Genomic DNA, 57,671 nt, shown 5'->3' with positions numbered 1-57,671 from the left:
GGATAAGAACAAAAAACTCATCCGTTTTTATTTATGAAACCCAGGTGGACCCCAGCGGCACGCTGTCTCAAAATAAACGCGCTGGAACGAGTGTGGCAATGAATACAAAGGGTTGGCCAGTAGGTTCAGCGAAAGGCAGCAGTAACCCTTGTGATTATTTACTTTCGCTAGCCGGGGATGAAGTTGGCAGTAAGATGCACAGTAAAACGCGTAAGCAAAATAGCTTCTTACTGTGTGAGTATTTTATCGATGAGCAACCGTGGTTTACCTATAGCGCTGAGAATGGCGCAATGAGAAATCACTATTCATATTAACGTTGGCGGGTTACCGCAAAAAAAAGAGGGCGAGGCAGTGAAACAACAAGGTTTTACACTTATTGAGTTGATCATTGTGGTCATTATTTTAGGGCTACTGGCGGCGACGGCATTACCTCGATTTATTGATGTCACCGATGAAGCGCGGGAAGCCAGTGTTGAAGGCGTTGCTGGCGGTTTTGCTGCGGCAGTGGGCTTGGTGCGCGCACAGTGGGAAGTTGAAGGCAGGCCAAATGGGAATAACGGCAGTGCAAACGGTACGGCAATTACTTACGACCAAACCCCAGTAGGCGTGGATGGCACTGTGGGTTACCCAACGGGCAGTGCCGCGGGCAATACGCTGATAACGTCGGTAGACGTTAACCAGTGTAAAAATGTGTTCGACTTAATCCTACAGTCTGCACCTACCAATACCACATCATCCAATGACGCTGTTATTGCAGATTTTAGGTATGCAGTGCGTATTAATGGCTCAGGTGCAAATACGATATGTAATTATTATTTGGTGCAGTCTATGGGATTACCCAATAACGCTGCGCCTGCTGACGGTGTGCCAGATGGTACAACTAACGATGGATTTACTTATAACCCGGCCACAGGTCAGGTCACTGTTTTTTAAATAACGCATAGGACGTTAAATTATGCAAAAAGTATCAAAGCAACAGGGTTTTACCTTAATCGAACTCATTATAGTCATTGTACTACTTGGTATTCTTGCGGTTACCGCGGCGCCAAAGTTTTTAAACCTACAAGATGATGCCAGAGATGCAACCTTAGAGGGCATAAGAGGTTCTCTTGAAACTGCTGCCTCAGTCGTTAATGGCAAAGCATTAATACAAAATGTATCAGGCACAGCAACTACCCCAGCTACTGTAAATGTGGGTAACAGTGTGAACGTTACTGCTGTAAATGGTTATCCACAAGCGATAGCAGCGAATGTAAATGCGCTTATAGATTTTGATGCAGCTGAATTCGGTGTTGTTGCGTTAGCTTCTGGCACTGACGTGTTGGTTTATTCAACGGGCTTCGGGGATTACAGTACTACGGCTCCCGATGCTACAACATCAGCATGTTCGGTTGTATATTCAGATTCCACTGGCACGGGCGTACGCCCAGTGATCACCGTTAACACGTGCGTTCAGTAATGTGAAAAAGCTAGGTTTTACACTTGTAGAACTTATCATAACCATAGTGGTTATTGGGGTGCTGGCAGTGACTGCCGCGCCCCGTTTTTTAAGCAGTGACAGCGAAGAGGCTACCGCCCTTCGGGATAGAGCTCTGCAAGTAGTGCGCAACATTCAGCTGCGAGCCATGCAAAATGTTAACGACACTAGCTGTGTTAAAATTACCGCATCTGCTATAGCGCCGCCCGCAGGACATGACTGTGTCAATGCTATTTCTACGGCATTTGATAGCGATCAAGTTGTTAGTGCGCCTTCAGGTTTTTCATTTCAAACTGCTGATGAAAATAACGCGGCTTTTACGCAAATTCAATTCGACAGTATGGGAAAGCCTCGCAACATTGCGTGTAATAGCGCGTGCAAAATCCAAGTCAATAATGTGGCGATATGCCTGCAGCAAGAGGGCGCAATATATGCGTGTTAACGCTCTTGAGGCACGTCGCGGATTTACCCTTCTTGAACTTATCATCGGTATTGTTGTTTTTTCAATTAGTCTTACCGTTGTCCTTTCACTCATTGCCCCGCAGGCAGCACAAACTGCTGAGCCGTTGCGGCAGGTAAAAGCAGCAAAGCTAGGTCAATCTCTGTTAAATGATATTTTAAGTCGTTCATTTGACGAAAACAGTGACCGAAGTCCGCCATTTGAAACCTGTAACCAAAAGGGAAACTGTTCTACTACTCTAGGCCCTGAAGAAGCCAATGAGAGCGACTATGACGATGTAGATGATTACAACGGGTTTGCACTTGCTGATGTTGGGAGCATTTATGCGGGTTACAGTGTGAATGTATTGGTTGAATATGACAGCGATTTGAGCGACAGCACGACCAATGACGGTGATACGTTTAAGCGCGTGGATGTTGCGGTAACCGCGCCCGATGGTCAAACCTATGGCTTTAGTGCATATAGGGGCAGCTATTAATGAGCGGGCCTTCTTCTCAAAAAGGTTTCACCCTTATAGAGCTAATCCTAGTGATAACTATTTTAGGCGTGATCAGCGTATCTATCGCTCAGGTTATTTCACTAAGTGCGCAAATATATGTTACCGGTGCCGAGCGCACAAGATTAGTATCTGAGGCTAGGTTTATCATTCTTCGCCTCGAAAAGGAGCTGCGAAATATAGTGCCTAACTCGGTTTCCTACGACCCAACTCTTGGCTGCTTAACCTATTTCCCAATAAAGCAAAGTGGCACTTACGTGGATGATGCGTTCGACAACCCCATGCACGTGGTGGTGTTTAACAGCGCTCTTGCTGTAAACGATACGCTGGTGGTATATCCAACTAACCCACAAAGTGTTAGCGATAATGGCCGTACGATAGATGCTATCAACAGTGCCGCCGATGCCCCTACAAGTTTAAACCAATACGATCTAACCCTGAACACACCAGTAAATCAAACGTCACCGGGTAAGCGCTTTTTTGTACCTGAAGCTCAAGTTTCTGTGTGCAAAGCGACCACCACTGTCGGAGAAGCGTTAGTAAGAACGCAAAACGGGATAAGCGGCCTTATTGCCACCAATGTGTCTCAATGGAGCGCGAATATCAGTGCGGCAGGACTACAGCAAAATGGCTTAATAGAGTTACAGTTAACCCTTCAGGCACGCGGCGACGAGCCCCTTTCAATATTGCACGAGATTCACTTTCCCAATGTTCCCTAGCCGAAGCGTATTGGCGCAGCGTCAAACATTACCCAAAAAGCAGCGTGGCTCTACGATTGTAGTGGCGCTAGTCATAAGCATTGTGCTCTTAGGATTGGGTATTGCCCTTTCAAATCAGATCTCGTCAACCGTTCGTCAGCAGTCTATCGAATACTATGGTGCAAGGGCTTATCTGACGGCGCAAAGTGCGTTAGAGGTGGCTATATTCCGAGTTGTCAGCGGCGGCAATCCACAGTGCAGTGTTGTCACTACACCAGTGATATTTAGTAACACGAATATGCAAAACTGTTCGGTCAGCCTTTCCTGTGATATTGAGATTAATGTGGATGAGCCTGAGGTAAGTGGTGGTGCAATTAGAGTTTATTCTATTGGCGCCGTCGCTGCTTGCAGTAGTGGTCAACTCAATACGTCCCGTGAGCTGTTAGTAGAAATAAGGCAGGAAGAATGATGTACTCCAAATTTCAATTGGCTTTGCGCTTCATTGCCGCGCTTACGGTCTTCTTTTGCTGTAACGTCCTTTCCGTGCCTCAAATTGAAGGGCGCTTTATTGAATTACAAAATACCTACAACAAAGCAGAATGGACAACGATCAGTTTTTCGCAAGTTTACGACGAGCCGCCCGCAGTATTCATGCTCTCTACAAGCCAAGGGAGTAATCCTGCTATCGTTAAAATCCGTAACGTCACTAGAACTGGGTTTGAGGCTTTGCCACTTGAACCATCTGGAGAAGACGGGCCGCATGTCACAATGGGGGCGCATTACCTTGCGATTGCCTATGGCGTTCACGAATTTCCAGACGGCGATGTTGTGGAAGTTGGTAAAATGCAGCTTGGAGCCAACACCATTCAGGCGGCGCCAAACTCTCCCTGGTATGGTGTGGGAGGACTCACAGGCTCAGATGAGTCACGTTACGCTCAGGTGCCGTTAGATACTGATTTTGGCGAGCAGCCAGTGTTTTTTCACTCTATTCAAACAGTAAATAACCAAATTGATGTTAATGGAAAGAAACCACCCAATGAATATTTACTGCCCTATTTAACCATTGCCGCCAAATATGATGCAGTTGGGAGTAATTTAACACCCGCTGTACCGCTGCTCGATATGGCTTACTTTATCGCGCTGGAGGCGTCTGAAACTGAATTCGGGCCTGTATCTAGGGATGAAACCGTTGCCTATCTGGCAACGACAGAAGGTTTTGGACGCAGCTTTTTTGATGATAGTGGCAAAGAAGTGGAGTGGGAAGCTGACTTTGCTGAAACGCTTATTTCTGGTTGGAGTGATGGCTGCTTCCAAAATGACTTTAAAAATAACTATTCGCAAACGCCGTTAGTGGCGGCAAGCAAAATAAGTCGAAATGGGGCTGATGGCGGATGGTTGAGAAGTTGCACCGTAAACAAAAATCGTCTGGGTCTCAGGGTTGATGAAGACAGAAGCGAAGATAACGAGCGAAATCATTCCCCTGAAGAGGCCAGTATCCTAGCGATGACCTCAGAATTTGTGTTTAGCGGAAATCTTCCAAGCTGTGATGTTGCATTCCCCGGTGCATTCGCCACCTTTGGCGGCAGTGATATCTTTCTGTCTTCTCGTTCTCGAATTATCGATGAAAACGATGGGGCGCTAACCACATTTGATTTACGAACTGATGCGAGAGGTCAGGGTAATAATTTACCAGATTGCGGAGTCAATGGCCGAAATTGCTTTGCTACTAACACCAACGCGTTAACCGAATCACAGGCCAGAGCTATTCCAACCCTCGATATTCAGGACACTGGGCCTGAGTTAGGCACTACGCTAGCCGGCGATTATTTTTTCAAGCGCCAAGCAGTGGTAATTGGGCCAGGAAATTATAATGTTGTTGCACCGACGAGAATTTATATCGCCGATTCAGGTGGAGTTACCCCTACGCTGCTCACTATCGCCGCTGCTGCAATTAATGTAGAAGATGGTGCGTATTTGGCGATATATGTTGACGGGGATGTCGTCATTGATGGTGCAAACCCCAATGCGCTAATTCTTGCTAAAGGACAAATCAGGTTTACCAATGTGCTAAGCGGTAACCTTGTTGGCCGATTTACCGCAGGTGCAGGAATTACTACTGATGACACGCTGCTGCTCACTGCGAATAATGTTCCTGCGTCTATTCCCGGAATTTGCGGGCGAGAAGTGATAGAGGTGCTCAACCACTACCGTTTTGAAATGGCTGATAACAGGGGAAGCAGTTGCGCAGCCAAAAGTGTTACGCTTAAAGCTTGTGCTGACCTCGACTGCAATCTTCTTTATTCCCAGCCTTCTACAGTAGGCTTGTTGCCAGCGACGGGTAACAACTATACGTGGTCTCCCGCAGATAGCGTTACGTTCACAGGGCAAACTAGTCTTAATATCGAAAGCTTGAAAGGTAACGATCCTGTTTTAGCGACCTCTGGTGAAACGCCGTCTTCACAACTACGCTGTTTTATCGGTGGTCAAGAAGTTGCACTAGGAAGCTGTAAGATAAACTTTGAAGAAGACGGATTGGTCTTTAAAAATATCACAGATGATAACGATATTATCGTCGAGCAAATTTCAGGTAAGCCATCAGATGTTGGGTTTAATAAAAAGACATATGCTGTTGAAGCCTGCGAAGCTAGCGATTTACTGCGAGGTGAAGAAGTTCAAGTAGATATGAACTATAACTGCTCAAGCAGCGGCAATTGTTCAAATCAAATGCGCATTAGTAACAATAACAAAGACTACACACTAGGACTCTCACCAACTGCCGTGCCGCTTTTATTTAATAGCGACTCACAAGCCATTATCACCCTGCAATACCCCGATGCTGGTGAGGTATCCCTGTCAGCAAGTATAACTGGGCGCTCAGGTGTAGCGGGCTCATCAAATTTATTTACAGTACGGCCATTTGGCTTTGCGACTCGTGTTTTAAACAAGGCCGGAACGGGCGTTAATGAAAATGCTTTTGCTTTTACCGCCAACGACTCTTTGATCGCATTAACCGGCGAAGAATTTCTTCTTGAACTTCGGGCCACTCAATGGGTGGAGGGTGAAGATACAAATGAAGATGGCATACCTGACGATTTTAGTGCCCTAGATAACAATATATCGGCTCAGCATTTTTCTGGCACTGTATCCTTAGTACCAACCGCAATTCTGCCCGCAGCTGGCGTTACTGGCAACTTAGCGTTATCAGTATCTAGTACAGGAGGTACTGCTCAAGCAGTATTTAACGATGAGTCTACAGTAGTTGTAGGGCTTAACTATGATGAAGTTGGCACAATTGCGATCAACGCTCGGGCACCTTACCTAACCAATACTCTAGTACAAGGCCAAATAACTAACGTGGGTCGTTTCGCACCGGCAAACTTTGCACTTACTGGAAATGTTGAGGCAGCTTGTGAAGTGGGGCGAGACTTTACGTACTTTGAACAACCCATTTCAAACGTGGCTTACACTCTAACGGCGCTTAACCATAATGGGCAGCGTACTAATAATTACCGTGGGGGCTTTGATAAGCTGTTGGGCTTAGAGATGGTCGTTGAGTCTGAGGGTGTTTTACTTAATCGCTTAGCAAACGTAGACGCAGTAAGTTGGCCTCAATCAGGTACTACTGGAGCACTGAGCTTTACCGACAGTGATATTATTTTTACACGCCTTGGCGGTGCTCAGTTAGACGGGGCTTATACTAATGCTGCACTGGTTTTAAATATTGAGCGTGGGCAATTAGAAAATGCCCTGGTTAACGGCAGTGCATGCTCAGGAGCCTGTTTGGCAACTATTGATGCGGGTCTCGACTTTGCTTATGGAAGAGCCACAATGGTGAATAATTACGGCAGTGCTAACGAACCATTATTACTCCCATTCTCTACTCAATACTTTGATGGCCAAGATTGGCGTGTAAACGCTAATGATAGCTGCACAGTATATGATCATACCGAAGTTAACGACGCGTCAGGCGATTTAGTTACTGAAAATTCGGGTACATTATCACAAGGTGGTTATGTTTCTGGCGAAGGTATTCGACTTACCTCGCCTAATGGCGAAGGCGAGTTCTTTGTTACCTTTGATACACAGCCTTGGCTACTGTGGGATTGGAGTGGCAACGGTGTAGCAAATGAGCCACCATCGGCTACCTTAACTTTTGGTGCGTACCGAGGGAATGATAATATAATTTATAAGCGTGAGAGAATGAGCAATTAAAGCGTGTTTGTCTTTGTTGAACAAATGGGGGTGTAGACTCAAAGCAAGGGGCACTATGTCCAGATGCAGCTAGAGGCAGACATCACCTCTAACAAGGTAATCGGTTGTTAATCATTGTTATGTGGTATTGTCATTACACTGACAATAGTGAGCATATAGATTTTGCGTATTTTTAATTAAAAAATGAAGTTATTTTAACGGTAACCATAGGCATTGCTTGCCCAAAATTGCCCTCATTGTTAAAGTGTGCGAAATTACATTCGACTTCACGTTAAAGCGTCGCCATCTCATCCTTGCAAATACGCGTTAACATAAAAACAGGAATACACTCTTCATGTTTAAAAAGCTTCGAGGCATGTTCTCTAACGATCTGTCCATCGACCTCGGAACAGCTAATACGCTGATTTACGTTAAAGACCAAGGTATTGTTCTCAACGAACCCTCAGTAGTTGCTATTCGACAAGAACGTGCAGCAGGCCCTAAAAGTGTGGCTGCAGTAGGTGCAGAAGCAAAGCGTATGCTAGGTCGTACGCCGGGTAACATCCGTGCAATTCGCCCTATGAAAGACGGTGTTATCGCCGATTTCTACGTGACTGAAAAAATGCTTCAGCATTTCATTAAGCAGGTTCACGACAATAACTTCATGCGTCCAAGCCCGCGAGTTCTCGTTTGTGTACCTTGTGGTTCAACTCAAGTTGAACGTCGCGCAATTAAAGAATCGGCGCTAGGTGCCGGAGCGCGTGAGGTGTATCTCATTGATGAACCGATGGCAGCGGCTATCGGTGCAGGCCTACCAGTGTCAGAAGCCCAAGGCTCAATGGTGGTTGATATCGGTGGTGGTACTACCGAGGTTGCGATTATCTCACTTAATGGCGTGGTGTACTCATCTTCAGTGCGCATTGGCGGTGACAAATTTGATGAAGCAATCATCAACTACGTTCGTCGTAATTTTGGCTCGCTAATCGGTGAGGCAACAGCAGAGCGTATTAAGCACGAAATTGGCGCGGCTTACCCTGGTGAAGAAGTACGTGAAATTGAAGTACGTGGACGCAACTTGGCTGAAGGTGTGCCTCGTGGTTTTACACTTAATTCAAATGAAATATTAGAGGCACTTCAAGAGCCGCTAACGGGTATCGTTTCTGCGGTCATGGTTGCATTAGAGCAATCTCCACCAGAGCTTGCATCAGATATTTCTGAGCGCGGTATGGTGTTAACCGGCGGTGGTGCACTGTTAAAAGATTTAGATCGATTGTTGATGGAAGAAACCGGTATCCCGGTGGTTATTGCTGACGATCCACTTACTTGTGTAGCGCGCGGCGGTGGTAAGGCATTCGATATGATTGACCTCCATGGTGGCGACTTGTTTAGTTACGAGTAAACAGGTAAGGCAACCTTAAGGTTGCCTTCTTTGTATCATGGATACTATATTTACTCGCGGTCCCTCATTAAACAACAGATTGACACTGGCACTAGTACTGTCGGTGTTATTGATATTTGTCGACCATAAATTAGAAGGGTTTAAGTCTACCCGCGTATACTTAAATTCTCTTATGAGTCCCATTCAGTATTTAGCCAATCTTCCCGGTCTTATTTTAAGTGAGAGTGCTCAAAGACTGACGTCAAAAGAGCAGCTTCTTGCAGAAAACCAAACCATGTCTAATCAATTGCTGCTGATGAGCGAGAAGCTTCAGCAGTTCGATGTGGTGGTGAAAGAAAACGAACAGCTTCGAGCTCTGTTACAAGCCCCCATGCGAAAGGGCTCGCGCAAAATGGTGGCGGAGTTAATGGCAGTAGATAAGAACCCCTACAGTCAGCAGGTGGTCATTAACAAAGGCGCCATCGATGGGGTGTATTTATCCCAACCTGTCATAGACGACTCGGGTATTGTGGGGCAAGTTATGGAAGTAGGGTCCATTAATAGCCGGGTTTTACTCGTCGCTGACGTTACCCATGCTATTCCGGTGCGCTCATTGCGCAACGACATTCGCTTTATCGCCACTGGTAGTGGCTCTCTTAATGAGCTTTACGTTGAGCACGTACCCCATAGCGTTGATATTCAAGAAGGCGATCTACTTGTCTCGTCTGGTCTTGGCGGTGTTTTTCCCGAAGGGTATCCAGTTGCCCGAGTGACTCAAGTGGTGAGAGATGAAAGCCGTCCTTTTGCGCGGGTCATTGTGACACCAACTGCAAGTCTCGACCGACTGCGTCATTTGCTGTTGCTTTGGCAAGAAGGCGATGATCGCGGTGAATCAGTTGATGATATTGACAGTGAAAGTGAAATAGAGCCCGAAGACAACGTGGTAGAAGAGTCAGAAGATGCGTAAACGCAACGTTATTATTTGGGGCAGCATAATTATCGCCTTAGTGTTGCAGATTGTACCACTGCCCATCCAAGCCGATGTTTATCGCCCTGACTGGGTGTTAGTTGTACTGGCATATTGGAGTATGGCGTTGCCTAATCGGGTAAATGTGGGGGTTGCGTTTATCACCGGTGTGGCAATGGACATTTTAGTGGGCACGACGTTAGGTATACACAGTCTTGGCCTCAGTGTGTCGATATATATTCTAGCAGCCAACTATCAACGCTTGAGAAACTACTCCGTGTGGCAACAAGCAATTATTATCGGATTGCTGTCTTCGCTTTATCATTTAATGACTTTCTGGGTGCAACACCTTCTTACCGATATCTATTTTCAATTTGATTACTTGTGGCCCGTAGCAGCATCAATGGTGCTTTGGCCCTGGGTGTTTTGGTTACTGCGCAAAACGCGAAGACAATTTTCTATCATGTAGTGATGTCGGTTATCCACGGCAGGCGTATTATTATGCCGTGACGATAAACATTTTAAGGTTCCGCCAATGCATATTCACCTCATACTTGCTTCTGCATCGCCTCGGCGTACTGCATTGTTAAAACAAATGAATGTGGCTCACACCATTTTGCCTGCCGATATCGACGAAACACCCAAGGCGGATGAAAAGCCGGAAGACTTAGTTGCGCGCCTTGCTAGCGAAAAAGCACAAGCCGTGATGAAAAAGCTCGAAAAGCAACAGGCTTTGCAAGACAACACTGTGGTATTAGCCAGCGATACATTGATTGCCTTTAATGGCGAATGCGTGGGCAAGCCCGTTGATAAAGCAGACGCTATTCGCATACTCAGCATGCTGTCGGGACAAACCCACCATGTGCTCACTTCGATAAGTGTTCTGAGCCAAGCGAAACAAGTTACTCAAACCGTGGCAACAGCAGTTACTTTCGCCACGCTTACAACGCAGCAAATCGTCGATTATTGGGAAACCGGCGAGCCCGCTGATAAAGCAGGCAGTTATGCTATACAGGGCGTAGGTGGTGAATTCGTCGTTTCTATTAACGGCAGTTCAAGTTCTGTAGTAGGATTACCCTTGTATGAAACGCGTCAATTGCTCAACGAATTTGGAGTTGTGAAGTGAGTGCTGAGCTATTAATTAACGTTACACCGTCAGAGTCTCGAGTTGCCCTTATTGAAAACGGTATTTTGCAAGAAATACACGTTGAGCGGCACACCAAAAAAGGGCTGGTGGGGAATATCTACCGCGGAAAGGTAAGCCGTGTATTACCGGGTATGCAGGCCGCATTCGTGGATATAGGGTTAGAAAAAGCGGCATTTCTTCATGCTTCCGATATCGTTATTCATAACGAGATTGCCGAGGAAGTATCAGCAAGCCACATTCAAAAACAAGATATTCGAGAGTTGGTACGCGACGGACAAGACATCGTTGTGCAGGTGGTAAAAGACCCTATTGGCACCAAAGGCGCTCGTTTAACCACAGATATCACCATTCCTAGTCGGTACCTTGTATTTATGCCCTCTGTGACTCATGTGGGCGTATCGCAGCGCATTGAGGAAGAAGTAGAGCGAGAACGCTTAAAAACCCTAGTACAAGAATTCTGTGATGAAAACGGCGGTTTCATTCTTCGTACGGCCGCTGAAGGCGTGGGTAAAAGTGAACTGCAGCAAGACGCCGCCTTTTTGCGTCGACTGTGGGATAAAATTCAATCTCGGATGAAAAAACGTAAGTCTAACGTCCTGTATGAAGATTTGCCGCTAGCGCGAAGAGTACTTCGAGACTTTGTCGGCACCGAGCTAGATAGAATTCGTATCGATTCCAAATTGTCGTTTCAAGAGCTGTTTCAGTTTACAAAAGAATACGTGCCTGAAATGAATGGGAAGCTGGAGTATTACACCGGCGATAGACCAATTTTTGATTTATATGATGTTGAAAATGAGGCGCAGCGTGCGCTAGAGCGCCGTGTAGACCTAAAATCCGGTGGCTACTTAATCATTGATCAAACCGAAGCAATGACCACTATCGACATCAATACGGGGGCCTTTGTTGGTCACCGCAATCTAGAAGAAACCATCTTTAACACCAATACTGAAGCTACTCAGGCTATCGCTCGTCAACTGCGTTTACGCAATCTAGGTGGCATGATCCTTATCGACTTCATCGATATGATTGAACCTGATCACAAACGACGGGTCTTACATTCATTAGAGGTAGCGACAAACAAGGATAGAGCCAAAATCAATATTCACGGTTTTACCGCGCTGGGGTTGATAGAAATGACCCGCAAGCGAACCCGTGAAAGTATTGAGCATATTTTGTGTGGTGAGTGCCCAGTGTGTAAAGGGCGCGGCACCGTGAAAACAATTGAGACAATTTGCTTTGAAATTATGCGTGAAATTGTGCGCGTAAACAGAGCCTATGATGCTGACAAATTTGTTGTTTATGCGTCCCCCAAAGTTGCTGAAGCGCTGATGGGAGAAGAGTCCCATATGTTGGCTGAGTTAGAAGTGTTTGTTACGAAACAAATTAAAGTGCAAACCGAAACATTGTACAACCAGGATAAGTACGACGTCGTTATGATGTAACGCTTTAACGTTAAGAAAGGCATAGTGTGACAAAATTTTCGTCGGCAGCTTCGTACTTATTGAAGAAGTTTTGGTTGCTGCTCGCCGTATTACTTGTTCTTTTTGCTCTGGTATTAAGTGCTGCAAGGTATGCCTTGCCTCACATCGAGCACAACAAGCATTTGCTAGAAGATTATATCAACGAGCAGTACGGCGTAAATTTATCTATTGATACGATCCATGCGGTCTGGGAGCGCAGCGGGCCGAGTATTGTGCTTAATTCAGTGTCGTTAGCAAAAGACGATGCATCTCCTGTCGAACTCAATATTCGACAAATTTACGTAGAGCTGGATTTCTGGCAGTCCCTACGTCAACGACTCATCTCTTCCCCTCGGTTTGAATTGCGCGGGTTGCATCTAGATATCGATGCCGACCGCGTTTCAGGCAGTAGCAAAAATAAGTTTCCAGTCATCAATGCGTTAGAGCGTCTCTTTTTAGAGCAACTGCAAAGCTTCTCTTTAGAAGAGGGTAAAATATCACTAACCCGAAATGGCGATACCAATAGCTTTAATATCGACAGCCTGTCTTGGAATAACCGTGAAGAACGTCACCAAGGGTTAGGGCGCATGAAAGTTGACGGGGTATCTGCAAACTCTGCGTCTTTTGTTATTGATATTAATGGCTACAAAGATGAGTTTGATGGCGTGTTTTACGCTAAAGCAGAAGACCTGGATATTTCTCCATGGGTAAGTGATTTAATAAAAACTAAACGTCCTTTGGCGCAAAGCAGAGCGAACTTAGAGGTATGGGCAAACTTTTCTGAAACCGCGATAGGCTCGGTTCAAGCCGAACTGAATAACAGTTTGTTCCAATGGGGAAATGAAAGGGTTAAAACCGTAACAGGTATCACGGGAGGGAGCTTACAAGCGATGCCTTCAAGGGATGGCTGGAATGTTCGCGTGGACCAATTAAAACTTAACTCAAGTAGCGCTACGTTAACAACGGACGTTATTGGCCATGTATCCAATAATGGTAACGCAGTTTTTAACACCATTAAGCCCGTTGAAATAAACCCTTTTTTATTGCTGCTACCGCTGTTTCTTGATGACACCAATGAAGAAGAAATACGGGCACTCGATCCCAAAGGTGAATTAGCCACGCTACAAGTGCAATGGCAAAATGGTGCTCCTGCGTTAGCGGCTAAAGTGTTAGATTTAACATGGACAAAGACAGCCTCTATCCCAGGGCTCTCGTCACTGGATGCTGACTTTTTTTGGTACAAACACAATGGAGCAGTATTTTTAGAATCAAGTGACAGTAAGCTCTCTAGCCAGGGCATTATCAAAAAAGATATAAACGTCAATAAAATCGCCGCAGATATTTACATATATCCCCTTTATGAAGACTCTTCTGACGATGCTGTTATTGAGGGGGCTGATATTGTAGGTGCTGATATTGAAGGTGCCGATATAGAGGGGGCTGATGAACGTGCAACCATTGCCACAGCGAAGAAGCCCGCCGCAACGAAGAAACTCACGGCATCGGCCCGTCAGTGGGTGCTCAAAGGTGAGAATATTATTGTAGATACCGACAGCGTAGCGCTTACGTCGGCATTTAGCCTCAATACATCTACTAGCCACATGTCGTTGTTCGCAGATATCGACCCCCTGTCTTTAGGTACCGTGAGCGAGCTATTCCCATCTCCGGTAATGAGCGATAATTTAGATAACTATTTAACACGAGCGTTTATTGGCAAAGGCAGTATCGATAAAGCGCGCATTTTGTGGTTTGGAAAAACGAAAGATTTTCCTTTCACCGAAGGACAAGGCGTATTCCAAGCTTACGTGGATATTAAAGACAGTGACTTCTTGTTTTCATCGAAATGGCCCGCCTTAAACGAACTCGACCTTTCCCTGCGCTTTGTGAATGACGGTCTCTATATGTCGACCTCTTCTGCCAAGCTTGCCGATGTGCGAATTGGCGATATGACGGCCAGTATTCCAAAGTTCAAACCCGGCTCAATTCTAACAATCGATGCCACGGGCGAGGGCACAGGTGAGGGGCTCACCCAGCTTATGATGGCGTCATCTATTCAAGATTCGTTGGGCAAAGTATTGAACCAAGATGTTCAGGTTTCAGGGCCTCTTTCTGCCGATATTCATTTGCATATTCCGCTTAATGGTGAGCAGGTAAGAGCTACAGGTACCGCGGCTTTAGCTGAGAACACCGTATATATCCCTACAACGAAAATGCGTTTTAAAAAGGCCAGCGGGGATATTGCATTTGATAATGGCAATATTAGCGCGACAGATTTGTCGGCCCAGTTTTTGAATCAAGCAGTGTCCATCGACCTTAGTGGCGTTCAAGAGAAAGACTACTCATTAAATGTTCAATTAGCGGGCCGGTGGCATGTTCACCCTCTTGCCAATTATGTGAACACTGAACTTACTGACTATATTGACGGTGAAACTCAGTGGCAAACATCGGTAGATTTAACCTTGGCAAAAGATAGCTTTTCTTACGCCGCTGAATTAACCGCTGACTTAACCGCGACACAAAGTATATTGCCTGCGCCTTTTGAAACTCCGGCTGGTACAAGTTTGCCTTTGTATATTAAAAGCTCAGGAGATCGCCAAGCTTCAAATGTGGTAGCAACACTCGGTAACGATATTCGATTCACTGGCACATTACCTCATCAAGAAATGCAGTTTTCCCGTGCTCACCTTGCGCTGGGCGAAAGTGATATTGCGAATATAGGGACTGGGTTTAGTATTGCGGCTAACTTGGAAAGTGCTAACGTTGCAGAGTGGTTTACCACGGTTTCTATGCTGACATCAGGGGGACAGAAAAATAGAAATGATGCCACTAATAAACCCACCAATAACAAGCAAGGCGAAAGCGGTACCACGAAAGGCGGTATTTTCGGCACCCCCTCAAGAATATTTGCAAAGACTGCAGAGCTGACCTTCGCCGGTCATTCCATTAAAAATGTGCAGATGAATGCACAAGAACGAAATGAAGATTGGTTGCTCGATATTGGCTCTGCTGCTGCACGAGGCACCGTTCGGGTGAATGGAGATTTAGCGCAGCAAGGTATTGAGATAAACGCTGATTACCTCAATTTACCTAAGCCCGGTGATAGTGTGCAGGAAACAAAGAGCGACCCTTTTGAACTCGATCCACGCTCGCTTCCGCCAATGTACTTCTACTGTGAAAGCTGTGTATTTCACGGTATTGATTTAGGTAAAGTCACGGTTGATATAGCAAAAACGAATAACGGACTGCATGCACGCCAGCTGATGATACGTTCTCCAGAAACTAACGTTACCGCAACGGGGTTTTGGCATTACGTGAACGGTGCTGTTAAGACGAGTATTGAAGGAAGTCTCACATCGCCTGATGTGGGGCAAATGTTGAAAGAATTTGAAATAGAGTCGGGGATAAAAGACTCTGAAGCTGACGTGGCATTCAATTTCAGCTGGCAAAATTCGCCCATGGACTTTCAACTTGGAAAACTGCAGGGCGATGTAGAATGGTCATTATCTGACGGCTATTTAACTGAATTAAGCGACCAAGGCTCCCGTATATTCACGCTCTTTAGTTTAAATTCATTGGTGAGAAAATTGAGTTTAGATTTCAGAGACGTATTTGCGAAAGGCTTCTTTTACGATGATATGGGCGGTACGCTGAACATTGTTGATGGCAGAGCTTATACCGATGACACGTTAATTGACGGCGGTGCAGGGGAAATTGAAATTACCGGCCTAACTGACCTTGGTACCGGCGGGCTCAACTACAATGTGTCATTTGCGCCAAACGTCACCGGAAACCTGCCGTTCCTGGTCTATTTCTTGGCAACGCCGCCTACCGCATTGGCTGCGATTGCTATCGACCAAGTGCTTACGTCAGCAAAAGTCATTTCAAATGTGAATTACCGCGTAACGGGCACTATTAGCGAGCCAAAGTTTGACGAGGTAGACCGCAACAGCAAAGATATAAGTTTGCCTGCGCAAAATGTGCCTATCGAAAAAGACCCGTTAGACAGACCGCTAACACAAGACGATGTGCGCCGAATCAAAATGGAGGTGATTGATGGTTAATCTAGTTGCACTGCAAATGACATCTACGCCAGATGTGGATGAAAACCTGGCTGCGGTGTCTAAAGCTATGTCAGAGTCGGACATTGCGCCGGAAAGCCTTGTAGTGCTGCCAGAATGCTTTGCGTATTTTGGCGGTAAAGACAAAGGGCAGTTGTCTGTAGCAGAAGCAATAGGGCAGGGGCCGATACAAGCGCATCTGTCAGCGCTAGCAATACGCTATCAATGCTACATAGTGTCTGGCACTTTTCCGGTCAAAACAGCCAATCCAGACCAGTTCTCTGCCGCATGTATGTTGTTTGGACCCGACGGAGCGCTCCTCGCTGATTATCGCAAAATACATATGTTTGATGTATCGGTAAACGATGCCACAGGCAGCTACAAAGAGTCGCGCTTTACAGAAGCGGGAAGCGAGGTGGTGAAGGTAAACACACCAATTGGCAACATCGGCCTTGCGGTATGTTATGATATTCGCTTTCCAGGTTTATTTACTGCAATGGCGGATATCGACATATTGGTATTGCCAGCGGCATTTACGCAAAAAACCGGTGAAGCTCACTGGCACGCCTTATTAAAAGCGCGAGCAATTGAAAAACAGTGCTTTGTCATCGCCGCAGGCCAGGTGGGAGTCCACGCCAATGGGCGTGAAACCTATGGCCACAGCATAGTGTTATCTCCGTGGGGAGAAACCATAGCAGAGCGTGCTGCAGGCAAGGGCGTATTAAAAGCCAGTGTAGATATTGCAGAACGAGAAACCATTAAACAAAATATGCCGGTTGCCCAACATAACCGATTCAGGAGTCACTTTGTCTAAATCTGTAGAGCGTCATTTATTATCAGACTCAGGGCTTGATATTACCAAGCTTGAGAGTGCATTAGCGACAATACATCGCCATGACACTGACTACGCCGATTTGTATTTCCAGTCTAGCCAGCATGAAAGCTGGGTGTTAGAAGACGGTATTATCAAGGAAGGTAGTTACAATATTGAGCGCGGTGTAGGTGTGCGTGCGATCAGTGGTGAAAAAACTGGCTTCGCGTATTCTGACGAAATCAGTGAAGACGCGTTACTGAAAGCCTGTAAAGCGGCACGTGGTATTGCCCCTAGCGGCGGTACTCAGCAAGTATCAGCATTAGGTGAAAAGCCTCTTACCGCTCGATATAGCGAGAATAACCCAATTCTTGCTATGCAAGATGCTGAGAAAATATCGTTACTTAGGTCGGTAGATGCCTACATTCGCCAACAAGAGCCATCGGTTAATCAGGTGGTGGTCAGTATCAGTGGTGTATATGAAGAAATACTAGTGGCCGGAAGTGACGGCACACTGGCTACCGATATCCGCCCGTTAGTGCGTCTTAACTGCTCTGTATTGCTTGAAAATGGCGATCGTCGTGAGCGTGGCTCTTCTGGTGCGGGTGGTCGTTACGCCTACGCTTTTTTCCAATCAGATGAAAATGGCAAGCCGCTTTACGAAAACTTAGCTGATGAAGCACTTCATATGGCTCGCGTTAATATGCAGGCTGTGGCAGCGCCAGCAGGTGCTATGCCGGTAGTACTCGGAAATGGCTGGCCAGGTGTGCTGCTTCACGAAGCTGTGGGGCACGGTTTAGAGGGTGACTTTAACCGCAAAGGTGCGTCAACATTTAGCGGTCGCATTGGCGAGCGCGTGGCAGCAAAAGGCGTAACGGTTGTTGATGATGGTACGTTAAGCGATCGCCGAGGCTCACTGTCGGTAGACGATGAAGGCACTGCAACACAGCACAACGTACTTATTGAAGACGGCATTCTAAAAGGCTACATGCAAGACAAGCACAACGCTAAGTTAATGGGTGTAGCGCCTACAGGCAATGGCCGCAGGGAGTCTTATGCACACTTGCCCATGCCGCGAATGACAAACACTTACATGCTAGAAGGACAGCACGATCCACAAGAGATTATTGCGTCTATCGAAAGAGGTATTTACGCTCCTAATTTTGCCGGTGGTCAGGTAGACATTACGTCGGGTAAATTTGTATTCTCAAGTGCCGAAGCTTACCTCATTGAAAATGGCAAGATTACAGCGCCTGTGAAAGGGGCAACCCTTATCGGCAACGGGCCAGAGGTTATGCAAAAAATCTCAATGATAGGTAACGATGTCGCCTTAGATAAAGGCATTGGTGTATGTGGTAAAGACGGACAAAGCGTGCCAGTGGGCGTTGGGCAACCTACGCTTAAAATTGATGAACTTACGGTAGGTGGTACAGCGTAGTTTTTGCCTTGAAACTTCAAAGCAAAAGACTTTAAAGCAATGCATCGCAAAACAAGACACATACTTAAGCTAGAATTAGCATAAGTGACAACCTACACAAAAAAGCACATAGCAAAAAAGGCTGGTAACGAACGTTATCAGCCTTTTTTATCACTGCTACCGTCTAACTGCGTTAGACATATCAGCTGTTTTGGACAGTGTCTTTAATATATTGAAAAAGCTCTCTGAATGCTTTTGGCGGCGCATTCTTCTCTCTTTCTTTTTTAACTTGGCGGCTGAATTGACGCAGCTTTTGTCTATCGAACGCGGGATAGTCTTCAATTAAGCGTTGAATAGCCGGGTCGCCTTCTTCAATAACCGACTCTCTCGCTTTTTCAAGCTGATGAAAAGCCGCATTACTTGCTTGGTGCTGATGGGCTATTTTTGACAGCGCCTCTTCAATATCGTGGGTATCACGCTGACGAAGCAATTTACCAATAAACTGCAACTGTCGGCGATAGCCATCTTTTTTCTTGTTCACAATGCGCGCAATGGCGATAGCATCTGCCAACTCTTCATCCATTGGGATAGTCGCCACGTGGGCATCGGTTAACCCTACAATGGTTTCGCCAAGCTTCTGATGCTCCTTTGCCTGACGCTTTAATTCCGTTTTACTAACGAAATCTTCGTCTTCAGACGTGGTTGCTTTGGCGCCTTCAAAGTAAGGATCTTGTGGAGAATTCTGTTTCTGATCACTCATTTCAAACTCATTAGTGTTACACTTTAGCCAAATTGTAACTATCACAGTCGAATATAGACAGCGAAACTTACTATGCAAATTGAGCAACAGCTATCAGAAATTCAGAATGTCGTTGATGATGTACTGAAAATGGCCTTATCAAAAGGCGCAACACAAGCCGAAGCAAGCATGTCTAAGGTACAGGGTATTGCGGTATCCTCACGCATGCAAGAAGTTGAAAACGTTGAGTTTACCAACGACGGCGGATTAGGCATTAGCGTCTACGTAGGTAAGCGCAAAGGCAGTGCATCCACTGCCGATTTAAGTAAAGCAGCGCTTACACTAGCCGTTGAAAAAGCGGTGGATATTGCACGCTATACCAGTGAAGATCCTTGCACCGGCCTTGCCGATGCTGAGCTTATCGCCACTGAATTCCCAGATTTAGACTTATATCATCCTCAAGAGCTTGATACAGAGAAAGCCATCAAGACCACTATTGAAACTGAAGCGGCGGCGATGAATTACGACCCTCGCATTACAAATTCAGATGGTGCGTCGTATAACGCTAATTTAGGTATGCGCGTGTACGGTAATACTCATGGCATAAATACCGGCTATCCCAGCAGTCGTTACAGTTTAAGCTGTATGGTCATTGGCTCTCAAGATAACGATATGCAGCGAGATTATGCCTATACTGTTGACCGTCAAGCGCCGTTGCTTAAATCTGCTGCGTTTGTAGGCCAAGAGGCTGCCAAGGCTACTGTAGACCGTTTAGGTGCTCGCAAAATCAATACAGCTAACGTGCCTGTACTGTTTCATAAAGATCTCGCCTCAAGCTTGTTTGGTCATTATGTTGGCGCCATCAGTGGGGGGAGTTTGTACAGACGCTCGTCATTTTTGCTCGACAGTTTAGATAAGCAGGTATTTCCTGAGTGGATGAATATTGAAGAGAAGCCGCTTATTAAGTCAGGGCTTGCCAGCTCAAGCTTTGATAACGAAGGGGTATCGTGCTCTGATATGACCATTGTTGATGGCGGTCGCTTAGCCACTTACCTTTACACAACCTACTCGGCGCGCAAACTCAATACCGTGTCTAATGGTCATGCTGGCGGCATACACAACTGGATTGTTGGTGATACGGGACACAGTGATGCCGACTTGCTAAAAGAAATGGGCACAGGGCTATTTGTCACTGAGCTGATGGGACAAGGCGTAAATATTGTTACCGGTGATTACTCACGCGGTGCAGCAGGGTTTTGGGTAGAAAATGGCATTATTAAATACCCAGTTCACGAAATTACCATTGCAGGCGATTTACGTGACATGTTTAAAAATATCGTGGCCATTGGTAAAGACAAAGACGTGCGCGGCAGTGTTCAAACTGGCTCAGTGCTGGTTAATCAAATGAAGATTGCTGGCAACTAGTTTTGTCTGAAGTGCTAGCCTGTTTTTTAGCCTGACTTGGCTAGTCACATCCCGCCTCGCGAAATTCGCGAGGCGGTTTTCCTACCGACTTTTTAAAACGCTTAGAAAATGTAAACACATTTGCATAGCCCACGTAATGGGCAATATATGAAATAGGCCACTGTGTTTTTAACAGCAGGTTTCGCGCACGCTGCATGCGTAAATAAATGACCTGCTGCATGGGACTTCTCCCAAAGTACTTAAGGCATAAGCGATGCAAATGAGGTGCAGAATAATGGGCTTTTTTACTTAAGCTCTCAACGCCCCACTGAAACTGTAGTTGATTCTCAACCGCCGCAAATAAAGACTGAAGCCTAACGGCATGTCTATCATTACTCTCATCTTCACTATTTTCTTGGTCGTTTTGGCTTATCACTTGCCGCAGGTGACGCCCTATAATTTGTATGGCAGCTTCACGGTTTTTGTTATCTTGCTCTAAATACAATAACTCCATAGCGTGATGCAAGGCCGCTAAATTAATATTGCTGATAACCCTTGGATGTTGTTTCGAAAGCCCCTTCCATTGCTCTGTATCTGATAGGTTTAGCCAAATAATATCCCACTTATCACTAGCAATACTCACCTCGAAGCTTTGAAAGGCGGGTAGCGTGATAAGCTGACCACCCGTTAAGCTGAACGAGCCATGTGGTGTGCGAAAGCATCCTTCTCCTGATAGCGAGTAAAATAGCGTATGGTTTGGTGGCATCACTCTGCCAACAACGTATTCACCTGATAAGTTTGAACATCCCGCTAGCTCAATATCTAACGCCGTTATTTCTGGCGACGTACTACTATCAATAAAGCGCTCGAAGCATTGTTGGCCTATATTAATAATATCCGAAAAAGGTGACTGCATTTATATTGTTCTGCTTTTGGTAAGGGCGTGTTGATAGTTTTGGATAAAAGTACGAGAGGTTTAAGCATAAAGTAATCAATGCATTTTAGCTATATTGTGATGTATCAAATGCGTTTTCACACAGGAGCCATGCATGGCTGACATCGAACAAATTGTTTCACAGAAAGATTGGCAAAACCCCCTCGTATACCAACGTAATCGAATCAATGCCCATGCGCCACACAACGGCTTTGTTAGTGAAGACGATGCAGTTCAAAATCGCAATGCCAGTAAGGTTAGCCTAAACGGTAAATGGATGTTTAGGTTATACCCGTCACCGGAGGCTGTCAGCGATGAGTTAATCGCCCAAGCGCTAACAGAAAATGAGGCCAAACAGTGGCAGACCACCACTGTCCCTTCAAATTGGCAAATGGAAGGCTTCGATAAACCCATTTACTGCAATGTAAAATACCCCTTTGATGTGAATCCCCCTGCAGTGCCAGCAGATAACCCCACAGGATGTTATCGCACCACCTTTACCCTAACTGAAAGTAGTCTTTCAAAACGCAATCACATTGTTTTTGAGGGCGTAAATAGTGCATTCCACTTATGGTGCAACGGCAGTTATGTAGGCTACTCACAAGACAGTCGCCTACCTGCTGAGTTTGATTTATCGGCATTGCTTGTAGTAGGCGAAAACCGTTTATCCGTGATGGTGATCAGATGGTCAGACGGTAGCTATTTAGAAGATCAGGATATGTGGTGGCTAAGCGGTATCTTTCGAGATGTAAACTTAGTGACAAAGCCTCGGCATCATATTCAAGATGTGTTTGTCACGCCCACGCTAGATGCATGTTACCGCGATGGTGCACTGTCTGTTCGCACGGCAATTAATGCCCCAGCAAACTATCAGATTGGCATTCAGCTATTTGATAAAGCACACGCCGTTACAGAACGAACTGTTGCAGGGACTAACAATAAGCGCGTCGATGAAAAAGGGGGGTGGGATGATGTGGTGTTCCAGAGCTTAGAGGTAAAAGAGCCCAAGCACTGGACCGCGGAAACGCCTTACTTATATCGAATTGTAGTGTCGCTAATTGATGAAGCTGGGCAGGTGGTAGACACAGAGGCCTATCAGGTTGGCTTTCGCACTGTACAAATGAAGGCCGGACAGCTTTGTGTGAACGGGAAACCTTTGCTTATCCGAGGGGTAAACCGGCATGAGCATCATGAAACGAAAGGTCATGCCATAAGCGAAAGCGATATGATTGAAGATATTTTGCTACTTAAGCAAAATAACTTTAATGCTGTTCGTACGGCACATTATCCTAATCATCCGCGATGGTATGAACTGTGTGACGAATATGGTCTGTACGTTGTTGATGAAGCAAACATTGAAACCCACGGCATGTTTCCCATGGGTCGCCTATCAAGAGATCCATTGTGGACAGGGGCGTACATGGCCCGCTTCACTCAAATGGTAGAGCGCGATAAAAACCATCCTTCTATCATTATTTGGTCGCTGGGGAACGAGTGTGGTCACGGTCCAACTCATGATGCCATGTACGGCTGGGCAAAATCCTTTGACCCATCAAGGCCTGTGCAATACGAAGGCGGAGGGGCCGATACCACGGCGACCGATATTGTAGCGCCAATGTATTCTCGAGTAGATACCGATGTTCTTGACGATGCAGTGCCAAAGTGGGCGATTAAAAAATGGCTTTCCATGCCAAACGAGACAAGGCCGGTGATATTGTGTGAGTACGCGCATGCAATGGGAAATAGCTTGGGAAGCTTTGACGAGTATTGGAAAGCATTTAAAGCCTATCCTCGTTTACAAGGGGGCTTCATTTGGGATTGGGTTGACCAAGGCCTAACAAAACATACCGAGAGCGGAGTACCTTATTGGGCTTATGGCGGCGATTTTGGCGATACCTACAACGACAGGCAGTTTTGTATTAATGGCCTCTTATTTCCTGATAGAACGCCTCACCCGGCGTTGTTTGAAGCAAAATACTGTCAGCAACACCTTAGTTTTGAATTATCAGATAAAGCCGGTAGCGAAGGGAAGGTGTATGCGCTTTCTATTTCTAGCGATTATGTATTTAGAGCAACGGACAATGAATTATTGCAATGGAGCGTATTAGAAGATGGTGAATGTATTGCGCAAGGTGAGCAGCGTCTTACTATAATGCCTCAGCAAACCGATACCCTTGAGATTACGACGAACGTCGCGCACAAGCCTGGTGCTAAATACCACTTAAATGTAGACGTTGTTACCGCAGAAGATTGCCAATGGGCAAAGGCTGGTCACGTGCTCGATACCGAACAGCTACCCATCAAAAACACGGCGGGTATCACACCGTTTACATTGACGTCCATGCAAGAAAGTCGCAACGAACCTTCGGACATGAAGCTAACAACAAACGATAGTTTGTTAACCATTACCATTGGAATTCATGATATTTGCTTTAATAGTGAAAGCGGTCTGCTGACCTCTTGGTTAGTTAACGGTAGCGAAACAATGAGCGCACCACTAGAAGATAACTTTTTCCGAGCGCCTCTTGATAATGATATTGGTGTGAGTGAAGTAGATAACCCTGACCCTAATGCTTGGGAATCGCGATGGCGACGCGCTGGCATTGGAGAGTGGGTACGAAAGTGTACTGGGGTTGAAGTGCAGCAGGGCACCCATGATGTGCGGGTAATATCGCTCTTTGAATACAGTGTTGATGGCGTAATCACGGCTGCAACAAAATGGACCTACACTTTGAATTCTGACGCCGCGTTATCTATTGATATTGAAGTTAATTTAGCTGATAACCTGCCACCTCTTCCTCGTATTGGTGTGCAGTTTGCTGTACCAAGACAGCCGTTTGTTGAGGCTAATAACGATAGCCACGGTGAAAGCAGTACTTGCGAAAGCGAATTCGAACAGTTTGAGAAGGTGACATGGAAAGGTCTTGGACCATTTGAAAACTATCCAGACAGGCAAGCCGCAGCAAGGTTTGCTCTGCATCAACTCACGATTAAAGACATGCACACCGGCTATATTTTCCCCACCGACAATGGCTTGCGAAGCCAGTGTTCAATGTTAAACATCGGCAATACAACGGTATCTGGAAATTTCTATTTCTCAGTAAGTGAATACGGCCAGCCGCAATTAAACGCTGCAAAGCACACCTGTGACCTAAGCCCTCAAGACTGTATTTTCGTCTATGTCGATCATGCTCATATGGGTGTAGGGGGTGATGATTCTTGGAGCCCTAGTACGCATAAAGAGTTTTTGCTTGAAGAGAAGCGTTATTCATATTCACTTACGCTAGCAGCCAACCAGTATAAACAACGGGGGTAAGAGGTTGAAGATAATAGGAAAAGGCAATAACGTTTAGCGTGACTAATTAACGCCAAACAGAGTTTATATAATGAAAAAGCCGCTACACTTTAACTGTAGCGGCTTTCTTGTTTGTAAGGTGTGTAAAAACGTTTGCTACACGCACATTAGCGTTTAGCCGTCTACTTGCCCACAAAAACGATAACCTTCACCGTGGATAGTCACAATAAGCTCTTCTTCAGAAGGATGTGATTCGAAGTGCTTACGAATACGTCTAATAGTAACATCTACCGTACGGTCATTAGGGCGCAATTCACGACCGGTCATTTCCATAATAAGCTGCTCGCGGGTAAGGATTTTCCCAGGGTTGCTTAGGAATAAATGCAACGCACGGAACTCACTGCGAGGTAAACGGAACTCTTTGCCGGTAGGTGAGATAAGCGAGCGGCTGTCGCCGTCTAAGATCCAACCGTTGAAGTTAACGCGACTTGGTAAGTCATCATCTTCAGACGAGTTTGTTGTTCTAGACAGCAAATTACGTGCTCTTATAGTTAACTCTCTGGGGTTAAATGGCTTAGTAAGATAATCATCTGCACCAATTTCTAAACCGAGAATACGGTCGACATCGTTGTCACGACCCGTTAGGAATATTAATCCAACGTTTTTACGGTCGCGAACTTCGCGCGCTAAGATAAGGCCATTTTTACCAGGTAAGTTAATATCCATAATGACCAAATTAATTGCGTGATTCTCGAAGAAATCGTGCATTTGGTTGCCGTTTTCAGCTTCAAATACATTGTACCCTTCCGCTTCAAATAAACTTTTTAGCGTGGTACGGGTTACCACTTCATCTTCAACAATTAACACATTTGGCGTTTGCATGGTGTTCTACACTCTTTCAAAAATACGGTTTAAGCAAATAACTGGCTAAAGTTTAATATTCATACACTTATTTGCAAGTAACTTATGAATATCGTTACAGTTATGATTTTGGGGGTTAGCCAACAAATTTCAACAAAAGTTCATACTTTATACAGTGACTAAGTTCATACTTTATACAGTGACTACACATTTTTCGCATTAGAAACGGGAAATATAATAACAAATTCCACACCGTCGCCTTCTTCGCTCGTTAATGTAATAGAACCAAGAAGTGCTTGCGTCACTAAATTGTATACTAAATGCATACCCAGACCAGAGCCTCCTTGACCACGCTTCGTCGTTACGAAGGGATCAAAAATACGCTTAAGGATCTCAGGCGGTATGCCTTTTCCATTATCGGAATAGACTAATTTTAATTTGTCGTCACTAACTAATTCAGCACGAATATTTATCGTACCTGTTTCCATGAATTCAAATCCATGGATAACGGAATTCATTATTAGATTAATCAATATTTGATTAATTGGGCCTGCCTTGGTTTCAACGCTTAAGGTAGGGTCGCATTTCACGTTGATGTTGTGTTTTAATTTTTTGAGCCGAGGCTGTAACGACAACAGTATCTCATTAACTAGCTGTTCAACGCAAAAACTTCGACTATTTTCTGTAGACTGGTCCACCGCAACTTGTTTAAAGCTAGATATAAGTTCAGCTGCGCGGTTTAAATTGCGATATATAATGTTTAAATTCTCGTTGCTTTCATCGATAAATCGCTTCATTGCACTTGCTTTCAACGTTTTGTCTTCGAAACCTTGTTGAATAACTGCCAATCTGTCTAGCATCATGGTTGATGCGGTAACCCCTAAACCAATTGGGGTATTAACTTCATGTGCTACTCCAGCCACCATATCGCCAAGGGAGGCCATTTTTTCATTCTGCACAATTTGTCTTTGGAACTGATGTAGCTTTTCTAAGGTTTGTATGAGCTCGCGGTTAGCGTCTTTAAGCGCAGTGGTCCGCTCATTAACCATTTCCTCCAAACTTGAATTGAGCTTGCGATGACGATCCTCAGCTTTCTGCTGCATCTCCATATACTCTTGCATTCGATATAGCATAACGTTAATAGCATCAGCCAAAGTATCTAACTCATTTATTTTTGATCCCCTCGCTCGCGATGCATAATCTCGGTGTCGTGAAGTTTGCTGAAGAAAGTGGATTAATGACTGAATTGGATTAGAAATGGTTAATTGCATTTTAAAGGCGGTGTAAAAGGCAACAATCAGTAGTATGACAACCGCAGCAAGATGGATAAATATGGCGCGTTGTGAAAGCTTATGAAACTCTTTTGTAGAGAGCCTCAAATATACCCAACCCAAATGTATGCCGGTTTCTGCATCGAATGACTTTGTACTTACTTCCAGATAGTCGCCAGTATCGGAGATGGTTGGGTTTAGCAATAGAGCATCCAATTGTGCTTCTTTGCCCCCAGTCATGAGCTGACCTACCTTATTATATGAGGCAAATATTTCCGGTACTTCTACGTTGGCGAGCTGTCGATTTTTTTTGCGGTATACATGGGCATTCAATACATAAGGGGCCGCGACAAGATGGGCCAATTCTTTTGCGATGCCCTCATCTTTGTTATTGAAGATATAAAGGGCAGAGGTTCGAGAGACTAAATCAGAGAGTACAAGGGCTTTATTATTGAGTTCGCTACGATAATTATCTATTTGCATGTACAAAGATAAACAAGACAGTATAACAAGCGACACAGTGACAATAGACATCACAGTCCACAAAAATATATTACGTATAGAAAGCTTGCTTGCTTTGTCTGTCATGTCCGTTTTATTTTCAATCCACTTTACTATGCCATTTTAATATTGGCGCATATTTTGGCAAAAAGAAAGGTAAGTAAACACAATAATCTGTGTGTTACTTAGCGCACTAATCCTGCATGCTGTGGTATAACATTTGGTAGTTTTGTGCGGCTGTATGCCAGGTAAAGCGTGTGCGCATTCCTCGAATCTGCATCGCCCTAAATGTATCGCTATCTTCGTAGAATGCGAGTAATGCTCTGCGAATACAACTAAGCAAGGCGGCCGGAGAAGGTTCATCAAAAACGAAACCGGTGCGAAGATTGTTGTCGTACGTATCTACAACGGTGTCTTTCAACCCACCTACTGAGCGCACAATGGGTATAGTGCCATAGGCAAGGCTGTACATCTGATTTAGTCCGCAGGGCTCAAATTGAGACGGCATTAAAAAGAAGTCTGCACCGGCCTCAACCAAATGGGCATGCTCTGAACTAAAACCATTGATGAAAGCAAACTTAGTAGGGTGCTGCTGAGCAAATTCACCCAAGTCCATGCACACTTTAGGATCGCCGGTGCCGACAATGACTATTTGAACATTGTGTGCAATGAGGTCATCGAGGATAGGGAGTATATAGCCGAACCCTTTTTGTTCAGTGAGTCTACACACCATGCCAATAAGAGGAACGCTAACGTCTTCTGGTAGACCAGACTTTTGTTGAAGCACTTTTTTACAGGTTTGCTTGGCGTGTAAATTATCAACCGTATAATTTTCAGGAAGAAACGAATCTGTCTCGGGGTTCCATTGGGTGTAGTCGCATCCGTTTAAAATACCACTTAGATCATTTTTGCGATTGACCAATCGTTCATGAAGACCGTGACTGCCTAAGTCGGTGAGAAGCTCAGAAGCATAGTTGGGACTTACGGTAGTGACCTTGGTGGCAAATTCAATGCCGCTTTGTAGCATATTGATATAGCCGCCATGAACCTGGCTACCAATATCGGGATGATGACGCAAAAACGGAATATCTTCGAGCTTATGTACGCCCTGAAATGCGGCATTGTGAATAGTAAAAACGGTCTTGGTATTATCGAAATAGTCAGTTTTTTCATTCGACAATAAAAACGGAAGCATCGCCGTGTGCCAATCATGGCAGTGAATGACTTGGGGCTTAAGAGAGAGTGCTTTTAGTGCTTGCAGCACTGCGCCACTGAAAAAACTAAACCGCTCGCCATTGTCGCTGAAGGCATCGTATGCGTCGGAATAAAGGCCGTCGCGCATGAAAAAGTCTGGGGCGTCGATAAAGTAAACTGGTATGCCGTGCCACTGAAGATGCTTTAGCTTGAAATGATACACTTTACCTTCGGTGAAAAGGGTGTGTACCTCATCGCCTTCAGGTAAGTTTAACTGTTCTTTCAGCGTCTTGTAGTACGGCATAACAATGCAGATGTTTTCATCTAGCGCTTGCAATGCCAAAGGGAGTGCTTTACCGACGTCTGCAAGGCCGCCCGTTTTAACGAATTCCTCTACTTCCGAGATAGCAAATACAATGTCCACGGGTTACACCTTCTATAATCACTACTAGTGTGTTGACGGTTAAGTATGAGCAAATATACATTGCTTCGTTTAACTTACAAACTATCAGTACGATATAAATTGTTGGCCTGAGATGCAAAACTTATCAGTTTTTTATTTCTCGCCTCATAATGTAGGGGCTTTCACTCATGTATAATTTTTAATACTCACTATTGCGCAGGCATATTAGGTGCTCTCCGTGAGAACACCTTCAAGGCTTAAAGCGAAGCATCGTAAATTGAGAACTGCGATGTTTGCGCTTTAGTATAAACCGATGAAAACTCTTCTGCTAACAACCCTGGATAGGGTAGAAAACGGTTGGCAACCATCTGCAACGTGCCTTTAGAGGTGAGTTGGTTTTTTGCGTCAGAAATAAAACGCTTTGTAATGGTGTAATCGGTTTTTATCCCGGTGTGGAACGGCGGGTTCGTTATGATGTGCTGAACTTTTTGTGATACGCCATGTAACCCATCAGCTGCAAAAATCGTCGCACTTAATTTATTTTCCGCCAGAGTTAGCGCGCTACAGTAGATTGCCAGTGCGCTAACGTCAGATAAGAAAAATGTTAAGTGGGGATATCTCAGCATAAGGTAACTAGCTATAACACCTGCACCGCACGCAAAGTCTAATACGTTGCCGCGCATGGACGCAGAGTGCTTTTGAAGCAGTAATAACGTACCGGCATCAAGCTCTTTGTGGCTAAACACGCCAGGCATTGACGCCACATTCCACGAGGTGTCATCCACTTCATAAAGGTTAATATCTACCCATTCATCCGGCTTAAAGGCGCCATGGGCCTGCTCAACAATTACCGTGACTAAACTGCAATGACGTGCTGAATCGACTTTTTGAGGAGAGCCATACTGCTGCATGAGTTTCGCAGCGCTTTTAATACCACCTTTATTTTCACCAACAACATGAATTCGCCCGTGCTCTCCCACCATACCTGCAGCCATGCGCAGTAACAATTGGAAGTGGGTTTTCGCCTTTGGCAAAAATAACATGACATCGGTAAATGCATTTTCGGTGGTAACAAAAGGTGCGAAAGTATGCGTATGATTGCCTATCTTTTGCGTTACTTCAAAACCCGACTTATCAATATCTCGACTATCTAGGGTTACAGACGGGATTGTTCTTACGCTTTCTGCAAAAATATCGAAATATTGATGGATAACCGTAATTTCCGATGTCTTTAAACTATCTAAGAAGTAGGCATCTGAAGGATTTACAAACGCCCATTTCCCTTCTTCAAATAAAGAGATGTTTCGCTCAAGAAGTTGACTTTGAGGAGATAAAATCATTAAGAATTTCGCTCATAAATCAGATCCCAAACACCGTGCCCTAATTTTTGACCACGGGTTTCAAATTTAGTAATCGGACGGTAGTCAGGGCGAGGCACGTAATCGCCTTCAGAGGCAGTATTTGCATAAGCATTATTACTGTTAACAACTTCAGCCATATGCTGCGCATACGGTTCCCAATCCGTTGCCATATGAAGGTGTCCGCCAATCGCTAACTTATTGCGTATTAATTCCACGAACTCAGCCTGTACAATTCGGCGCTTGTGATGGCGTTTTTTATGCCATGGGTCTGGAAAAAATAGTTGTAAGCGCGATAAGCTTGCCTCTGGCAGCATGTTTTTCAGTACTTCAACCGCATCGTGTTCCATCACGCGAAGGTTGGTAAGCCCCAATTCACCAGCATCTCCTAGGCACGCGCCCACGCCTGGTCGGTGAACCTCTATGCCAATGAAGTCTTTCTCTGGTGAAGCCGCAGCCATCTCAACCAGCGATTTACCCATGCCGAAACCTATTTCAACCACAACAGGAGCCTCGCGGCCAAACAGCTCAGACAAAGAAATAGGCGTATCAATATAGTCTATTCCCATGGTTGGCCAGTGTTCTTCTAGCGCTTTTTCTTGCCCTTTTGTAAGTCGACCTTCTCGCTTAACGTAACTCTTTACTTTACTGATATACACACCGGCAGCTTCTGCTTCTGCCTGACTTTTAAATTGCCTCATCTGCAATGCCTTTCATACCCAAATTTATGCTGGCGCATTATCCACTTACCCACCTTATATGCAACGCTAGAATACAAATTCTGTGTTATTTTTGTACGCCAATGCATTTGCCAATAATAGTCGCTAATTGGCTGGTTTGCTCAAGTGGGATCATGTGCCCCGTGTTTTCAAATTCATACAGTGATGCATTAGGTAGCGACTTCGCTGCGTACCTAAGCGAATCTATGTGTGCAATATTGTCATCAATTGCGCCTACAAGTGTTACTGGCGCATTAATCTTTTCAAGTAATTTAAGTGTATTCTCTCTTGGTGTCGTGGCAAGTGTATGCGCTAATAACGTGCTTTTCCCTAAATCTTTAGCCATGGACGTAACGACATCAGTCACCTTTGTGTCTGCTAAGCGGGAAGGGTGGATAAAGCGAGCAAGATAGTTGTGGTTCTCGGGTTTGAATTGCCCTTTTTTGAGGCTTTTGACCATGTTTTCACGCTGGCTTATTTCATTTGCCGACAAGCCAGCAGGATCGTATGCAATCAGAGTGACGGAAGCGATATTATTCTTATTACGAGCAGCGATAAGCGAAGCAATGTAGCCACCCATGGAATAGCCGACAAGGTGAACTTTTTCATCAGTAAGTATTCGGTCTTCGCTAAGTGCAAGCATGTCCTCTTTCGAGGTCGCCCACTGCAGAGGAACAAAGCGACGTTGGGCAATAGAAAGCTGCCGCCAGAGGGGCATAAAGATGCGTTCGTCACAAAGAGTTCCGGGGAAAAATAATACGGGGGTTTGTGCAGACACGCGATACCTTAAATAAAAACGAAGAAGAGCGTACATGCTACCATAGCGCATAGTGAATAGAATGTTTATTCAAACTGGTAAATGAAGGTGTTTCAGCAAGTGAATAATGCACAAAGTATAGACGTAAGTTTCAGAATAATATGACAAAAACAATGCACAATAACAGTTTTGCACAACGGGTTTTAGCGTGGTTCGATGAGCATGGTAGAAAGCATTTACCGTGGCAGCAAGATGTGACGCCCTATAAGGTGTGGGTATCTGAAATCATGCTTCAGCAAACGCAGGTTGCCACCGTCATCCCTTACTTCAATCGGTTTATGGCGTCGTACCCAAGCGTATTCGAGCTTGCCAATGCATCGCAAGATGACGTGTTGCATCATTGGACGGGGCTTGGTTATTACGCCCGTGCTAGAAACCTGCATAAAGCTGCTAAAACACTGGTTGATGATTACGAAGGCGTTTTTCCTCCCACACTTGACGAAGTGGTGTCGCTTCCTGGTATAGGGCGTTCTACCGCGGGGGCCATACTTTCGCTATCGAGAGACGAGCGTTACCCCATCTTAGATGGCAACGTAAAGCGTGTGTTAGCGCGTTATTATGCTATTGAAGGATGGCCCGGGCAAAAAGCCGTAGAGAATGCCCTGTGGGACGTGGCTGAGAAAAATACGCCTGACAGTCGCTGTGCAAACTACACTCAGGTGATGATGGACTTAGGTGCCATGGTGTGCACGCGAAGTAAGCCAAAGTGCGATGAGTGCCCTTTACAGCGTGATTGCGTGGCGTTTGCGCAAGGGAAGCAAACTAACTATCCGGGTAAAAAGCCTAAAAAAGAAACGCCAGTGAGACAAACCTACATGCTCATCCCTATGTTTGGGCAGCAAGTGTTTCTAGAGCAACGCCCTCAAAGTGGTATCTGGGGAGGCTTATACGGGTTTTTAGAAGCGCAATCTGCTGAAGAGGGTATATCATTACTTGCTCAAAGGGGCATTGAAGTAGAGGAAATACAGCAGCTTGATGAATTCAGACACACATTTAGCCACTTTCATTTAGATATAACCCCGCTTATCGCCGTGGTAAACTCAACGCCCCAAAAGCGGGTGGCAGAAAATCAGTCGAGATGGTTCTTACTTGATGAGCCTATTGAAGTGGGTTTAGCTGCCCCAACAACAAAGATAATTAAAACACTGGCAAAATAAGTCGCGTACACTGTTGCCAGTGGTGTTTATAAGACAAGACAATAGAGGTGCATGATGGGTAGAACGGTTTTTTGTCATAATCTGCAAAAGGACGCTGACGGCTTAGATTTTCAACTTTACCCAGGAGAACTAGGTAAGCGAATATTCGATAACATATCGAAAGAAGCTTGGGGCAATTGGCAGAAAAAGCAGACTATGTTAATTAACGAACATAAGCTGAATATGATGGAGCCAGAAGCCAGAGCGTTTTTGGAAGAAAGAATGTCGGCCTACTTATTTGACGGGGTTGAACCGACAATTGAAGGCTATGTTCCGCCGGAAAAATAACCAAAATACGAGATTTTGTGTAAACAATGTGCAAACGGTCACAAAAGTGAAAAAAAAGCGGGTAAAATGGTTGACTTGTTACGCCGAAATCCGTTTAATACGCACCCATAGCAGCACAGGCCGAAAACGCTTGTAACGCAAACGAGTTTCGCCTCGATAGCTCAGTTGGTAGAGCAGCGGATTGAAAATCCGCGTGTCCCTGGTTCGATCCCGGGTCGAGGCACCATCATCAAGGCCCTTGCAGAAATGCGAGGGCTTTTTTGATTCTGGTGTTTGTAAAAGCTCAGGAACACGCTGGCGTATCCCTGCGGATGCTCCGCGCGTTGCGACCCCGGGTCGAGGCACCATCATTGAAGCCCTGAACAGAAATGTTCGGGGCTTTTTTGATTCTGGTGTTTGTAAAAGCTCAGGACCACGCTGGCGTATCCCTGCGGATGCTCCTCGCGTTGCAATCCCGGGTCGAGGCACCATCATCAAGGCCCTTGCAGAGATGCGAGGGCTTTTCGTTAATTTAAGCTGCTATATCAATTTAGATGAAAGCGCTGGAATGTCCGATGCCATGTGTTCAACGTTACTACTGCTAATTACGAGTAAAATTCTAATTACGAGTAAAATTCTAATTCCTTAGTCTTTCCTAATATTACCTTCCCACTATCGACAACGTTCTTGTTATTCAAGCTCTTATATCTTTTGAAAATTTTTTTAAGTCAGTCTCTAATCAACTATCCTAAAAATGTCGCTATTGTCACTAATGGCGTAAAACAACTAAGTTGCACAAATGTAAACAAAAGTATAATGGTAGAAATTGTATTTTATATCCATACTTCGATTGTTATTTAAACAAACCGCCTGAAATGGTGGGTCGTGAGGTATTGATGTGGCTGCTATCGCTTATAGTTTTTTTGACGCAATGATGTCAAAAAAGAGTACCGCCTTTGTAACATCGTTCTTGTTGATGCTCGCAAGTTGGGGTCTTGAATTCTCACAGATAAATCATCTTGGCTTAGTGTTCAGTTCGTGCTGTGTGATTTATCTTTTAATAGTGCTTCAGCAATCTGATGCAGCACCTAAAAATAGAAGCGCAGGAAGTCAGGTAGTGAATAACAGCGATGAGTCAACGACGGCTGAAATTGAAGAGAAGCGCCATGGAAAAAACAGCCATCAATTACAAGACACGCTTTATGATGTGAAAGACACCTTATCGGTGACTTCTTCAAATATCACTGACATTCTCACTACACAAAACGACGCGGTTACTACCTTAAGTGACGCTTTCCTGAGCCTACAATCGCTGCTCTCGCAACAAGAATCCAGTATTCACAAATTGTTAAAAGATGATCAAAGTAGCGACCTTCCATATGCAGAGAAAATGCGTTCTTTTGCCAGTGATACAGATAGTACGTTGACTAGCTTCATAGAATCTACAGAAGCCATGACTCAGTCTACGAAGTCACTTGAAAGCCAAGTTCAAACTATTCAACAAGCAATGCCTACTGTCATCGACGCCCTAGGGGGGATTGATGGCATTGCAGCACAAACCAATCTTCTTGCGCTAAATGCTGCGATTGAAGCCGCTCGTGCGGGAGAAGCCGGACGAGGATTTGCGGTGGTAGCAGACGAGGTAAGAGCGCTATCGACTCGCTCCACCCAGTTTAGCGACGTGATCAAAAAGCAAATCGAGAACATCAAATCATTGATCGACCAGCTTACTGAGACAGCTGAGTTCGTAGCATCGCAAGATATTTCCCACGTTGTTAAAGCAAAAGACGGCATAAGTTTAGAGCTTAGCGGGATCATTCGAAAAGCAGAGTCCGACATTCAAAATGCCGATGGACTAGAAACAATCAGGCAGAAGCTGGCCGATGCAACAAACAGCGCCATTCGGGGTATGCAGTTCGGTGATATCAACAGCCAGAATTTAATTTATACGCAAGAAATTATCAGTTTTGTTACTGAACAGCTCGATTTGCTGTCTGCTGACAACGTCGAAGAAGTTCGAAATAGATTAATAAACTATAAAGACTCTTTGGCGCAGAGGGGGCAGGCTGACCACAACCCCGTATCAGCCACATCCATAGATGCAGGCGATATCGAGCTGTTTTAAGAGTGGACTCCTAATTAGTTGTTACATCGCGATAAGATTTTTTACAAGCAGTAACGGCATTCTCAGCATGCCTATTCAATGAAAAACAGTGCAAAGGTGAATACACAATGAGCAAAAATATATTGGTTGTCGATGATTCTGTTTCTATTCGTCAAATGGTTGAAATGACGCTTAAGTCAGCAAATTATCAAGTCACCACTGCGCAAGATGGACAAGACGCTTTGGAGAAGTGTAGAGGGGCAAGCTTTGATTTTGTTCTAACCGATCAAAATATGCCCCGTATGGATGGTTTGTCTTTAGTGAAATCGCTGCGAGGGTTAACTAATTTTAGGTCTACTCCCATTGTCATGCTCACTACTGAGGCGGGCGATGAAATGAAAGCAAAAGGAAAAGCTGCGGGTGCCACAGGATGGATGGTCAAGCCGTTTGATCCAAACAAGCTACTTGATGTGATGAAACGAGTTCTTGGTTAAGCGATATTTTTCTTTTCAACGTCGTTAGGAGCAATCTCTCATGACAATAGATGTAACCCAGTTTCATGACGTATTTTTTGAAGAAAGTGATGAACATCTTCAAGACATGGAGCAGTTGTTAATGACGCTTGACGTAGACTGTCCTGACCAAGAGCAGCTTAACAGTATATTCAGAGCGGCCCATTCTATTAAAGGTGGCAGTGGTATTTTTAATTTCGACGCCTTAATGAATCTCACTCATGTGATGGAAAATTTATTAGATAAGGCGAGAAATCAGGAAATCCACGTTACCACTGACATAGTAGATGTATTTTTACAAACGCTAGACGTTTTGAAAGACACCTTATCGGCCTATAAAGAAAAGACTGATCTCCCGCAAGCGCAGATAGATGCAAGCATCAAAGTGCTAGAAGACACATTGGCACAAGCATCACAAAGCAGTGTATCTGGCCATAGTGACGTTCTCGAATGCACCAGTGACACTGATAATGACGTTATTGATGGATTTGGCTTTTTTGATGATGACGACGATTACGGCGTTATTAATAAAGTCTCTGAGGATGATTTAGATATAGATGCTGAAATAGCTGGCTTTGGTTTTTTTGAGCCAGAGAATCTCCCCGTTGCTCCCCCTGTAAAAAGCGAGGAGGCGAAAAGCCCTTCGCAACCTATTGTTAAACCTGTGAAGCCAAAACCTAAAGCTGCTGCAAAGGAGGCGGCATCGATACGAGTAGATACTACCAAAATTGACGCTATGGTTAACTTAGTCGGTGAGTTAGTTATTACTCAGTCAATGCTTTCAAATGTGGGGCAAGAAGTAGAAGGTCAGATAGGCGAGCGACTGCAGCTAGCGATAGATGAGCTTCAGCGTAATACTCGAGAAATTCAAGAGTCGGTGATGTCTATGCGGATGTTACCAATAAATATGACGTTTAATCGTTTCCCAAGAGTGGTACGAGATTTATCAACCAAGCTAGGTAAGCAGGTTGATTTAGTTATCCAAGGTGGCAACACCGAAATTGATAAAAGCTTAATTGAAAAGCTGGTCGACCCACTTACTCATTTAGTTCGAAACAGTATCGATCACGGTATTGAAACTCCTGAAAAACGTATTGCTAGCGGAAAACCCGAGAAAGGTACCGTGATCCTTAGTGCAGAGCAAAAAGGCAGTAGCATCATTATAGGTATCATCGACGACGGGGCCGGTTTAGACAAAGAACGTATATTACAAAAAGCTTCGCAAAATGGGTTACCTTTATCTCCCGATATGCCCGACAGCGAGATATGGCAACTTATTTTCCAGGCCGGCTTTTCTACAGCCGAGGAAGTGACTGATGTGTCTGGTCGCGGTGTGGGTATGGACGTGGTACGCCGAAACATTGAGTCCATCGGTGGTCGAATAGAAATAGAATCATCAAAGGGCGAGGGCTCTGCTTTTTACATCCATTTGCCGCTAACGCTAGCCATAGTCGATGGCATGTGTGTGTCAGTAGGTCAGCAAATATTTGTTATACCACTTCTAAATGTTATTGAGTCATTTCAACCTACATCATCGCAACTGAAGACACTTGGAAATGAGCAAGTGCTGTGGATTCGAGATCGTTATTGGCCCTTAGTTTCCCTAACTCAATTAATGGAAGTCGATGATGGCGTCACTGAGCCTACCCAAGGCATTGTTGTGCTACTTGAGAGCAGTAAAAAGCGCTACGGCGTTTTGGTTGACTCTCTTGTCGGACAGCAACAGGTGGTGATTAAAAGCCTAGAACAGCATTACAAAAAAGTCGCAGGTATTGCCGGCGCAACCATTATGGGCGACGGCAAAGTTGCCATGATCATCGATGCCGATTCAGTGGCAGTTAATTGCGTCACTGTAAAAAATAGCGAGGTTTCAGTATGAGTGAAGCAGTACTTCAACAGGCAGTAAGTGCGTCTAAAGAAAGCGAGTTTTTGAGTTTCATATTAGGCGAAGAACACTATGCACTGGACATTACAACGGTTAAAGAAATACGCGGTTATGAGCAGGTAACAAAAATTGCTAATGCACCCTCTTTTATCAAGGGCGTGATTAATTTGCGAGGCGATATTGTTCCAATAGTAGATTTGCGTTTGAAATTTAACGTGGGTGAAGCGACTTATAATCAATTCACTATCGTCATTATGTTGAACGTACATGACCGCATTGTGGGAATAGTAGTAGACGGCGTCTCAGATGTAATAAGACTCTCTGAAGGGGACATACTTCCTCCGCCGGAATTTGGTGTTTCTTTTGATAGTAAATACTTACACGGGTTGGCTGACATTGATGAAAATATGGTGATTTTAGTCAATATAGAAAGCCTTATCACTAGTAATGAATTGGGTCTAGTTGAGACAAAAACAGCATCGGTAGAGGAAGAATAAAATGGGTATCATGACGTGGATAGAAGACTTTACGAAGGCAACGGATGCCAATCAGGCACTAAGAAACAAGCAGGCTCTTGATGCAACAACGTGTTGCATAATGATGGCAGATGCTGAACGTAATATTATTTTTGCAAACAAATCAGTCAAAGATTTGTTGAAAGCAAATGAGAAAAAACTGCAAGAATTACTCCCCAGCTTTTCCGCAGACAATCTCGAAGGTCAGAATATTGACCAGTTTCACAAAAAACCTTCTTATCAGCGAAATATGCTGGCCGAGCTTAAGTCGACAATAACGTCAAGCATCAAGATTGGCGATTTAAACTTTAAACTCACGCTCACTCCTATGTTCGACCAAGAGCAAAACAACATAGGTACTATGGTTGAATGGATTGACCAATCTGAAATTCTCATCAAAAGCACCTTGTTAAACGTTTTGGACAAAGCGCAAGCGGTTATTGAGTTTACACCCGATGGCATCATTCAAAACGCGAATGACAATTTTCTCAATACACTAGGCTACTCGCTCGATGAGATAGTAGGCAATCACCATAAAATGTTTTGTGATGCCAGTTACGTGAATTCTTCGGAATATAGCGAATTTTGGCGAACGCTCAAAAGTGGCAAGCTTCACAGCGGCGAATTCTGTCGGCTTGATAAGCAGGGTAAAGAGATATGGATCCAGGCTTCATATAACCCAGTCCTTGACGGCGATGGCAAGGTAATGCGCGTTGTGAAATTTGCTACCGATATTACAGCGACCAAATTAAAGAACTCTTATTATGAAGGGCAAATCAATGCCATCAACAAAGCTCAGGCTGTTATTGAGTTTGACTTAGACGGTTACATATTAACGGCCAACGAAAACTTCTTAAACACGGTAGGTTACAGGTTAGAAGAGGTGCAAGGTAAGCACCACAGTATGTTTGTGAAAGATGATTACAAACGTTCCACTGAATACGCACAGTTTTGGGAACAGTTGCGACAGGGCTCCATGTTTAACGATGAGTTTGAGCGAGTGGGAAAAGAAGGCAAGTCAGTTTGGATCCAAGCATCTTATAACCCAATAATTGATCAAAATGGTCGCCCATACAAAGTGGTGAAATTTGCTTTAGATATTACAGGTCGCAAGCAAGCAATTAGTGATATCAGACATGCGATGAACGAACTGGCTCAGGGGAATTTAGATTGCAAAATTGAACATGAATTTAAGGATGAGTTCCAAGATTTAGGCAATTCGATTAACCGTTTTATCGGTGATATGCGCCGTATTATAGGCACAATCAATGATGTGATGAGCAGGCTGTCTAATGGCGACCTTACCGCGGTTATCGAAGACGAATTTGAGGGTGAATTCCAAGTTTTAGGTGATGCAATTAATCAATTCGTTAATCAAATGTCAGGCACCATCGGCTCTATTTACGAGGCGGTAGAAACAATAACAACAGCATCTTCTGAAATTGCTACCGGCAACTCTGATTTGTCTAGTCGCACCGAACAGCAAGCGTCAAGTTTAGAAGAAACCGCATCGAGCATGGAGGAGCTCACTGGTACCGTGAAGCTTAATGCTGAAAATGCTGAGCAGGCAAATGCGCTTGCGTCGCAAAGTTGTGATATTGCGACCAAAGGCGGCGACCTTATCCGACAGGTAGTTGATACCATGTCATCTATCAATGCATCTGCTCAAGAAATTTCAGACATCATAGGTGTTATCGACGGTATAGCGTTTCAAACCAACATACTTGCGCTAAATGCGGCGGTTGAAGCCGCAAGAGCGGGAGAGCAAGGGAGAGGTTTCGCAGTTGTTGCCTCAGAAGTAAGAAGCTTAGCTCAACGTTCAGCAGAAGCAGCTAAAGAAATTAAGGAGCTTATTTCAGGCTCGGTAAGCAAAATTGATGGTGGCAATAAGTTAGTCAATCAGTCTGGCGACACAATGGAAGAAGTTGTCACCTCAATTAAACGCGTCAACGATATTATGTCTGAAATTGCTGCTGCAAGCTCAGAACAAGCCTCTGGTATTGAAGAGGTGAGCAAAGCGGTAGTGCAAATGGATGAAATGACTCAGCAGAACTCTGCGTTAGTTGAGGAGGCCGCTGCGGCAGCTGAAAGCTTGCAACAGCAGGCCAGTGGATTGTCAGAGCGTGTAGCCACGTTCAAAATAGGTGAATCTCATAAGTCACAGCAACAGCCTGTGCCTACAGCAAGGCTCTCTCAGCAATCCCACAGAACGGCATCGGTTGCTTCGCTAACTAATCACAGAGCGCTACAACCTAAAGTACCCAGCAGCGATGAGTGGGAATCGTTCTAAAACATAAAGCGGCTGTCCTTCGGGGAGTCGCTTTTTTATTGTGTTTTTCGAAACAAATTAATAAGGCTAAATTATGGGTGTTTTTAATCTTTTTCAAAATGACGAACTTATCGCTGCACAAAGTTTAACTAGATTCCAAGAGCAAGCGTTAAGTGAAAGTAGCGCGTGTTTGATGTTGGTAAACGGGAGTGGGGCGATAACGTTTGCGAACAAGGCATTTTTTAAACTGGCAGAAGAATACGCTGCTAAGTTTAGAGAGCATTTGCCCTCAATTAACTTCCACTCATTAAACGGAATGGCTTTATGTTCATTTTTTGCTAACCATAAAGAGTTGAGCTCTCGCTTTGAACATTGCCAAACAAAAGACACCTTTCTGCTGCCTATTGGAGAGCTGATATTTACATTGAATGTCTCTGTTATTAATAGCGCCGAAGGAGAGAAGCTCGGTTATATGGTTGAGTGGGTCAACGATCAAGAGCTTCAGTATAAAACTGGGCTATTAAATGGACTGGACAGAAGCCAAGCCATAATTGCTTTTACTCCCGATGGGATAGTGGAAGATGTAAACGATAACTTCTTGCAAGCGACTGGATATACAAAAGACGAGCTAATAGGCCGGCACCATCGACTATTCGTTACTACCGAGTATGGTGTGTCTGAGGAATATAAGCACTTTTGGGCACAGCTTCGAAGTGGCGAAAAAAATACCGGTGAGTATTGTAGAGTTGCGAAAAGTGGTGACAAAATCTGGATCCAAGCATCTTACAATCCTATTTATGACAAGCTGGGTAACATTGTTCGAGTAGTTAAGTTTGCAACCGTGATAACAGAGCAAAAACGCAAAAACGCGAATTACGAAGGGCAAATCAATGCAATAGGTAAGTCACTAGCAGTTATTGAATTTGATCTTCAAGGTAATATCCTTTTTGCCAATGAAAACTTCTGTTCAACCACAGGGTATGACCTGGGTGAAATAAAAGGCCAGCACCACAGTATCTTTGTTGAGCCTAACTATAGAATGAGCCCAGAATATGCTGCATTTTGGCGAGACTTAAAAAAAGGGGATTATAAGTCTGGCGAGTTTAAACGAATAAGAAAAGACGGCAGCGAGCTTTGGATTCAAGCGTCTTACAACCCAATATTCGATGAATTTGGTAACCCAGTTAAAGTAGTAAAATACGCGTCAGATGTGACAGAGCAAAAAATGCAAAATGCATTTAATTTAGGACAAATTAACGCTATAGGCAAATCTCAGGCCGTTATCGAGTTTGATACGCACGGCAATATTATTACTGCAAACGATAATTTCCTCGCAACCGTTGGTTATGCCCTCGAGGATATCGTAGGCAAGCATCATTCTATCTTTGTTACCGAGACTGAGCGTGATTCTGAAGACTATCGCACATTTTGGGAAAAGCTAGCTCAGGGGCAGTTCTATTCCGGCGAGTTTCATCGCGTTGCTAAGGATGGTTCAGACATATGGATTCAAGCAACATATAACCCGATTTTAGACGTCAATGGTAAGCCGATTAAGGTTGTTAAGTATGCGAGTAACATTACAGAACAAAAAGTACAAAACGCTTATTTCGAGGGGCAGTTGGAGGCTATTGGAAAGTCTCAGGCAGTAATAGAATTCAATATGGATGGAATTATTCAAACTGCTAACGATAACTTCCTTCAAACCGTTGGTTACACCCTGGATGAAATAAAGGGTAAACATCACAGTATGTTTGTTGATGCTAGCTATCGTTCAACCCATGAGTATGCAGCATTCTGGGAGTCGCTGAGAGAAGGCACCTTTTCAAGTGGAGAGTACAAGCGAATAGGTAAAAATGGAAAGGAAATCTTCATTCAAGCAACCTATAACCCAATCCTCGACCATAATGGAAAGCCATTCAGGGTAGTCAAGTTTGCGACCGATATTACTGGCAGAACTCAGGCGGTTGATGAAATTAAGCACGTAATGGAACGATTGACGGAAGGCGATTTGACGGTAAGTATCGAGCATGCGCTTGAAGGCGAGTTTAAAGTGCTTGGTGGTTCAATAAACCAGTTTATAGAAGAAATGCGAGGCACCATACTAAACATCAATTCTGCTGTTGAGACAATTAATACCGCTTCGAGTGAAATTGCCTTAGGTAACTCAGACCTCTCGTCACGCACAGAGCAACAGGCTTCAAGTTTGGAAGAAACCGCATCCAGTATGGAAGAGTTGACTAGCACGGTTAAGCTTAACGCAGAAAATGCTGAGCAAGCTAATGCACTAGCGGCACAAGCAAGCCAAATTGCGACTGAGGGCGGAGATGTCATTGGCAAAGTAGTTAATACAATGACGCTTATCAATGATTCAGCTCAGGAAATTTCAGATATCATTGGTGTGATTGACGGCATTGCATTTCAAACAAACATATTAGCATTGAATGCAGCGGTAGAGGCTGCAAGGGCTGGAGAACAAGGCCGTGGGTTCGCTGTTGTTGCCTCTGAGGTTAGAAGCCTTGCTCAACGGTCTGCTGAAGCCGCTAAAGATATCAAGGAACTCATTTCCGATTCAGTGAGTAAAATTGCCAGCGGAAACCAGCTAGTAGTTAAATCAGGCGACACAATGGGCGAAGTTGTCACCGCCATTAAGCGCGTAAACGATATCATGTCAGAAATTGCTGCTGCGTCATCTGAACAAGCTGCTGGAATTGAGGAAGTCAGTCGAGCAGTGGTTCAAATGGACGAGATGACACAACAAAATGCAGCGTTAGTGGAAGAGGCTGCAGCTGCATCAGATAGCTTAAAGCTTCAATCCGCAGAGTTGAGCGATCGTGTTGCCGTATTTGAAATAGAAAAGGGCACAAGTAAAGGGCATCAATCTGATGGTTTGGCAGGACATCAAACGCGTTTAGGTTTAACACCAAGAGCCGTTTCCAATACGCTAAACCGTCGTACGAATACGGTAAACAATAGGGGGGTATTGTCTCCTGCATTGCCAAAAAATGCTGAGTGGGAGTCTTTTTGATGGGAGCCATGCCACCTAGAATGGCATCGACGCGTGAGTTCGCCTTTGAAAAGGCGGACTTCCTTAAAGTGCAACAAATGCTATTTAAAAAAGCGGGTATTAAACTAACCGATGCAAAAGAGGCAATGGTTTACAGTCGCTTAGCGAGGCGAATAAGGGCGAAGGGTTTGTTGAGCTTTAGTGAATATTTAGCGGTTGTTAATAGTTCTGAGAATGAGCTAGAGCAATTTATAAATGCGCTGACGACCAACCTAACATCGTTTTTTAGAGAGCCACACCATTTTACTGCGCTGGCTGATTACCTCAGAGATAACCCGCAGGTTACCACAATTTGGTGTGCTGCAAGTTCCACAGGCGAAGAGCCTTATTCAATTGCGATGGTTGTTGCAGAGGTCTTCGGGAGCTTTAAAACGCCTATTAAAATAATTGCGTCAGATATCGACAGCAAGGTTTTAGCCAAGGCTAAAGAGGGAGTGTATCCACTTGCGACAATTGCAAAGGTATCTGAGTCTAGGCAAAAGCAATTTTTTCATAAAGGTAAGGGTAGCTTTGAAGGTAAAGTGCGCGTGGTGGAAGAATTACGGCAAATGGTGCAGTTCAAAAAGCTCAATTTAACTGAACCTAAGTGGAGTATAAGCTCACCATTAGACGTGATTTTCTGTCGAAATGTAATGATATATTTTGATAAACCGACACAGCTTAAAGTACTGACTAAAATGGTTGGAATGTTAAAGCCGCAAGGGCTCTACATGGCGGGGCATTCCGAAAATTTCAATATGCACACTAATCTTGTAAGGCCGGTAGGTAAAACCATATATCGTCCGGTCAAATAGGAGTGCCAGTGCACACTAGCGATTTCGATTCTCCTATTGCTTATTATGATAAGCGCTTCGGCGTTCAGGCTATTAAGCTTCTTCCGGGACAGTATGCAGTGACTAAACAAGAAAAGCTGTTAGTTACAGTTTTAGGCTCTTGTGTTGCTGCGTGCATCTACGATCCCATGACGGGAGTAGGTGGAATGAACCATTTTATGCTGCCCACAATAAACAAAACGGCGAATGAGCTAGAGCAAACGGAGTGCACGGCAACAAAATATGGTGTTTATGCCATGGAAGTGTTGGTAAACGAACTTGTCAAAGCAGGTGCGGATAAGCGCAGGCTAGAAGCAAAAGTTTTCGGTGGTGGACGGGTTGTTCCATCATTCATTCAGCATGATGTAGGCCGATTCAATGCAGAGTTTGTTGTCAGCTTTTTGAATACAGAGCGCATTCCTATAGTGGCAAGTGATTTATGTGAAGAGTATGCCCGCAAGATTTATTTCTTTCCTGCAACGGGAAGCGTGTTCATGAAGCGAATTAATGAATTAAATAACGCCACTATTATTGAGCGTGAAAGTCAGCATCGCTGGAAACTCTCAGAGCGCAAGTTAGTTGGCAGTGTTGATATATTCTAGGAACGTGAGTGATGACAATTAAAGTGTTAGTTGTAGATGATTCGGCATTGATAAGGCAGATATTGGGCGAAATAATAAAAAGTGAGCCTGATATGCAATTAGTTGGTGCTGCACCAGATGCTTTTGTCGCAAAAAAGTTAGTGCAAGAAACTCAACCAGACGTTATTACACTTGATATTGAGATGCCTAAAGTTGACGGTTTACGATTTCTTGAGGTACTAATGAGTGCTCGGCCTACGCCGGTGGTAATGATATCTACCCTTACTGAAAAGGGAGCAGATGCAACGTTCCGCTCCCTAGAGTTGGGCGCAGTCGATTTTGTGGCGAAGCCCAAAATTGGAGTTGCTGAGGGCATGGCTGCCTATCATGAAATGATTGTCGAAAAAATTAGAACCGCTGCACGGGCGAGAGTCAAAAAGCCAGCGAAGAGTAAAGGCGATGTATCGACAGTAAAGTCAATCAGCTACCAAGGCACAGAAAAACTCATTGCTATTGGCGCTTCAACTGGAGGAACTGAGGCAATAAAAGAAATACTGTCAACTTTTCCAGCCAATGCACCTGCGACAATTATCACTCAACATATGCCTGCGGGATTCACAACGACTTACGCAAAGCGATTAAATTCAATATGTCATATAACCGTAAGAGAGGCTCGAGGGGGCGAAAGGCTTTTGCCAGGACAAGCCTATATTGCGCCAGGCGATAAACATATGGAAGTTGAGCGAAGCGGTGCTGATTATCGGATAAGGCTTACAGACGGTCCACGAGTTTCGGGTCACAAGCCTTCTGTCGATACTCTTTTTTATTCGTTATGTAAAAGTGCTGGTAGCAATGCTATTGGTATATTGCTTACAGGGATGGGCAGTGATGGGGCAACGGGATTACTTGAACTGTACAACGGTGGTAGTGAAACATTTTGCCAAGATGAGGCAAGTTGTATTGTTTATGGCATGCCTAAAGTGGCGATAGAAAAAGGCGCAGCCAAAAGTATTGTTTCGTTGTCTAATATGGGCAAAGAAATTTTACAAGCGGTCGATAAGATGGACGCAGGGAGCAGGTTGTAAGCACATAGGACAGTGAGCGAGATTCCGCGCTTTTTATATACCTAAGTTAACTCGCTGTATAACCTCAGTATAGATACTTTTTCGACTAAAGATGTGGTTGAGAAACGTTCATGAAGATGTTTAACTACGTCCGATAATTAATGTTGATTTCATAACTTGCTGTTTTATGGCGACTACTAGGGATGGGTTAATTGTCAAAACTTGCAAAAAGCTTAAATCTGTACCATAACTGATGGCGTGTTGATAAGAGTAGGTAGTCTTATTTAAATGAAATGGTCGGTATAAGGGTGTGTTAAAAATAAGCAGATTTATTACTGCGTATATTTTTCAACACCTAACAAGAATAAATGACCTGCTATAGTTTTTATCAGATTTAGGGCAAATCAAACCCAGTGTAACTGGTACATAACTTATGAAAAATTATACGAGTAATCGGGGACTCTTATGAAACAGCAAACACTTATCGCACTATCGGCCATCGTATTCTCTTCCTCTGCATTAGCAAACGGTGGGTTCGAGCCTACTAAAAAAGAATGTGTAAATGTTGGTAAAGAAATTATTCGAGTGAGTAGCGAGATGAACACCGCGTCATCGGGTATTCAAAAATCTTGGCTCAAGCGTCAATTGAACGCCTTAAATACCAAGCGTAGTTCTTGCAGTACTGAAGGTTTCCAAGCGAAACGTCCGGAATTAGCAAAGCTTTAATACGCTCACTTCATACCGAATTAAAAAAAGACCTTGCCGTAAGCAAGGTCTTTTTGTTTGCGCTACTTAATTAAGTAGATAATCAACCGTTAAAAACAGAAGGGATTAACTGGTCTAGCGATTCAATAGAGTAGTCAGGAGCCAGCCCTAACGGGTACATCATTTTACCAGGGCGTTCGACAAACGCAGTATTAAGACCTGCTGCTTTAGCACCACTCACATCCCAGCCATGTGCCGCAACCATTAATGTATCGTTAGGTACTACCTCAGCCTGTTGGCAGGCCCAGTGGTAAACGCTTGGATAGGGTTTGTATGTGCGGATAGATTCTACGCTCAGCACAATATCAAAATACGATTTAATATTGGCGTAAGACAGCTGTGCCTCTAACCCTGCACTAGAAGAGTTTGATAACGCTATTAAAGTAACGCCTTTTTGCTTTAAGGCTTTTAGCGTAGCCGCTACATCGTCATGGGGTGGCAGGGAAGTAATATGTTGCTGAATCGTTTGCTTGGCGTGTTCTTGGGTTAGCTGAATACCCTTGCTGTAAGCAACCATCACCAGTGCTGCTGCCCCAATGTCAATAAAGTCGTGAAACTGAGAAGAAACAACATCAACCAAACTGTGGTGAAGTAAATTGGCGAACCATAAATCGACTAGGGTTTCATCGCCATCTAATACTTCAGCAAGTCCAGTTTTCATTGCATTAATATCAAGAAGTGTCTCATTAACATCAAAAATTAGCGCTTTGATCATTGTTATCGTTCCCTTATACAAATGTCATTGCACAAGACTAACGATTACTGATATTAAATGACATAAGCATCTCATCAAGAATGTCATTTAAATTAGACAGTTTCTCCGATGCAATGAATATACTCATGTTCGATTGCACCTTAATATCACCGGTAGATAGCTCTTCTTCAAAGGTATTATCCAGAGCAGTTTGCACTCGCTCTAAAAACGTTCGTGCGCTGATTTCATCAATATTATGTAGGCACAATATAAATTGCTCTGGGCCAAAACGGCCAAGAATATCGCTGCCTCTCACCACGTGTTGAAGTGTTTTGGCTATTTCTCTTAGTACGTAGTCACTTTTTGTTGAGCCAATCTTTCGATTTAGCTCGCGAAAGTTGCTCAAATCAAAAATCGCAATAGCGATAGCTCGTCCATCTTCTGGAGTATCTAGCTTGTTGATACGGCTGATAGAAGTTTGCGCATTAAGTAATTGTGTTGCAGGGTCAATTGCTTTCGCCGCGAGATGCCGCTTACGAAGATAAAAACCTAAGCCTGCTGCTAATAATAGAACAATGGCTATTGCGGCGAACAACGTGTTTTTGCGTAAACGCTCAGTTCTTTCTATCTCAAACTCTAAATCGTGTATTTTATTATATAAATTTGCTGCGCCGAGAATTTTAGCAGAGCTTTGGTTTTCCTTTTGTTTTTTATTAACCAACTTTGAGTAAGATGCGAGGGCAGCTTTGGCACCTTCTAAATCGTTCAAAGCAATATATAGCGATAAGTTAAAGCTTAGGTAGTCTAAGTTCTCTCGAAACTTGGGAGGAATAACCGCTTCATTCTCTTTCATGCCATTTAAGTACTTCTCAACACAGGGAATGTCGTTTTTAAATAAGCATATCTCCGCTACATGCCATTCATATAGCGATTGATAGAATGAATTCGATATTGCAGATATAGCCTCTTTAAACTGAGGTAGGTAGTACCCTAATTTGTTGAAGTCTCTTTGTTTTCGGTAATAGAGTTGTAGCGAATATTGATACAAAAAGTTAGTGTAAGAATTGCCAATTTCTTGGTTCAGCTGCCCAAGCTCTAATATACGCTTATAAGCCTCGTCTGTTTGGCCGCTTGAGGCGAGTGAAACAATAGCGCTGATCAAAATCGACACCTTGTTACTACCTTTATACACCTGTAAACCAAGCTCGTGGGCTTTAATATATTGCTCGGCAGCAAGTGCATGCTGCCCTAAGCTTCCATAAACAAGGCCTATGCTGTTGCGAATATGTGCGAGTTCACCTGGGCTGCCCTTATCTGAATACCTATCTAACACGTTGAACATTTTGCCTAATCGCTCGGCAATAGAGTCTGCTTCTGAGCAATAGGTAATAATAGCTAGCGAGGCACTAGTAAATATGTCGCTGTGCTTTACCGGGGATGAGAGGGTTTTGGCCCGTTCATAAAACTGGCAGCGAGCAGGGTTTTCTTTCGTATCGTAAATAAACCCTATTTGATAAATGGCTGAAGCAAACGCATAAGAGGTTGTATCAATATTAGGTTGTTCAATACTTTCAAGAAGTGTTTTAAGCGCTTCTTCATGTTTACCGCTGCAAATTAAGAAATGAGTTCGTGCAGTGGAAAGTGCGAAGCGCTGATTGGCTGTAAGAGATTCTTTTGCCAAAGTGGTGTCTAACTCAGAAAGCAAGTTAGCGTCAGGGCAGTCGTAAGATACAGTTCGCACTTTGGCTATAAAGGCTTCAATATCGCCGTTAGCTGCCAATGAAGAGCGACTAAAAAATAACGCGGTTACTGTAAAGAGTGTTATCGATAAAATAGATGCTAAATATGTCGTGCGCATATTGTTTCTTTTCTAATTTTTTCAGCAATCATAGCTAGTTATCGCCACAACTACCACCCAACGTGCCCATAAGTCTACTTTTTACGAGCACAAAAAAGAAGACTTATGGGAAATGAAAGTTAATGAATGGTGTTATCGCCAAAGCTTACTAATATACCAACGCCCACCAAAGCAATGACCGACCACAATAAAGTCGCTTTAGTGGCTTTCTCTCCTAATACAAAGGCAACACCAAGAGACATTAATGCGCTGGTAGCGATTAGAGTTTGTACTACAGCTGCTTTAGCGTAGGCAAACGCAAACATCTGCAGATAAATTGCTGCTGTTGTGCCAAGTAATGTTGCTACAACAAAGGCTGGCCATACGCGTTTGCCTTCAGTAATAACGGGTAGCCACCGAGTTTTTGTTACGGCAATAAAGGGCACAACAAACACCATACCGCCCACAAGCCGTAAAAAGGCTGCACTTGCTGCATCAACGTCGCCGCTTCCTAAAATATCGCGACTAACCACTGCGCCAACAGACTGACATAGCGCGGCTCCTACACCATACAGATAGCCGCTAGTTGCAAACACGTGGGTAGCATTACGCTTTCGGGTTTTAATAACCATATCCACCGAGAAGAGCACTACAGCCACGCCTATCCACTGCTGCCATGTAATCCATTCGCCAATAAAGGCCATGGCGAATAGGGCAGTGAATAATGGCGCGAGGGTTTCAGCAACAAGTACAGCTTGGCTGTCGCCAATGCTCTGTAGCGCTTTGAAAAAACACGTATCGCCAATACCAATGCCAATAAAGCCACTAACAAGAAGCCAAATTACGGCGTTCGTGGAAGATAAGGTAGGCTGCACTACAACGAGTACAACGCCAAGCAGAGCAATGGAAATTAAGCCTTTCCAAAAATTCATAGTAAGTGGCGAAAATGCATTGCCAGTAACGCTGAACAAACGCGCGGCAATAGCCCAACAAAGCGCAGTACCTAATGCTGCGAATACACCCATGAATAACCCTTCTGTGTGAGGTATAAATAAAAAGAGCGGCTATGCTAATGCAAAGAGACTGAATAGGTAAGCCTGTTCTTTAATATCCATGTAATCGCGAAGGTTTTTAATCTAAACGTAACGGAATGCGTATGTTGTTAGTGGCATATTCATACCTAAATTTTTTTAATCTATTATTTGAGAGCGCACATGAATTTAGATGGTGTTAAAGGCGTTATATTCGACCTAGACGGTACACTAGTAGAGTCGAGTTTAGATTTTACAATAATGCGGAAAACCATTGGGTGCCCTTTAGATGAAGACATACTTACGTTTGTTGACGCTATAAGCTGCGAACGTAAAAAGGCTGACGCGCACAACACCATATTGCGACACGAGCTAGAAGATGCGCGAAACGCGAAGTGGCTAAGTATTGGCCAGCAAATGGTAGAAAAGACGAAAGAGCATAATCTGCCCATGGCTATTGTGACCCGAAACTGTCGAGAGGCAACGGCTATTAAGCTAGCCAATAACAACATTCCTATAGACTATGTATTAACGAGAGAAGACGCACCGGCAAAACCCGACCCAACGGCGCTACTTATGGTCGCGAGAAAATGGCAGCTGCAACCTGCAGACTGCCTATACGTAGGAGACTTTATTTACGACCAGCAGGCTGCAGAGAATGCAGGTATGCAGTGGTTGATGGTTTAGATAGTGGCTTTTATTTCAGGCTTCTTGGGCTTCAAGGGGCCTATAGGTAAAATTGTGTAATGTTCAAACTCATCTATTAGAAAGCCTCCTCCGCCATATACTTTAGTATAGTCTTTGGCATCTAGCTCTTGTTTGTTTAAAAAATGTTCGTTATTCATAATCTTTCCCTCTGTAAAATTAAATAAGCTCGATTGAGCAGCGATGATTAAATAATTAAAAAGAGAAGACGGAAATGTGTATAAGGACATTATTATCAATGATTGGCTTTCGGGTGGGCGCTGTCTCAATTTTAGTGCTTTTTATCCCGTTTTCTCTTTTTATAGATGACGTGTATGCCGAGAGTTTAGAGGGACGAACGGTTTTTGCTGGAACTCCTGCAGGAGTTATTCGAGATGTTGAAGTCAATCTAGACAAAGTATACATCGCTGCTGAAAATGGAGTTTTCGAAATTGCAGGTGCACTAACCCAACAATTACAATTTAATGTTAAAGGAACAGAAACTGGAATAATTTCAGACATTTATCTTGATGGTAAATACCTTTGGATAATTGAATATGGTGTTGGCGTATTTAAGCTAAATTTACAGACAAGAAAGGCGGAAAAAGTCTTTTCGGAATATGGCTGGTCTAAATCGGTATGGTCCTTGTCTATCACAGATAGGCATATCGCCTTCTCGATTATTAACAACATAATCGTAATAGATAAAGAAACGAATACACCTTCTCCAGTAAATCGTCAAATAAACGCCATCACTGTACAAGATGCATATTCAATCGATACTTCATCTGGTGATGAATTTATCATTGCAACCAGAGATAGCTTTGTAACCATATCTCCATTGAGCAACCGAGTTAAAAGGGTTGTGTTATCCGAGGATTTACCCGCTTTAAGCTACGCTACTTTTGTAAGAGAGATTGATGGAAATATTTATTTGGGTGGTGATGGCGGCTTTTACATCATTGAGTCTGAAATAAGCAATTCAAGGTTTGTTCAAGTTAAAAGAGATACACTTCAAAACATCGAGTTTATAAATAAAAGTAAAGAAGGTGAGTTATGGGTTTCAGATGGAACGCTCTGGCAATTCAAAGCAGGTGTATTAGAGCGGCCTCAATTCATGAATCCTCTCGTTGGCTCCGAATCCATAAATACAATTGTGAAAGTAGTAGATGGGCCCCAAGGCTCCTTGATAATAGCCTCATCACAACTTGGTCTTTTAACCTTATCTGATTCTCAAAGAGCTATAAACTTAGTATCTTTCAATAGCATCTCACTGCGCGACAATATCCGTGATGTTTTCGTAGACCCAAAACGAATTCTAGTTAAAACAAGTAATGGCGTATTTGAGCTTGAAAAGCAATCTGGCGAAATGACAAAGATCATTGGGTCAAGCCAATACGAGGAGGGGTGTTTAAGTTATGAAGAGCGAGTCTTTTCTCATAGTTTGTCAGCTTCTCGAGAAAGTTTTTGTTCTAGTTCATATCGTCATGTAGTTCGAGTGAATGAAACTCAACATTATATTTACTACGATGATGGAAATAATGCGCATTATTATGCTGTTAGTTCGAACGAGATTGTTGATCAGTTCGATGCCCCCCGATTTCTAGTTTCGAGTTCACTACTCTCAAGTGGAGAGCTGGCTGCGTTCGATGCATTCGATAATATTCACTTTCAACTATCAAAATTCAGCTGGAGGAAAATAAAATCAGAAGAAGCAAGGTGGCAGGGGATACAGTGTCTACTGGAACAAGTAGACTTTTTTATCTTATGTACATCTGGGGCAGGTCTCAAACTCATAAGCAAGAAGAGTGGAGAAATCTCAAATTTTGACGACTTTGATAATTTTGGTCTGAGATTCATACGAGGTGGTGTTGTCTCAACCGCTGGCAACCTTTGGATTGCAACTAACATGGGTTTATTCGTTTATCCCTCTGACGGAAGTGAAGCAATAAAGCTGACAAAGACAGAAGGAATATTCGACATTGATTTTGAATATAAAGGTGTTGTTGATTTGGGAGGAAGGTTGTTGATATTAGGAGACAAGTATTCATATATTATTGATGAAAAGCCTTTTTTGAAACAGCTTCACCAAAAAGATTTATCTAACGTCAATGTGATAGTCACTCATGTGGAGTGGAGCAATGGGGAGGACTCCCACACAATTTATTTCCCAGAGAAACACTCTTTTAAATTTCCAAATAGCTTTAGTAATGCTTCTATCGGTTTCGTATCTGATAGCTTTTTATATAATGAAGCACATACACTTGAATATAGGTTTGATAGAGATGGGGGAGATTGGATAGCGCATGCTGAAGCAGATATGGTGATATCGCTTAGTGATTTAAGTTTTGGAGATCATTTCGTCCAAGTTAGGGTTAAGAGTTCCAATTCCTTGACCGGAATTGCTACATTGCAATTCAATATTGCGCCTCCTATTTGGTTGTCACCGTTTGCATTACTCTTTTATGCTATTTTGTTTATGTTGTTGTTCATTTCATGGCGAGTGGGCTACTTGAAACCAATGATTGAGAACTGGAAGAAAACTCCTCTGTATCGCCAACTCACCCGATATGAAATAACAGATGGTGAGTCAAAATTTGAAAAAATGCTCAAAAGTAAAGAACGTCATATTAGTGAAATTACTCACGAGCTCAAAACACCTATTCAAATAATCCAAGGAACGTTATCTAAGGTAAACGAGAAAACAACAGAAAGCGATGGTGTATTAAAAAGCATTCAACTGAACATGAAGCGGGTGGAACAGCTAGTTGATCAAATGCAAAAGGATAGTCCTAGAGCATCCGCTGTCTCCGATTATTTTACCAACTACACTACAGAGAAGATGGCCCATATTGTTAATGCGCTAGAGCCACTGGCTAAAGCGAAGCGACAAAATTTAGAAATGCGAGTAAAAGGGGATGGCACGGTCTCATTAATAAACGATAGCCTTGAAAAAATAGTGGTTAATCTCGTTGAGAATGCGATTAAATATACGCCTGAGCTAGGTACAATTAAGGTAGTATTCGCTATAGAAGCTAAAACATTCAAACTAACCGTAACGGACAACGGCTCTGGTATAGCGAAAGAAGAGCATGACCGAGTATTTGAACGCTTTGTCCGATTGAGCAGTGATGAAAAAGGCGATGGGTTAGGTTTATCCATCGTCAAAAATTTAGTCGAATTAAATCAAGGCGAAATATTGCTAGACAGTAAACAAGGTGGAGGTACCAAAATCTCGACGGTGTTTCCCATTGATGATACTGAATACATCAACGCCCAATTAAGCATAAAAGACGTAACAGACTGGCAAGGTGATAGGAAAACCTTACTTATCGTGGATGACAGCAGGGAGTTCAGAACTTACTTATTCAACCTTTTATCGCCAAAGTACCGTTGTTTAGTAGCAAAAAATGGTAAGCAAGCTTTGGAAGTGTTGCGATCCCATTTAGTTTCGCTAGTGATTTGTGATCAGATGATGGGTAAGTTCGATGGTTTATCTCTTTCAAAGGAAATAAGAGAGCACGACTCATTAGGTGGAACGCCTATTCTTATGCTTACCGCGAGTTCAGATGCTGCCATCGAACAAGCCGCCTTAGAAATAAAAGTAGATTATTACTTGATGAAGCCAAGCTCAAACCAAGAAATAGAGATGAGAGTCGAACATCTCATACTACTGAGAGATACAAGTGTGAAGCCGGATGGCAACGTTACGACTGAACCATTTAAGTATGGCTGCTTAAATATTCCAGAATTTAAGACTGAAAAAGATATGGCGTTTTATCTTAACTTTATTGCTGTACTTGAAAACCATTATCAAGATGAAGAGTTTGATAGGGAGCGAGCTGCACAAGCTCTGCTGATAAGTCCTCGAAGTTTGAATCGTCGTATGGCGGAGTTGTTTGACTACAACTTTAGCGAATTCCTGTCTCGCTATCGTATAGAGAAGTCAATACCGATCCTGCTTGAAGGAAGTAGTATATTGAATGCATGCTTAGACGTGGGGTTTGCGACGTCGGCGTATTTCTCAACTACTTTTAAGAAAATTATGGGTGTTCCTCCTAAAAAGTTCGTCGAACTAAGAGGTAACCGTTCTATTTCGTAATATGAATAAGGAAGAATATTACAAAAGCTATTTTACAAGGAGCGGATGGAAAGGTTAAATATACCTCCGCCTCTCCGCTAAAAAGCCGATTAGCATAAACGAGGCTACATACGCTGAACCTTGATATTGCCATGGAACATAATCAAGAACATGCTGTAAAAAGGGCGCGCCGTATAAGGTGAGTGCGCCGTAACCAAATGCACACAGCACAACAAATAGACTTATTCTTATAGTAAAGTGGTACGGTGCCAAAACACGTTTCACATGGCCATTTATAATGTCGCCATAGACCACCAATATAGTCGCCATCAACATAATACTCATTTCTGTATAATACGGGCTAAGTGCACGAGATAGCGCGCTGAATAATTCATTCATGTAAATCTACTACTTTATATTAGGCTAATCGTGAGCTAATAGCATTGGAATGCCAAAAGTACCCTTCACTAAATTAAAGCTATAATTCTACGTATATAGTAGTCGTTATAAAAGTATTAGCGCCTTATAAAGGCAATAGCATTTAGCTGTGGCCTCATATCAGCCACCTTTAATAAGCCTTGCGATAGATGTCCTCAATATCTTCAACACTCAGTTGCTTTGGATTATTACGCAGTAATCGGGTTACTTTGCTTGCATCTTCAGCTAACTGAGGAATGGCGTCCTCTGGAATATCAAATTCTCTTAGGGTTTGAGGTATGCCTACATCACTACAGAGTTGCTCTACTGCGTTTAGTAAAGTAGTAATCGCAAAATCTTTCTTACTATCCGGCGGGCAAAGCTTAAGCAACAGTGATGCGGCAAATAGCTTGTCGGCGCAAAACGGTGCATTTGCTCGCAGCACGTGAGGTAACATAACCGCATTGCTCATGCCGTGTGACAAGTGAAACCGACCACCTAACGGATAAGCTAAAGCGTGAACCGCTCCAACGCCCGCATTTCCAAATGCAAGGCCGGCCATTAAACTACCCGTAGCCATTTGCTCCCTAGCCACAAGATTTTCACCATTTCTGTACGCATGCGGTAAGGAGTGAAATATCAATGCCATCGCCTTTTCGGCGAGCGCGTCAGTGATGGGGCTAGCGTTTACTGAAATAAATGCTTCTAAAGCGTGAACAAAGGCATCAACTCCACTTGCAGCAGTAATAGTTTTGGGGCATGAAAGCGTGAGCTCTGGTGCTACTATGGCTACATCAGGTAACAAGCAGTGACTAACAATCCCTTTCTTAACCTTTTCGAATGGGTCGGCAAGTATGGCAATGTTAGTCACTTCCGAACCGGTACCTGCAGTTGTTGGCAGTACAATGAGTGGAAGCGTCCTTTCCTTTATCAGGTTTTCACCGAATAAATCAGCGATACTACCTTTATAATCGTATGTTGCTGCCAATACCTTTGCCGCATCGATAGCACTTCCGCCACCTAACGCAATTACACCATCAACATTTGTAGCGCGAAGTTGGCGCACTTTATCTTCTATGATAGTAACTTCAGGTTCGGCGGGAATATCATCGATAACTAATGTCGGTGCATAGGGTAATTTCGCAAGTAACAAATCGAATAATCCAGCTTGAGATACACCTCTATCTGTTACAACTACGACTGATGTAATCGATAGTCGATTAATTTCAGTAGCAAGTGCAGTAATAGCACCAGCGCCCGTAATGAGCTTGCCAGCTGTTTTAAATTCAGAAACCTTCATATGTTCTTGTTACTCTTTGATGTTGGATATCATTAATAATGTATAGCAGATAGCGTTATATACAAATTAGTTGCGCTTATACGTGCCGACAACCACTCAATAATGCTAGTTAAATGAAGAATTGGATGAATTTGCACAATAAGAATACGTTTTGTTCGAAGATTACTCAAAAAAGCAAAAAATAACAGTTTTTTTAAAATACTTGTTGACGTGAGCGCTCATTTCCCTAAAATGCGCATCCGCTTCGGGGGAAAAGCAAAACAGCAACCCTCCTGAAGTAAGTCTCTACTACCTTTATAGGCCAGTAAAGACGGGAGTTAAGAAGAAACGCTTTAGAAAATAAATTTTCAAAAAGTGTTGACAGCGAAAACTTCCAGCGTATAATGCGCACCTCACTCAAACGGAGTGAGTCACCAAGAAGCAACGGCTTACGGTGAGGTTGCACTAGCAACCACGTTCTTTAACAATTTAGACAAGACAATCTGTGTGGGTACTCGTTAAGAGTGTCTATACGACGATTCATAATTCGATATATTT

46 protein-coding genes and 1 tRNA gene (1 of these 47 running past the window's edge) are annotated in these 57,671 nt (G+C 43.8%); 33 read left to right on the top strand and 14 right to left on the bottom strand.

Features of this window, described 5'->3' with window-relative positions; translation table 11 throughout:
- The 16 genes from O9X84_RS04765 to tldD all read left to right on the top strand — a co-directional run.
- A protein-coding gene (locus tag O9X84_RS04765; RefSeq protein WP_269518462.1) for a hypothetical protein crosses the window boundary here: on the top strand, nt 1-314 show its 3' portion. 175 nt of this gene lie to the left of the window's left edge; the window shows 314 of its 489 coding nt (coding positions 176-489); the start codon falls outside the window, past its left edge; its stop codon occupies nt 312-314.
- Nucleotides 315-351: 37 nt separating this feature from the next.
- Nucleotides 352-933 (top strand): prepilin-type N-terminal cleavage/methylation domain-containing protein, encoded by a 582-nt coding sequence (locus O9X84_RS04760; protein WP_269518461.1) that lies wholly within the window; start codon nt 352-354, stop codon nt 931-933.
- Between the two features lie 22 nt (nt 934-955).
- A complete protein-coding gene (locus O9X84_RS04755; RefSeq protein WP_269518460.1) occupies nt 956-1,459 on the top strand; it encodes a type II secretion system protein in 504 nt (167 codons plus the stop codon).
- Between the two features lies 1 nt (nt 1,460).
- The gene (locus O9X84_RS04750; protein WP_269518459.1) at nt 1,461-1,919 is read left to right on the top strand and encodes a type II secretion system protein; all 459 of its coding nucleotides are present in this window, start codon (nt 1,461-1,463) and stop codon (nt 1,917-1,919) included.
- Nucleotides 1,909-2,415 carry a prepilin-type N-terminal cleavage/methylation domain-containing protein gene (locus O9X84_RS04745; protein WP_269518458.1) on the top strand — a complete coding sequence of 169 codons (507 nt, stop codon included), beginning with the start codon at nt 1,909-1,911 and terminating at the stop codon, nt 2,413-2,415. The genes O9X84_RS04750 and O9X84_RS04745 overlap by 11 nt, the downstream gene beginning before the upstream one ends.
- Complete coding sequence (locus tag O9X84_RS04740; RefSeq protein ID WP_269518457.1) at nt 2,415-3,152, top strand: type II secretion system protein; 738 nt, start codon at nt 2,415-2,417, stop codon at nt 3,150-3,152. The genes O9X84_RS04745 and O9X84_RS04740 overlap by 1 nt, the downstream gene beginning before the upstream one ends.
- Nucleotides 3,142-3,600, top strand: coding sequence for an agglutinin biogenesis protein MshP (locus tag O9X84_RS04735; protein ID WP_269518456.1), 459 nt, complete (start codon nt 3,142-3,144; stop codon nt 3,598-3,600). The genes O9X84_RS04740 and O9X84_RS04735 overlap by 11 nt, the downstream gene beginning before the upstream one ends.
- On the top strand, nt 3,597-7,343 hold the full coding sequence (locus O9X84_RS04730) for an H-type lectin domain-containing protein (RefSeq protein WP_269518455.1): 3,747 nt from the start codon (nt 3,597-3,599) through the stop codon (nt 7,341-7,343). The genes O9X84_RS04735 and O9X84_RS04730 overlap by 4 nt, the downstream gene beginning before the upstream one ends.
- A 334-nt stretch (nt 7,344-7,677) precedes the next feature.
- On the top strand, nt 7,678-8,721 hold the full coding sequence (locus O9X84_RS04725; protein ID WP_032094811.1) for a rod shape-determining protein: 1,044 nt from the start codon (nt 7,678-7,680) through the stop codon (nt 8,719-8,721).
- Between the two features lie 37 nt (nt 8,722-8,758).
- Nucleotides 8,759-9,667, top strand: coding sequence for a rod shape-determining protein MreC (gene mreC, locus O9X84_RS04720; RefSeq protein ID WP_269518454.1), 909 nt, complete (start codon nt 8,759-8,761; stop codon nt 9,665-9,667).
- Nucleotides 9,660-10,136: a rod shape-determining protein MreD gene (mreD, locus tag O9X84_RS04715; protein WP_269518453.1), complete on the top strand. Its 477-nt coding sequence runs from the start codon at nt 9,660-9,662 to the stop codon at nt 10,134-10,136. Before mreC ends, mreD begins: the two co-directional genes overlap by 8 nt.
- Before the next feature lie 66 nt (nt 10,137-10,202).
- On the top strand, nt 10,203-10,793 hold the full coding sequence (locus tag O9X84_RS04710; protein ID WP_269518452.1) for a Maf family protein: 591 nt from the start codon (nt 10,203-10,205) through the stop codon (nt 10,791-10,793).
- Entirely contained in the window at nt 10,790-12,256 is a 1,467-nt protein-coding gene (rng, locus tag O9X84_RS04705) for a ribonuclease G (protein WP_032094815.1), read from the top strand. Before O9X84_RS04710 ends, rng begins: the two co-directional genes overlap by 4 nt.
- 26 nt (nt 12,257-12,282) lie before the next feature.
- Entirely contained in the window at nt 12,283-16,335 is a 4,053-nt protein-coding gene (locus O9X84_RS04700; protein ID WP_269518451.1) for a YhdP family protein, read from the top strand.
- Complete coding sequence (locus tag O9X84_RS04695) at nt 16,328-17,146, top strand: carbon-nitrogen hydrolase family protein (protein WP_269518450.1); 819 nt, start codon at nt 16,328-16,330, stop codon at nt 17,144-17,146. Before O9X84_RS04700 ends, O9X84_RS04695 begins: the two co-directional genes overlap by 8 nt.
- Entirely contained in the window at nt 17,139-18,581 is a 1,443-nt protein-coding gene (tldD, locus tag O9X84_RS04690; protein WP_269518449.1) for a metalloprotease TldD, read from the top strand. The genes O9X84_RS04695 and tldD overlap by 8 nt, the downstream gene beginning before the upstream one ends.
- Nucleotides 18,582-18,762: 181 nt before the next feature.
- On the opposite strand, the gene yjgA is transcribed toward tldD, so the two are convergent.
- On the bottom strand, nt 18,763-19,320 hold the full coding sequence (yjgA, locus tag O9X84_RS04685; RefSeq protein WP_269518448.1) for a ribosome biogenesis factor YjgA: 558 nt from the start codon (nt 19,318-19,320) through the stop codon (nt 18,763-18,765).
- A gap of 72 nt (nt 19,321-19,392) precedes the next feature.
- On the opposite strand from yjgA, the gene pmbA reads away from it, so the two are divergent.
- Complete coding sequence (gene pmbA / locus O9X84_RS04680; protein WP_269518447.1) at nt 19,393-20,724, top strand: metalloprotease PmbA; 1,332 nt, start codon at nt 19,393-19,395, stop codon at nt 20,722-20,724.
- 40 nt (nt 20,725-20,764) lie between these two features.
- Here the strand turns inward: pmbA and O9X84_RS04675 are convergent, their stop codons facing one another.
- Entirely contained in the window at nt 20,765-21,619 is an 855-nt protein-coding gene (locus O9X84_RS04675) for a helix-turn-helix transcriptional regulator (protein WP_269518446.1), read from the bottom strand.
- A 133-nt stretch (nt 21,620-21,752) separates the two neighbouring features.
- Here O9X84_RS04675 and O9X84_RS04670 point away from each other — a divergent pair, with 133 nt between their 5' ends.
- Entirely contained in the window at nt 21,753-24,953 is a 3,201-nt protein-coding gene (locus O9X84_RS04670; RefSeq protein ID WP_269518444.1) for a beta-galactosidase, read from the top strand.
- A gap of 153 nt (nt 24,954-25,106) precedes the next feature.
- Here O9X84_RS04670 and arcA read toward each other — a convergent pair whose 3' ends face one another.
- The 6 genes from arcA to O9X84_RS04640 all read right to left on the bottom strand — a co-directional run bounded on the left by arcA (nt 25,107) and on the right by O9X84_RS04640 (nt 32,017).
- On the bottom strand, nt 25,107-25,814 hold the full coding sequence (gene arcA, locus O9X84_RS04665) for a two-component system response regulator ArcA (RefSeq protein WP_032094823.1): 708 nt from the start codon (nt 25,812-25,814) through the stop codon (nt 25,107-25,109).
- A 182-nt stretch (nt 25,815-25,996) separates the two neighbouring features.
- Complete coding sequence (locus O9X84_RS04660) at nt 25,997-27,652, bottom strand: sensor histidine kinase (RefSeq protein WP_269518440.1); 1,656 nt, start codon at nt 27,650-27,652, stop codon at nt 25,997-25,999.
- A gap of 106 nt (nt 27,653-27,758) precedes the next feature.
- Nucleotides 27,759-29,183, bottom strand: a complete 1,425-nt coding sequence (gene glgA / locus O9X84_RS04655) for a glycogen synthase GlgA (RefSeq protein ID WP_269518439.1) — start codon at nt 29,181-29,183, stop codon at nt 27,759-27,761.
- 236 nt (nt 29,184-29,419) lie between these two features.
- Nucleotides 29,420-30,502: a methyltransferase gene (locus O9X84_RS04650; RefSeq protein WP_269518438.1), complete on the bottom strand. Its 1,083-nt coding sequence runs from the start codon at nt 30,500-30,502 to the stop codon at nt 29,420-29,422.
- Nucleotides 30,502-31,221 (bottom strand): tRNA (guanosine(46)-N7)-methyltransferase TrmB, encoded by a 720-nt coding sequence (gene trmB, locus O9X84_RS04645; protein ID WP_269518437.1) that lies wholly within the window; start codon nt 31,219-31,221, stop codon nt 30,502-30,504. The genes O9X84_RS04650 and trmB overlap by 1 nt, the downstream gene beginning before the upstream one ends.
- Nucleotides 31,222-31,306: 85 nt before the next feature.
- On the bottom strand, nt 31,307-32,017 hold the full coding sequence (locus tag O9X84_RS04640; protein WP_269518435.1) for an alpha/beta fold hydrolase: 711 nt from the start codon (nt 32,015-32,017) through the stop codon (nt 31,307-31,309).
- Between the two features lie 140 nt (nt 32,018-32,157).
- On the opposite strand from O9X84_RS04640, the gene mutY reads away from it, so the two are divergent.
- From mutY to O9X84_RS04575, 13 genes are all read left to right on the top strand, one after another.
- The gene (gene mutY, locus O9X84_RS04635; RefSeq protein WP_269518434.1) at nt 32,158-33,213 is read left to right on the top strand and encodes an A/G-specific adenine glycosylase; all 1,056 of its coding nucleotides are present in this window, start codon (nt 32,158-32,160) and stop codon (nt 33,211-33,213) included.
- A gap of 54 nt (nt 33,214-33,267) precedes the next feature.
- Nucleotides 33,268-33,540, top strand: a complete 273-nt coding sequence (locus O9X84_RS04630) for an oxidative damage protection protein (RefSeq protein ID WP_032094830.1) — start codon at nt 33,268-33,270, stop codon at nt 33,538-33,540.
- Nucleotides 33,541-33,690: 150 nt separating this feature from the next.
- Nucleotides 33,691-33,766: transfer RNA gene (locus O9X84_RS04625), tRNA-Phe, on the top strand.
- 651 nt (nt 33,767-34,417) lie between these two features.
- Nucleotides 34,418-35,644, top strand: coding sequence for a methyl-accepting chemotaxis protein (locus O9X84_RS04620; protein ID WP_269518432.1), 1,227 nt, complete (start codon nt 34,418-34,420; stop codon nt 35,642-35,644).
- A gap of 107 nt (nt 35,645-35,751) precedes the next feature.
- Entirely contained in the window at nt 35,752-36,117 is a 366-nt protein-coding gene (locus O9X84_RS04615) for a response regulator (protein ID WP_032095903.1), read from the top strand.
- Nucleotides 36,118-36,157: 40 nt separating this feature from the next.
- Nucleotides 36,158-38,014: a chemotaxis protein CheA gene (locus O9X84_RS04610; RefSeq protein WP_269518431.1), complete on the top strand. Its 1,857-nt coding sequence runs from the start codon at nt 36,158-36,160 to the stop codon at nt 38,012-38,014.
- Nucleotides 38,011-38,517 carry a chemotaxis protein CheW gene (locus tag O9X84_RS04605; protein ID WP_032095901.1) on the top strand — a complete coding sequence of 169 codons (507 nt, stop codon included), beginning with the start codon at nt 38,011-38,013 and terminating at the stop codon, nt 38,515-38,517. The genes O9X84_RS04610 and O9X84_RS04605 overlap by 4 nt, the downstream gene beginning before the upstream one ends.
- Before the next feature lies 1 nt (nt 38,518).
- A complete protein-coding gene (locus O9X84_RS04600) occupies nt 38,519-40,825 on the top strand; it encodes a methyl-accepting chemotaxis protein (protein WP_269518429.1) in 2,307 nt (768 codons plus the stop codon).
- A gap of 73 nt (nt 40,826-40,898) precedes the next feature.
- Entirely contained in the window at nt 40,899-43,829 is a 2,931-nt protein-coding gene (locus O9X84_RS04595; protein WP_269518427.1) for a methyl-accepting chemotaxis protein, read from the top strand.
- A gap of 20 nt (nt 43,830-43,849) precedes the next feature.
- Nucleotides 43,850-44,662 carry a CheR family methyltransferase gene (locus tag O9X84_RS04590; protein ID WP_269518426.1) on the top strand — a complete coding sequence of 271 codons (813 nt, stop codon included), beginning with the start codon at nt 43,850-43,852 and terminating at the stop codon, nt 44,660-44,662.
- A 2-nt stretch (nt 44,663-44,664) separates the two neighbouring features.
- The gene (gene cheD / locus O9X84_RS04585) at nt 44,665-45,282 is read left to right on the top strand and encodes a chemoreceptor glutamine deamidase CheD (protein ID WP_416360032.1); all 618 of its coding nucleotides are present in this window, start codon (nt 44,665-44,667) and stop codon (nt 45,280-45,282) included.
- Nucleotides 45,283-45,293: 11 nt separating this feature from the next.
- Nucleotides 45,294-46,346 (top strand): protein-glutamate methylesterase/protein-glutamine glutaminase, encoded by a 1,053-nt coding sequence (locus tag O9X84_RS04580; protein ID WP_269518747.1) that lies wholly within the window; start codon nt 45,294-45,296, stop codon nt 46,344-46,346.
- 444 nt (nt 46,347-46,790) lie between these two features.
- On the top strand, nt 46,791-47,051 hold the full coding sequence (locus O9X84_RS04575; protein WP_032095896.1) for a hypothetical protein: 261 nt from the start codon (nt 46,791-46,793) through the stop codon (nt 47,049-47,051).
- A gap of 82 nt (nt 47,052-47,133) precedes the next feature.
- Here the strand turns inward: O9X84_RS04575 and O9X84_RS04570 are convergent, their stop codons facing one another.
- From O9X84_RS04570 to O9X84_RS04560, 3 genes are all read right to left on the bottom strand, one after another.
- Complete coding sequence (locus tag O9X84_RS04570; protein WP_269518424.1) at nt 47,134-47,805, bottom strand: haloacid dehalogenase type II; 672 nt, start codon at nt 47,803-47,805, stop codon at nt 47,134-47,136.
- A 37-nt stretch (nt 47,806-47,842) separates the two neighbouring features.
- The gene (locus tag O9X84_RS04565; protein WP_269518423.1) at nt 47,843-49,642 is read right to left on the bottom strand and encodes a GGDEF domain-containing protein; all 1,800 of its coding nucleotides are present in this window, start codon (nt 49,640-49,642) and stop codon (nt 47,843-47,845) included.
- Nucleotides 49,643-49,761: 119 nt separating this feature from the next.
- Complete coding sequence (locus tag O9X84_RS04560; RefSeq protein ID WP_269518422.1) at nt 49,762-50,646, bottom strand: DMT family transporter; 885 nt, start codon at nt 50,644-50,646, stop codon at nt 49,762-49,764.
- 189 nt (nt 50,647-50,835) lie between these two features.
- Here O9X84_RS04560 and O9X84_RS04555 point away from each other — a divergent pair, with 189 nt between their 5' ends.
- Entirely contained in the window at nt 50,836-51,339 is a 504-nt protein-coding gene (locus O9X84_RS04555) for an HAD family hydrolase (RefSeq protein ID WP_269518421.1), read from the top strand.
- Here the strand turns inward: O9X84_RS04555 and O9X84_RS04550 are convergent.
- Complete coding sequence (locus O9X84_RS04550) at nt 51,336-51,497, bottom strand: hypothetical protein (RefSeq protein WP_269518420.1); 162 nt, start codon at nt 51,495-51,497, stop codon at nt 51,336-51,338. The genes O9X84_RS04555 and O9X84_RS04550 overlap by 4 nt on opposite strands.
- A gap of 98 nt (nt 51,498-51,595) precedes the next feature.
- On the opposite strand from O9X84_RS04550, the gene O9X84_RS04545 reads away from it, so the two are divergent.
- Nucleotides 51,596-55,438 carry a hybrid sensor histidine kinase/response regulator transcription factor gene (locus O9X84_RS04545; RefSeq protein ID WP_269518419.1) on the top strand — a complete coding sequence of 1,281 codons (3,843 nt, stop codon included), beginning with the start codon at nt 51,596-51,598 and terminating at the stop codon, nt 55,436-55,438.
- 54 nt (nt 55,439-55,492) lie between these two features.
- Here O9X84_RS04545 and O9X84_RS04540 read toward each other — a convergent pair whose 3' ends face one another.
- Together O9X84_RS04540 and O9X84_RS04535 are read right to left on the bottom strand one after the other, a co-directional pair.
- The gene (locus O9X84_RS04540; protein WP_269518418.1) at nt 55,493-55,816 is read right to left on the bottom strand and encodes a DUF3392 family protein; all 324 of its coding nucleotides are present in this window, start codon (nt 55,814-55,816) and stop codon (nt 55,493-55,495) included.
- 169 nt (nt 55,817-55,985) lie between these two features.
- Nucleotides 55,986-57,134 carry an iron-containing alcohol dehydrogenase gene (locus tag O9X84_RS04535; protein WP_269518417.1) on the bottom strand — a complete coding sequence of 383 codons (1,149 nt, stop codon included), beginning with the start codon at nt 57,132-57,134 and terminating at the stop codon, nt 55,986-55,988.
- Nucleotides 57,135-57,671: the final 537 nt, after the last annotated feature.

The sequence above is a fragment of the Alteromonas sp. BMJM2 genome (assembly GCF_027257845.1).
Classification (GTDB): domain Bacteria; phylum Pseudomonadota; class Gammaproteobacteria; order Enterobacterales; family Alteromonadaceae; genus Alteromonas.
The sequence above is the reverse complement of the archived record's forward strand: the minus strand, read 5'-3'. Positions and strand labels throughout refer to the sequence as shown.

What these genes read in the sequence shown, in the direction of transcription:
- O9X84_RS04675 (WP_269518446.1), bottom strand. Translation starts at nt 21,619, where the DNA reads ATGCAGTCACCTTTTTCGGATATTATTAATATAGGCCAACAATGCTTC.
- mutY (WP_269518434.1), top strand. Translation starts at nt 32,158, where the DNA reads ATGACAAAAACAATGCACAATAACAGTTTTGCACAACGGGTTTTAGCG.
- O9X84_RS04730 (WP_269518455.1), top strand. Translation starts at nt 3,597, where the DNA reads ATGATGTACTCCAAATTTCAATTGGCTTTGCGCTTCATTGCCGCGCTT.
- mreD (WP_269518453.1), top strand. Translation starts at nt 9,660, where the DNA reads ATGCGTAAACGCAACGTTATTATTTGGGGCAGCATAATTATCGCCTTA.
- arcA (WP_032094823.1), bottom strand. Translation starts at nt 25,814, where the DNA reads ATGCAAACGCCAAATGTGTTAATTGTTGAAGATGAAGTGGTAACCCGT.
- O9X84_RS04615 (WP_032095903.1), top strand. Translation starts at nt 35,752, where the DNA reads ATGAGCAAAAATATATTGGTTGTCGATGATTCTGTTTCTATTCGTCAA.
- O9X84_RS04670 (WP_269518444.1), top strand. Translation starts at nt 21,753, where the DNA reads ATGGCTGACATCGAACAAATTGTTTCACAGAAAGATTGGCAAAACCCC.
- O9X84_RS04560 (WP_269518422.1), bottom strand. Translation starts at nt 50,646, where the DNA reads ATGGGTGTATTCGCAGCATTAGGTACTGCGCTTTGTTGGGCTATTGCC.
- O9X84_RS04535 (WP_269518417.1), bottom strand. Translation starts at nt 57,134, where the DNA reads ATGAAGGTTTCTGAATTTAAAACAGCTGGCAAGCTCATTACGGGCGCT.
- O9X84_RS04725 (WP_032094811.1), top strand. Translation starts at nt 7,678, where the DNA reads ATGTTTAAAAAGCTTCGAGGCATGTTCTCTAACGATCTGTCCATCGAC.
- O9X84_RS04570 (WP_269518424.1), bottom strand. Translation starts at nt 47,805, where the DNA reads ATGATCAAAGCGCTAATTTTTGATGTTAATGAGACACTTCTTGATATT.
- O9X84_RS04540 (WP_269518418.1), bottom strand. Translation starts at nt 55,816, where the DNA reads ATGAATGAATTATTCAGCGCGCTATCTCGTGCACTTAGCCCGTATTAT.
- trmB (WP_269518437.1), bottom strand. Translation starts at nt 31,221, where the DNA reads ATGAGGCAATTTAAAAGTCAGGCAGAAGCAGAAGCTGCCGGTGTGTAT.
- pmbA (WP_269518447.1), top strand. Translation starts at nt 19,393, where the DNA reads ATGCAAATTGAGCAACAGCTATCAGAAATTCAGAATGTCGTTGATGAT.
- O9X84_RS04605 (WP_032095901.1), top strand. Translation starts at nt 38,011, where the DNA reads ATGAGTGAAGCAGTACTTCAACAGGCAGTAAGTGCGTCTAAAGAAAGC.
- O9X84_RS04630 (WP_032094830.1), top strand. Translation starts at nt 33,268, where the DNA reads ATGGGTAGAACGGTTTTTTGTCATAATCTGCAAAAGGACGCTGACGGC.
- O9X84_RS04755 (WP_269518460.1), top strand. Translation starts at nt 956, where the DNA reads ATGCAAAAAGTATCAAAGCAACAGGGTTTTACCTTAATCGAACTCATT.
- O9X84_RS04575 (WP_032095896.1), top strand. Translation starts at nt 46,791, where the DNA reads ATGAAACAGCAAACACTTATCGCACTATCGGCCATCGTATTCTCTTCC.
- O9X84_RS04650 (WP_269518438.1), bottom strand. Translation starts at nt 30,502, where the DNA reads ATGATTTTATCTCCTCAAAGTCAACTTCTTGAGCGAAACATCTCTTTA.
- O9X84_RS04545 (WP_269518419.1), top strand. Translation starts at nt 51,596, where the DNA reads ATGATTGGCTTTCGGGTGGGCGCTGTCTCAATTTTAGTGCTTTTTATC.
- O9X84_RS04695 (WP_269518450.1), top strand. Translation starts at nt 16,328, where the DNA reads ATGGTTAATCTAGTTGCACTGCAAATGACATCTACGCCAGATGTGGAT.
- O9X84_RS04555 (WP_269518421.1), top strand. Translation starts at nt 50,836, where the DNA reads ATGAATTTAGATGGTGTTAAAGGCGTTATATTCGACCTAGACGGTACA.
- O9X84_RS04745 (WP_269518458.1), top strand. Translation starts at nt 1,909, where the DNA reads ATGCGTGTTAACGCTCTTGAGGCACGTCGCGGATTTACCCTTCTTGAA.
- O9X84_RS04595 (WP_269518427.1), top strand. Translation starts at nt 40,899, where the DNA reads ATGGGTGTTTTTAATCTTTTTCAAAATGACGAACTTATCGCTGCACAA.
- mreC (WP_269518454.1), top strand. Translation starts at nt 8,759, where the DNA reads ATGGATACTATATTTACTCGCGGTCCCTCATTAAACAACAGATTGACA.
- O9X84_RS04610 (WP_269518431.1), top strand. Translation starts at nt 36,158, where the DNA reads ATGACAATAGATGTAACCCAGTTTCATGACGTATTTTTTGAAGAAAGT.
- O9X84_RS04740 (WP_269518457.1), top strand. Translation starts at nt 2,415, where the DNA reads ATGAGCGGGCCTTCTTCTCAAAAAGGTTTCACCCTTATAGAGCTAATC.
- yjgA (WP_269518448.1), bottom strand. Translation starts at nt 19,320, where the DNA reads ATGAGTGATCAGAAACAGAATTCTCCACAAGATCCTTACTTTGAAGGC.
- O9X84_RS04590 (WP_269518426.1), top strand. Translation starts at nt 43,850, where the DNA reads ATGGCATCGACGCGTGAGTTCGCCTTTGAAAAGGCGGACTTCCTTAAA.
- O9X84_RS04710 (WP_269518452.1), top strand. Translation starts at nt 10,203, where the DNA reads ATGCATATTCACCTCATACTTGCTTCTGCATCGCCTCGGCGTACTGCA.
- O9X84_RS04660 (WP_269518440.1), bottom strand. Translation starts at nt 27,652, where the DNA reads ATGACAGACAAAGCAAGCAAGCTTTCTATACGTAATATATTTTTGTGG.
- O9X84_RS04550 (WP_269518420.1), bottom strand. Translation starts at nt 51,497, where the DNA reads ATGAATAACGAACATTTTTTAAACAAACAAGAGCTAGATGCCAAAGAC.
- O9X84_RS04735 (WP_269518456.1), top strand. Translation starts at nt 3,142, where the DNA reads ATGTTCCCTAGCCGAAGCGTATTGGCGCAGCGTCAAACATTACCCAAA.
- O9X84_RS04580 (WP_269518747.1), top strand. Translation starts at nt 45,294, where the DNA reads ATGACAATTAAAGTGTTAGTTGTAGATGATTCGGCATTGATAAGGCAG.
- O9X84_RS04600 (WP_269518429.1), top strand. Translation starts at nt 38,519, where the DNA reads ATGGGTATCATGACGTGGATAGAAGACTTTACGAAGGCAACGGATGCC.
- O9X84_RS04565 (WP_269518423.1), bottom strand. Translation starts at nt 49,642, where the DNA reads ATGCGCACGACATATTTAGCATCTATTTTATCGATAACACTCTTTACA.